At 49.4% G+C, this 44893-nt stretch carries 48 protein-coding genes (1 of these 48 only partly in view); 33 read left to right on the top strand and 15 right to left on the bottom strand.

Annotation, left to right across the window (positions count from 1 at the left end):
• The 8 genes from mobI to I9W95_RS17855 form a co-directional block, all read left to right on the top strand.
• Window positions 1-96, top strand: partial view of a conjugative transfer protein MobI(A/C) gene (gene mobI / locus I9W95_RS17820; RefSeq protein ID WP_225677378.1) — the 3' portion only. The gene continues 390 nt to the left of window position 1, outside the view; only the last 96 of its 486 coding nucleotides appear in the window; its start codon lies off the left edge, out of view; it ends in the stop codon at window positions 94-96.
• Window positions 97-203: 107 nt separating this feature from the next.
• Entirely contained in the window at window positions 204-785 is a 582-nt protein-coding gene (locus I9W95_RS17825; RefSeq protein WP_225677380.1) for a hypothetical protein, read from the top strand.
• A 360-nt stretch (window positions 786-1145) separates the two neighbouring features.
• Window positions 1146-1925 carry a hypothetical protein gene (locus I9W95_RS17830; protein ID WP_225677381.1) on the top strand — a complete coding sequence of 260 codons (780 nt, stop codon included), beginning with the start codon at window positions 1146-1148 and terminating at the stop codon, window positions 1923-1925.
• A gap of 9 nt (window positions 1926-1934) precedes the next feature.
• Window positions 1935-2501 (top strand): lambda-exonuclease family protein, encoded by a 567-nt coding sequence (locus tag I9W95_RS17835; protein WP_225677383.1) that lies wholly within the window; start codon window positions 1935-1937, stop codon window positions 2499-2501.
• Window positions 2425-3039, top strand: coding sequence for a hypothetical protein (locus I9W95_RS17840; RefSeq protein ID WP_225677384.1), 615 nt, complete (start codon window positions 2425-2427; stop codon window positions 3037-3039). The genes I9W95_RS17835 and I9W95_RS17840 overlap by 77 nt, the downstream gene beginning before the upstream one ends.
• Window positions 3040-3041: 2 nt before the next feature.
• The gene (locus I9W95_RS17845) at window positions 3042-4928 is read left to right on the top strand and encodes a hypothetical protein (protein WP_225677386.1); all 1887 of its coding nucleotides are present in this window, start codon (window positions 3042-3044) and stop codon (window positions 4926-4928) included.
• 35 nt (window positions 4929-4963) lie between these two features.
• Complete coding sequence (locus I9W95_RS17850) at window positions 4964-9133, top strand: conjugal transfer protein TraG N-terminal domain-containing protein (protein WP_225677388.1); 4170 nt, start codon at window positions 4964-4966, stop codon at window positions 9131-9133.
• Window positions 9134-9186: 53 nt separating this feature from the next.
• A complete protein-coding gene (locus tag I9W95_RS17855) occupies window positions 9187-9435 on the top strand; it encodes a hypothetical protein (protein WP_225677391.1) in 249 nt (82 codons plus the stop codon).
• A gap of 317 nt (window positions 9436-9752) precedes the next feature.
• Here the strand turns inward: I9W95_RS17855 and I9W95_RS17860 are convergent, their stop codons facing one another.
• On the bottom strand, window positions 9753-10556 hold the full coding sequence (locus tag I9W95_RS17860) for an integrase repeat-containing protein (RefSeq protein ID WP_225677392.1): 804 nt from the start codon (window positions 10554-10556) through the stop codon (window positions 9753-9755).
• Between the two features lie 80 nt (window positions 10557-10636).
• Window positions 10637-10966: an HAD family hydrolase gene (locus tag I9W95_RS17865; protein ID WP_225677394.1), complete on the bottom strand. Its 330-nt coding sequence runs from the start codon at window positions 10964-10966 to the stop codon at window positions 10637-10639.
• 736 nt (window positions 10967-11702) lie between these two features.
• Here I9W95_RS17865 and I9W95_RS17870 point away from each other — a divergent pair.
• The 11 genes from I9W95_RS17870 to I9W95_RS17920 all read left to right on the top strand — a co-directional run bounded on the left by I9W95_RS17870 (window position 11703) and on the right by I9W95_RS17920 (window position 18881).
• Window positions 11703-11912, top strand: coding sequence for a hypothetical protein (locus I9W95_RS17870; RefSeq protein WP_225677396.1), 210 nt, complete (start codon window positions 11703-11705; stop codon window positions 11910-11912).
• Window positions 11909-13003, top strand: a complete 1095-nt coding sequence (locus I9W95_RS17875; protein ID WP_225677398.1) for a DUF7146 domain-containing protein — start codon at window positions 11909-11911, stop codon at window positions 13001-13003. Before I9W95_RS17870 ends, I9W95_RS17875 begins: the two co-directional genes overlap by 4 nt.
• Before the next feature lie 76 nt (window positions 13004-13079).
• Window positions 13080-13400 (top strand): hypothetical protein, encoded by a 321-nt coding sequence (locus I9W95_RS17880; protein ID WP_225677400.1) that lies wholly within the window; start codon window positions 13080-13082, stop codon window positions 13398-13400.
• 165 nt (window positions 13401-13565) lie between these two features.
• Window positions 13566-14951, top strand: a complete 1386-nt coding sequence (locus I9W95_RS17885) for a DNA cytosine methyltransferase (RefSeq protein WP_225677402.1) — start codon at window positions 13566-13568, stop codon at window positions 14949-14951.
• 147 nt (window positions 14952-15098) lie between these two features.
• Window positions 15099-15434 carry a hypothetical protein gene (locus tag I9W95_RS17890; protein ID WP_225677404.1) on the top strand — a complete coding sequence of 112 codons (336 nt, stop codon included), beginning with the start codon at window positions 15099-15101 and terminating at the stop codon, window positions 15432-15434.
• 190 nt (window positions 15435-15624) lie between these two features.
• Window positions 15625-15969, top strand: coding sequence for a hypothetical protein (locus I9W95_RS17895; protein WP_225677406.1), 345 nt, complete (start codon window positions 15625-15627; stop codon window positions 15967-15969).
• A gap of 112 nt (window positions 15970-16081) precedes the next feature.
• Window positions 16082-16354, top strand: coding sequence for a hypothetical protein (locus I9W95_RS17900; protein WP_225677409.1), 273 nt, complete (start codon window positions 16082-16084; stop codon window positions 16352-16354).
• A gap of 94 nt (window positions 16355-16448) precedes the next feature.
• Window positions 16449-16751 carry a hypothetical protein gene (locus I9W95_RS17905; RefSeq protein ID WP_225677411.1) on the top strand — a complete coding sequence of 101 codons (303 nt, stop codon included), beginning with the start codon at window positions 16449-16451 and terminating at the stop codon, window positions 16749-16751.
• Window positions 16752-16911: 160 nt separating this feature from the next.
• A complete protein-coding gene (locus I9W95_RS17910; protein WP_225677413.1) occupies window positions 16912-17469 on the top strand; it encodes a hypothetical protein in 558 nt (185 codons plus the stop codon).
• Window positions 17470-17629: 160 nt separating this feature from the next.
• Window positions 17630-18397: a hypothetical protein gene (locus I9W95_RS17915; protein WP_225677415.1), complete on the top strand. Its 768-nt coding sequence runs from the start codon at window positions 17630-17632 to the stop codon at window positions 18395-18397.
• Between the two features lie 10 nt (window positions 18398-18407).
• The gene (locus I9W95_RS17920) at window positions 18408-18881 is read left to right on the top strand and encodes a hypothetical protein (protein ID WP_225677417.1); all 474 of its coding nucleotides are present in this window, start codon (window positions 18408-18410) and stop codon (window positions 18879-18881) included.
• A gap of 22 nt (window positions 18882-18903) precedes the next feature.
• Here I9W95_RS17920 and I9W95_RS17925 read toward each other — a convergent pair whose 3' ends face one another.
• The 3 genes from I9W95_RS17925 to I9W95_RS17935 all read right to left on the bottom strand — a co-directional run bounded on the left by I9W95_RS17925 (window position 18904) and on the right by I9W95_RS17935 (window position 20476).
• Window positions 18904-19101, bottom strand: a complete 198-nt coding sequence (locus tag I9W95_RS17925) for a hypothetical protein (protein WP_225677419.1) — start codon at window positions 19099-19101, stop codon at window positions 18904-18906.
• 117 nt (window positions 19102-19218) lie between these two features.
• Window positions 19219-19449, bottom strand: a complete 231-nt coding sequence (locus tag I9W95_RS17930) for a hypothetical protein (RefSeq protein ID WP_225677421.1) — start codon at window positions 19447-19449, stop codon at window positions 19219-19221.
• 778 nt (window positions 19450-20227) lie between these two features.
• Window positions 20228-20476, bottom strand: coding sequence for a hypothetical protein (locus I9W95_RS17935; protein WP_225677423.1), 249 nt, complete (start codon window positions 20474-20476; stop codon window positions 20228-20230).
• Between the two features lie 533 nt (window positions 20477-21009).
• On the opposite strand from I9W95_RS17935, the gene I9W95_RS17940 reads away from it, so the two are divergent.
• The 4 genes from I9W95_RS17940 (at window position 21010) to yfaE (ending at window position 23015) form a co-directional block, all read left to right on the top strand.
• Window positions 21010-21546 carry a hypothetical protein gene (locus I9W95_RS17940; protein ID WP_225677425.1) on the top strand — a complete coding sequence of 179 codons (537 nt, stop codon included), beginning with the start codon at window positions 21010-21012 and terminating at the stop codon, window positions 21544-21546.
• 12 nt (window positions 21547-21558) lie between these two features.
• Complete coding sequence (locus tag I9W95_RS17945; RefSeq protein WP_225677427.1) at window positions 21559-21918, top strand: hypothetical protein; 360 nt, start codon at window positions 21559-21561, stop codon at window positions 21916-21918.
• A 258-nt stretch (window positions 21919-22176) separates the two neighbouring features.
• A complete protein-coding gene (locus I9W95_RS17950; RefSeq protein ID WP_225677429.1) occupies window positions 22177-22677 on the top strand; it encodes a hypothetical protein in 501 nt (166 codons plus the stop codon).
• A gap of 53 nt (window positions 22678-22730) precedes the next feature.
• Complete coding sequence (gene yfaE, locus I9W95_RS17955; RefSeq protein WP_225677431.1) at window positions 22731-23015, top strand: class I ribonucleotide reductase maintenance protein YfaE; 285 nt, start codon at window positions 22731-22733, stop codon at window positions 23013-23015.
• Here the strand turns inward: yfaE and I9W95_RS17960 are convergent.
• From I9W95_RS17960 to I9W95_RS18610, 3 genes are all read right to left on the bottom strand, one after another.
• A complete protein-coding gene (locus I9W95_RS17960; protein ID WP_225677433.1) occupies window positions 23012-23593 on the bottom strand; it encodes an AAA family ATPase in 582 nt (193 codons plus the stop codon). The two genes, yfaE and I9W95_RS17960, sit on opposite strands and share 4 nt — an antisense overlap.
• Window positions 23590-23991, bottom strand: a complete 402-nt coding sequence (locus tag I9W95_RS17965) for a ParD-like family protein (protein ID WP_225677435.1) — start codon at window positions 23989-23991, stop codon at window positions 23590-23592. The genes I9W95_RS17960 and I9W95_RS17965 overlap by 4 nt, the downstream gene beginning before the upstream one ends.
• Window positions 23992-24075: 84 nt before the next feature.
• Window positions 24076-24792 carry an HNH endonuclease family protein gene (locus I9W95_RS18610; protein ID WP_404818775.1) on the bottom strand — a complete coding sequence of 239 codons (717 nt, stop codon included), beginning with the start codon at window positions 24790-24792 and terminating at the stop codon, window positions 24076-24078.
• A 254-nt stretch (window positions 24793-25046) separates the two neighbouring features.
• Here I9W95_RS18610 and I9W95_RS17975 point away from each other — a divergent pair, with 254 nt between their 5' ends.
• Both I9W95_RS17975 and I9W95_RS17980 read left to right on the top strand, forming a co-directional pair.
• Entirely contained in the window at window positions 25047-26786 is a 1740-nt protein-coding gene (locus I9W95_RS17975) for a DUF4942 domain-containing protein (protein WP_225677437.1), read from the top strand.
• A 420-nt stretch (window positions 26787-27206) separates the two neighbouring features.
• The gene (locus I9W95_RS17980) at window positions 27207-27737 is read left to right on the top strand and encodes a JAB domain-containing protein (RefSeq protein ID WP_225677439.1); all 531 of its coding nucleotides are present in this window, start codon (window positions 27207-27209) and stop codon (window positions 27735-27737) included.
• Window positions 27738-27764: 27 nt separating this feature from the next.
• Here I9W95_RS17980 and I9W95_RS17985 read toward each other — a convergent pair whose 3' ends face one another.
• The gene (locus I9W95_RS17985) at window positions 27765-28943 is read right to left on the bottom strand and encodes a tyrosine-type recombinase/integrase (protein WP_225677441.1); all 1179 of its coding nucleotides are present in this window, start codon (window positions 28941-28943) and stop codon (window positions 27765-27767) included.
• A 194-nt stretch (window positions 28944-29137) separates the two neighbouring features.
• On the opposite strand from I9W95_RS17985, the gene I9W95_RS17990 reads away from it, so the two are divergent.
• Together I9W95_RS17990 and I9W95_RS17995 are read left to right on the top strand one after the other, a co-directional pair.
• Window positions 29138-30127 (top strand): DNA-binding protein, encoded by a 990-nt coding sequence (locus I9W95_RS17990; protein ID WP_225677443.1) that lies wholly within the window; start codon window positions 29138-29140, stop codon window positions 30125-30127.
• Window positions 30128-30163: 36 nt separating this feature from the next.
• Window positions 30164-31003 (top strand): AMP-binding enzyme, encoded by an 840-nt coding sequence (locus tag I9W95_RS17995; protein WP_225677445.1) that lies wholly within the window; start codon window positions 30164-30166, stop codon window positions 31001-31003.
• A gap of 94 nt (window positions 31004-31097) precedes the next feature.
• On the opposite strand, the gene I9W95_RS18000 is transcribed toward I9W95_RS17995, so the two are convergent.
• Together I9W95_RS18000 and cadR are read right to left on the bottom strand one after the other, a co-directional pair.
• Window positions 31098-32126 (bottom strand): helix-turn-helix domain-containing protein, encoded by a 1029-nt coding sequence (locus I9W95_RS18000; RefSeq protein ID WP_159676978.1) that lies wholly within the window; start codon window positions 32124-32126, stop codon window positions 31098-31100.
• A 173-nt stretch (window positions 32127-32299) separates the two neighbouring features.
• Window positions 32300-32707, bottom strand: coding sequence for a Cd(II)/Pb(II)-responsive transcriptional regulator (cadR, locus tag I9W95_RS18005; protein WP_004364961.1), 408 nt, complete (start codon window positions 32705-32707; stop codon window positions 32300-32302).
• Window positions 32708-32802: 95 nt separating this feature from the next.
• On the opposite strand from cadR, the gene I9W95_RS18010 reads away from it, so the two are divergent.
• The 5 genes from I9W95_RS18010 (at window position 32803) to I9W95_RS18030 (ending at window position 38081) form a co-directional block, all read left to right on the top strand.
• Window positions 32803-33699, top strand: a complete 897-nt coding sequence (locus I9W95_RS18010) for a cation transporter (protein ID WP_022965904.1) — start codon at window positions 32803-32805, stop codon at window positions 33697-33699.
• 3 nt (window positions 33700-33702) lie between these two features.
• Window positions 33703-34215: a signal peptidase II gene (gene lspA / locus I9W95_RS18015; protein ID WP_095502804.1), complete on the top strand. Its 513-nt coding sequence runs from the start codon at window positions 33703-33705 to the stop codon at window positions 34213-34215.
• A 21-nt stretch (window positions 34216-34236) separates the two neighbouring features.
• Window positions 34237-35526: an ISL3-like element ISPpu12 family transposase gene (locus tag I9W95_RS18020; protein ID WP_062959135.1), complete on the top strand. Its 1290-nt coding sequence runs from the start codon at window positions 34237-34239 to the stop codon at window positions 35524-35526.
• Window positions 35527-35776: 250 nt separating this feature from the next.
• A complete protein-coding gene (locus tag I9W95_RS18025; protein WP_225677447.1) occupies window positions 35777-36919 on the top strand; it encodes a molybdopterin-dependent oxidoreductase in 1143 nt (380 codons plus the stop codon).
• The gene (locus I9W95_RS18030; protein WP_198510589.1) at window positions 36912-38081 is read left to right on the top strand and encodes a molybdopterin dinucleotide binding domain-containing protein; all 1170 of its coding nucleotides are present in this window, start codon (window positions 36912-36914) and stop codon (window positions 38079-38081) included. The genes I9W95_RS18025 and I9W95_RS18030 overlap by 8 nt, the downstream gene beginning before the upstream one ends.
• Window positions 38082-38316: 235 nt before the next feature.
• Here the strand turns inward: I9W95_RS18030 and I9W95_RS18035 are convergent, their stop codons facing one another.
• The 4 genes from I9W95_RS18035 to I9W95_RS18050 all read right to left on the bottom strand — a co-directional run bounded on the left by I9W95_RS18035 (window position 38317) and on the right by I9W95_RS18050 (window position 43689).
• Window positions 38317-38943: a carboxymuconolactone decarboxylase family protein gene (locus tag I9W95_RS18035; RefSeq protein ID WP_099834605.1), complete on the bottom strand. Its 627-nt coding sequence runs from the start codon at window positions 38941-38943 to the stop codon at window positions 38317-38319.
• Between the two features lie 199 nt (window positions 38944-39142).
• Window positions 39143-40207, bottom strand: a complete 1065-nt coding sequence (locus tag I9W95_RS18040; protein WP_141192755.1) for an NHL repeat-containing protein — start codon at window positions 40205-40207, stop codon at window positions 39143-39145.
• 118 nt (window positions 40208-40325) lie between these two features.
• Window positions 40326-41306 (bottom strand): glycyl-radical enzyme activating protein, encoded by a 981-nt coding sequence (locus I9W95_RS18045; protein ID WP_225677450.1) that lies wholly within the window; start codon window positions 41304-41306, stop codon window positions 40326-40328.
• On the bottom strand, window positions 41296-43689 hold the full coding sequence (locus tag I9W95_RS18050; RefSeq protein ID WP_225677452.1) for a pyruvate formate lyase family protein: 2394 nt from the start codon (window positions 43687-43689) through the stop codon (window positions 41296-41298). The genes I9W95_RS18045 and I9W95_RS18050 overlap by 11 nt, the downstream gene beginning before the upstream one ends.
• A gap of 310 nt (window positions 43690-43999) precedes the next feature.
• On the opposite strand from I9W95_RS18050, the gene I9W95_RS18055 reads away from it, so the two are divergent.
• On the top strand, window positions 44000-44893 hold an 894-nt coding region (locus I9W95_RS18055), incomplete at its 3' end, for a DUF4158 domain-containing protein (protein WP_225677454.1).

Here is a 44893-nt window from a genome sequence, read left to right on the forward strand (position 1 = left end):
TTGAGGGAGCTATACAGCCAGCTGAGTAAGTGCAGGCAGGATCTGAAAAGGCTAGATCAGATCAAGAAGAAAATTGAGGAAACACTGGCGGCATAACCGGCGCAAATAAGTTCAACCTGACTTTCAAATTGATTGTCACCAAAAACCAACCCAAGGAGGTTCCACGCCTCCGCGTGGTAACTCCTGAAATTTAGGAAATTACCATGTCAAAAAATATCAACCATCACCAACACGCAATCCTTCTTACCGCGCTGAATCTGCTACACGCAACGCTCGCCAAAGGAGGGATTGAAGCCGTTGCGCCCTATAGCGCCCCATTGGAAGATAGCGACATTGATCTGAACCTGATTCACATCAACGAACTTTCTGAAGGAATCAACCTGGGAGACTTCGAGGGACTGACACCCCAAAAAGAGACCGAGCATCTAATTCGATATCAATTTCTCGAAATAGACACAGGGATCGTCGAGGAAGCTGAGTATGAGTGCTTTGCACGCTCGCCAGAGCATGCTCTGCAGCAGCTCTACCGACGAGCAGTATCTCCCGGCGAAGTCATTGTCAGTATCGAAGACCCCCACGATATCTACCCGTCGCTCTTTAAGAATGAACGAGCGGAGTGGATTCTAACCCCTGTAAGCACCGGAGATGTTTACATTAGCATTAGCGCTGGCCCCGGCTGTGTTTTCTTGAATCTGGAAAACAAATCCTTGAGGGTTCAGACTGTCAGTTCGGGTGGAGATGTTGTTTCTGAGATTCACGACGATATCGACGACCTGAATGACTAACCAAAAGCCCGCCAATGGCGGGCCTTCTTTATTTGAGGTGGGTGCATGAATATCAAAATATCGATAGATAGAAAGAACAAATACAATCGCCTGTTGGTAGCGCTAAATACCTGCAATGATCCCTATAGCTTTATCTTCCATCTTGGTTATCAGGGTTTTTTATTGCCCCGATGTCTAAGGAGAATGATTGCAAAAACAAGAGCACACCGCGCCTGGCTATCAGGCTTTACTGGCTTGGGAGTATTATCCATCCTGGAACGAAGTGAGATAGAAGGACACGAGATCCGACCTGACAACATGGGTTGACGGATAGAAAACCTGTGAGAACCTGATTGCAATAGAAGATCAGGAGCAAAAAGAATGTCAGCCAACGTTGCCGCACGTATTGCCGAAATTATTGATGAGTCGGCCAGCATCATGAGCGTGCTCAAGGAAGACACCCACTATTTCAAAACCATGGATGGACGACCTGTCCTCAAAAAGCCTGGTGCTGAAGTTATCGCAAAAGCCTATGGCTTTACCGCCAAGTTTGCCGCGCCACAAGTCATCGAGACCTCCGAAGGGCAGCATCAAACGGCGCATGCCGTCTCTGTATGCGCACTTGAGGATAGCAAGGGAATCACCATCTCAGAAGGAGCTGGAGCCTACCCATTAGCGCTGTGCGGCTACAACTTAAACACAGCAGTAAAAATGGCAGCAAAGAGCGCTTTTATTGACGCAGTAATTCGCGGCGCAGCATTGTCTGCAGAATTTACACAGGATCTGGCTTCAGACGGAACCCCCGAGGGCATGATCGCCAGCGGGGTAAGCGTCAGTGCTGTGAGCACAGATCAGAAAACAACCCGGAAATCTGCAGTCAAAAGCGGCGTAAAAAAACAGGCTGCGGGTGAAAATGATCAAAAAGGGCAGGAACAAAAAGAAGATCTAATCAAAAAGATCAGCAGCATGCACAGCAATCCTGGTGTGATAGCAACCTTGTATGATGTTGCATCCCTGAATGAACTCACAATTGAAGAGTTAAAAGAGTGCGTTAATGAGTTGAGTAACGCCGAAGGCGTCACATCTTCTGGTGGCGGCAACCCAGATGAAATGCCGATCACTATCGAACCGGAAGAAATTGAAGGTTACGTCCAGTTGTAGGCGTTTGAAATGATTAAAGATGCTCAATACATACGCTGCCAGCAAGGCTCCCCTGAATGGTTGCAGTTGCGGAAGAATTATATAACCGCGACAGAAGTGGCAATGATCACAAATCACCGCTGCTGGGGTACGTTTGAGCGCCAAAAAGGACGCCACTCAGCCTTTAAGTCGCCAGCGATGATCCGGGGAAATCAACTAGAACCACTCGCAAGAAAAGCAATTGAGCGTCACCTTGGGAAGAAATTTTTCCCAGCAGTGATAGTCTCGGCGCAGCATCGACTGCTCGCCAGCCTGGACGGCATCGATTTGCGACTCAGAGAAACCATTGAGATAAAGTGCCCCGAAAAGGGGCGCAGCAGCAAACTCTGGGATATGGCAATGAGCAACAAGATACCGCACAGGTACTGGACCCAAATTCAGCAAGGCCTTCTTCTAACAGGCGGACGGGTTTGTCACTACTGGGTTTATGACGAAATTTCCGATGATGGAGTTATGATCGATGTTTATCCCGATGCCAGATACCAACAAAGCATCATCAAAAGCGCCAATCTCTATTGGCAAAGAAAAGCAGCTTAAATTAGGACATGCGGTGGAAGTAACTTTCAAAACCCTGGACAACATCCCCGATGCAGATCGGTTCGGCGGGTGCATTGATGTAGTAGCCATCCGATACGATATTCGACCAGTGCTTATAATGGCGCAGAATCGAAAGCATACCGGTCCAGAGCTGAACCTTGCGATTGACTATTATGCGCCTGCCGCCATCGCCCGAATGGGCATGCCTATAAAACAAACACGAATCATCGTACACACCCCCGGTACGCCAGAGGATGGCTATGTAGAAGCTTTTCTCCCAGGAATAATCAAAGACCCATGGGGAACCGACCATGCTGGTAATGGGCATATCGAATGGAAGGAGCTGGCACACGAACAATTCGAGCGGATCATGCGCTCTATTGATAAGCCGGTTTCGGCCTACCTGGGTAAAACCGGAGTATTCATGACCGGTGACGGAATTTTGATTCATCGTAAAATTGACTCATACACAGGCCTTCACTACGTCAGTGCGGGCGAGAAAATTGATGGGAAGCTACTCCGCATCCAAAAGGAGTGATTATGAAAAAGATATTTGGTGTTGCAGCGTTGATGATCGCATCCTTCGCGTGCGCGGCGAAAACCGTCGTGGTCACAACCGAAGCGAGTGGTAGCTCGCCTGCAGATGCCAATCGCAAGTCGTTCGAGTCCGCCCAGATACGAGCACTTATGTTCGAGCCTGCTGCAGTGTATGTTGAGACCATAGCCATTTCGAAAGATCATAAAGACAAGGCCTCTCACACCATTGTTCATGTCCCTGCTGAAATCTCAGACGTGGAGCTCCTGAGCTCGGATATCTCCACCCTCATCAGTGATGAACACCTCATCGCAGAGTACAAGCATGGGCAATTAGTCAATGCCCTGGCCGATGAACATGGGAATCCGGAGGGGACTCGATATACGGTTAGAAACACATTCCGCTTTACGATTGTTCCCGCAGAGGATCGAGATCGAGCGAAGCTGCTTGGCAATTACAAGGCCATGGAGAGCATCATCAGTCTGCAGGATCTGCCGTCGTCCAGTTCAACTTTTCAGCAGGCTGGGTATGGGGTTGTGGCAGCGCAAATAGACAAAGCCCAAGCTGAGGCTTTGGCGAAGTCACGAGCGCGCAGTCAGGTGGATAGCTTACCGAACTGGTCAGAAATCGAGGCATCATTCCAGTATTTCTTTAACAACCTGCCTGCGGCAATTGTCAACACCTATCAATCGCCGGTCGTGGAAAGCGTTGAAACCTCTGGCAGCGGGCGGATCACGGAAGTCATGATTCAACTTGGGCGAGGCTGCGAGCTCGACGGACCAAAATCTATGGATCAAGCCGGAACCACATGCGATCTTATCAAGCAGGTGGCACCGCAGATCCTGGATGCAGTGTCTCGATTTGGAATTATTGGCGGGAACTACTCAGAAACTCTCTCCCCAGCGATCGATAAGAATCACCCCGGTCAGTTGCTGCGTCGATTCATTACCCAACCGTTTACCTGGGTCCCAATGGCGAAGCAGACACTTCAAACCTCAGGGCTTCCGACGCGTGAAATCCAGTTCGAGTATGCACAATGGCTAATGCCAACCTCAAGGGCAGCAAACGTGCCACCGGTAGGCTTCGGCTGGGCAGTTGCCCAATATAGACGCGCTGGCTCCACGCCGAGCCTGGCCGCTACAGATTATTACCAGGAGAAGATTTTACCTCCGCTGATTGCCGCCAGTTTGCTGAGTGGCGATGAAATTGTCATGTCCGTCCTGGATCTCGCGACATCAATCCAGTACGACATCCCATTGGTAACCACATCCGGAGTTCTGAATTCTGGAATCATCCTGCAGTTTGAATCTGACGGCTTGAAACGCAGTAAATCTGATTATGTCGTCCAAATCAGCTTGCGCAGACTTCCAAAAAAGGAGGCGGACCAATCCGGCTCAAAAGCAAATGTGGCATATCGATCTCTTCCAAGATATCCAGACACGCAAGCTAAGCTTGATGCGCTCATGTTCTACAAAGAGCAGAAAGGAAAAATGAAGGTGGTCAACATGCCGGAGATGCTGTCAGTGGCCATGTCTTCACTGGCCTCCTGTAGTGGCAGCAGTGACGCGTGTATGAGGTATCCATTTGCCAGCTTGGTGCTGGTGGGGTCAGCAGCACAAATCAACAACCCCACTTCACCTGATCTGGAATGGAAAGTATCGGGTGTAGACGACGAATGCTGGATGCCAAGCCCAACATCCCAGTTGATCGGCCCGTGCCACTCAATCATCTCCGAGATACGAGAAAGCTGGTGGGCTTCCCTCGGAATGCGGCCAATATCGACTTCCTTAACCAGAAACGAGAACGGTGATCTGCATCTTGATATAGAAAAAAGCGAGCTCGGCGGCGCGGGCCGGGTCATTCCATCTTCTAACTACCCCTTATTCTGGTAATATGACCACAGTTTTTTACATCTGAGGTATGAGCCATGTTCGAGATGTGGACGCTGAACCCTTCTCTTGTAAGGGATAGCATCCTGGCTTTGGATGCCATAACCGAGTATCAGGCATTTAATACAATACTGTACGTGGGTGCCTTGCTTGGTTTTGTGGGCATCATCGTCAGCAAAGCCACGACCATAGGGAAGCAAAACAGCCGGGGCATTCAGAGCTTGGCCGTGGCGCTCCTTATTTTCGTCGTAGGGGTTCGCAGTGAAGCCGATCTGGCTATCACAAATCCCGTAACTGCCGAAAGCTACGTCGTGACAGACGTCCCGGCAGGCCTGGCGATGCTGGCATGGGGAACGTCAGTCATTGGCGGGGTGTTCCAGGACATGTATCGAACGCAATTTAGCGTGGCTGGTGTCGGAGATGTTCTGGCGCGCGAAGGGGTGGGGCGCGGACTCTCCATCCTGACAGGCATGCAGGGAGTACCCTGGACAGACAGAACACGAACCGCAGGGAACACCGGCACCAATGTAACCAATCTCGAAGCCAGCATAGGGAATTATCTCAACGACTGTTTTAACAAGATGATGACGAGAGATGGGGCATCCTATGATCGCTGGACCGCTTTTCACAAGAGGGGAGAAAGTGACACGCTGACCAGCCTATGGACCCGAGTCAGCGCTCCGATTGTGGCGACTACCGTAACATACATTAACGCCCCATCCACCGATGGCACATCGGAGCTGTGCTGGGACGCCTGGAGCTCGATTGATACCGCAATCAACACCACGGAATTTAAGACCGCTCTGGCAGAAGAGCATATCGACCATTTGGCATCATATATCGCAGCAATGTCCTCACCTGGTGCATCTGCAACACTCGACCCTGGGGTGGCCAGCACACAAGTTCGAACAAAAATGCAGAATGACGCGAACCAGATCTTAACGGCGCTCTTTGGCGATACCGAGACCCGGCTCCGCATCATGATGCTGGATCGGCTTAATACCATGCTTCTTAACGCCTACAACAGCTCTCCAAGAGCGCAAGTTGCCCCGGCAGTAGGTAGGCTCGCATCAGCTTGGGATGACGCTAAGCGACAGGCCGACTTATCTATGGCCGCGCAGGGGGACTGGTGGGTTAGAAACGCCAAGCCTATGACTCAATTTTTGGAGCTCATAGCGCTGGGCATGCTCCCAATCCTCATGTTCATGGCATTTGTTTCACCGCAAGGAGGCAAGGCTTTAATCTCGCTGGTGGGTGTTTATTTTTGGCTGCAAACATGGCCGATCGCTTACATCATTATCAACCATGCCGCGCTCGGCTCAATGACGAATACCTTCTCTATGTATCTCGCGTCTACGGACAGCATGGGCATGGAAGGGCTGTATCAAATGTGGGATCAGGCCCGTCACTCATTCGCGGTCAGTCAATCCCTGCTTGGGATGACTCCCATTATCACTGGGGCCATGCTCAGTGGGTCTATGATGATGCTTACTAAACTGGCATCCAACGTGTCGGCAAATGAGAACCTCGACGAAAACCGCGTTTACAGCGACACCGAGTCCAGTGCACCGCTCTATCAAAGACAATCTCAGACTGGTTTCCAAACTGATTCAGCTGGAAACCTTCAGCGAAACCGAGATCTGACCGGAACCGGGACTGATATTCGGGTAAGTAAGGAGGCAAGCGCTCAAGTAGCAAGCGCAGAAGCTCAAAGGGAAATTGCAGCCCAAAACTATACGCGGTCATTTAATAATATCATTGGGCGCGTCGTACAAACTGCAAACACAGAATCGCTGAATCAAGTGGTTTCACAAGCGAAGGGCTATGAAGAAGGCTTTGATTCTCAGGCAATTGCGACTGACGCAAACATTCAATCTAGCACCCAATCCTATGCTTCGAAAAATGCGGCCAACTTAGCCGCAAAACTGCAGGCCAACGCCAAAGGCGGCTCTGATGAAAAATTTCTTAGAGAATTAAAGACCAATGATCCAGAAACACAAAGAAAACTTGGCAGAGTTCTCTCGGGAGGCGTTGGGTTTGCTGGGGAGGCAGGGATTTCGACAGAGCTTGCTCAAGCATTCGTCAGTGAATACCGCGAATCCGAGGAATTTAAGCAAGCCTTGTCACAACACCTTCGAGGGAGTGAGTCGTTCAATGATCAGGATACCTTTCAGAAAATTGCACAAAACACTGACGTTCTTAGCGAGCAGGATGCAAAACAGCTTTCACAATCATTGAGCCTGCAAGAGTCCAGTGAACGGTCGTACCAGCAGGTTAAGAATGTTGCCCAAAGCATATCGGAGGATCGGACTATCGACGAGGGCCGTCAATGGGAGATCATGGATGAAATGGCTGACGAGATCTCAAAGGCGGGAACCGGATTGGCAGGCGATGAGCGAAAATCTGAAATGATCAGGAAAGCGCAAGAGCTCGGATTTTCAGATGCTGGCGCGGCGCTTATGGTTTCTGGAATAGAGCAGCAACTTTGGGAGGATCGAGCCCCATCGAATGCAGGCAGCTATGCAGAGGGCGCTGGGCTTCTGTCGTTGTTGCGTGATGCCAATGTAGATACAGGTTTAGAGAAGGCTGTTATTAAAAACGATGATCGACAGGGTGACAAGGTCCGTCAGCTGTTTCTCAATATCGCCAATCCGGAAAATGAAGTTAACAATGACAATCTCGCTAAAGAAGCAGACAAGGTTAAACAGGTTGTCAATCAAGCTACAAAAGATGCTGAGGCGCTGCCAGACGATGTCCTGAAAGAGTTCACGCCGGAACAGCAGGCCATGATTAACAATCTGAAAGGCAACGTTGAAGACAAAGTTAAATTCGTGAAGCTGATGACACAGATTCAGGAAGCTATCGCTGAGCAGCAAGACAAGAATGCCGCAAAAGCTGATGGGGATCTCGGGCTTATCGATATGATCAGTGGAGGCGAGAGCGTAGTATCCCTGCCGACAGTATTCTTAAAAGATGATGAGGCAAGCAATCAAACACGCCGTGAATTTGCTGAATCAAATGCCAAAAGCAGGTATTTGGAAATTGTTTTTGCCGCGTCAGTTGCGGCGGAAATGGCAGAAAATAGCGGTCAAAACCAAGAGGTTCAGCAATGGCAGTCGGATATAGCTATGTCCAACCTACTGCGAGGAAATGACAAAGATGTCTTTGACGAGCTGAAAGAAAAAGGGGATATAGAAAGTGCCAGTGCATTCCTGCGCAATAAAATGGATGAAGCTGGTATTAAATCGGATGTTGCATCAATAAAAGAGTTCGGAAAACGAATCGACTACACTGATTATTTATTTGGTGACGACAACCGTGATGCAAACGGTCTTAGCTACGGGGAAGAAGATGCGCAGGCCTCAAGCGGTTATTATGACATCGATAAATTAGGTATTTTCGAAGCCATCGGCAATAAGTTGAAAGACATTGATAATAATGAAATCGAGGCAATGATTAATGATCTTGACAACCAGACAGGCACGTTTGCAGAAAAAGAGTACACCCTCAAGGCGTATGCAGATTCAAGGGCTGAAAATAACTACGGAGATACCAAAAGGAAACTGACCGAAAATCGAGAAGGCGACAAAGAGTACTTGACAGATGTGATCCTTGCTGAGCTCATGGCGCTTGTTCCATACGTTGCACTTGAAGGACAATCTACAGAGTTTGGTGTGGCGCTGGAAAATATCCGCCTTGAAGCCAGCGGTCTTGAGAGTGGCTTGTTGAGCGGTATTATGGGAGTCGCCAGCGGGGCCTTCGGCAATAAAATGGCCGAAGGAATGTCCATCGACCGCAGTGAAATCGAAGCTCTGGTGGACATCCAGCTTGGCGAAGGCAGTTATCAGCGCCTGCGCGACGAGTTGCCTAACGATCTGAAAGATAAAATAAATACCGATTTCGCCAACATCATTAAAGAAAGAATGCAGGATATTAGCGAAAAGATGCGCCCTGAATCCCAGCTGCTTGCCTTGGAAGACCAAGCCAGAGAAGCAATCAACGGAATGGGCGTGGATGCGGAGATGAAGGCAATCCTTGAGAGGGCGGTGAAGTCGGGGCAAGGGGCCGAGATTGTCGCAATGGCTACCCAAGCGAAAGTGGCAGAAGGCGAGATTGACTGGCAGGCAACAGCAACTGAGGCTCTTGGGACTGCTGAGTTTGAGCGATACAAGCAGGAGACGATGGAGGCGTTTAAGGCAAAGCCTTGACGGAAATAATTACCATGAGACCATAATCAAGTCTGATAGGGCGAGGTTAAATCATGGAAAAAGAAGTGAAGTGCCCGTGGTGCATATTTAAAATAAAGGTCGGCAATCACGCCGCTGGTGATCGGGTCTGCTGCACTCTGTGCGACAACTTCTTCACCTTGCGGATGATTGAATGCCCTGCCTGTGGCGATTCAAACTGGGTGGCTGCAGAGCACGAGCATGTCGATGCCGGAAAACGCTGTCAGTGCGGATGCCGCCTCATCGACAGCAAGGGTCACGTATTGGTTCTGGATCATGTCTGAGTGCGGCATAGGCATTCGCACAAGGCTGGCTTTGGCGCTGATGCTGTTTCTTCCATTGGGGGTCGCAGAGGACCCTGCGTTAGAAGATTGTAATTTCGGCCTTACACCAGAGGAGCTGCTCATTGACAAGGCGGTTCTGGACGCAGAGTTGGCGCTAGAGGCACGTGTGTTTGTCGGATCAAATTGGCAGGTAACCGAAGATGATGAGGGTATCCAGCAGCTGATAGCGGTCCAGGAAATAAGAACTAACCTATTCACTGTACGGGCGGACATTACAACCAGCACCGTGCCATGCATCAGGGAAGAGTAGAACGCCCTTACTTGGCCTTTCTTTTCTTCACCGCACCGCCTAAAAATGCCGACCATCCCTCCCATTCGCCCGCATAAAATGTGGCCGGGTGGCTAGGTATGCCCTCGGGTCTTTCCCCTTTCGTACCAAGCAGCCTGTACTGCTGCTCTCCCTTAAGTGCAAATGGAGCGATCAGTTCTTTAGCTTCGGTATAAGTCACAAATCGACTGGTGAGGAATGCTGGCCAACCAGCCCAGACGTCAGAGTAGACGCTATCTGGCCGAGATGGCATTCGAGAATCCGCTAGGCCTGATGCAATGTAGTCCCGGTATTCCTGCACAGTTTTGATCTGTAGCTTGGCAACCAGTGATCTAGCCTGGTCATATGAAAAGAACTGCACCACACCCATTCCAAGAAATGCAGGCCAACCCGACCACTCATCCACATAGCGTTTATTTGGAGACACCGGAAAGGGGAGGTCATTGAGAGACAAGCTTTCCTGAACCAGGGTATTCCAAGCGCGCATCGTTGGTATTTGCAAAGCCTTTGCCACAAGGCTGCATGTACGATACTTAACCATCACCGATCGCTTAGCGGTCTGGTCTTTCCATACTTGTTTTGTGGCTTTCAGAACGACGGAAAAAACATCAGCCCCATACTGAGACTCTGGACGCTTTGGTAGAATTTGCCTGAGCAGGCCCAGATCCGCAGCTCTGTAATCAGCAGAGGAAAAGGAGTTAATTTCGTCCTGCTCGTCCCAGTACCAGCGAGCGAGCGTACACCCGAGGATATCGACGAAAGCACTCCTACTGAGGCTTGTGGGGGTTGTCATGAGTATTACATTTTTTTGTTGAAGTGCTTACCGCGCGCGTGGCGTGCGGTAACTCGGTTGTAGAATGAATACTGCATCACTCACGCCATTTTCACAACTGTAAAATGGGGATTGGCCTCATTCTCGACATTGTCTTGCTGAGAGTATAGGTCCAGATTGGTTGCAAAACGCTCAAGCCAAGCCCTGTCCAGCATATATTCCAAACCTACATCGCCCTTGCGTGTAAGTAAAACCCCTTTGCGCTCAAGAGAGGTTAGGCAGGATCTCTGCTCTGCAAACGACATTGGGAGATACGCCTGGGCCTCCGGGCTGGCAGGGTAAGCCTGATAGTCGCATATGTCGGTGGACTCCTCACGAAGCCAGGCGAATAGCGTGACTTCTTGGTAGCTCAACTCAACAATGATGTTCATCTGTGTGATCGTCCGTGCTCTAAACATGTTGCATTACTGACAGCTCGCATCCAGCACTGGCGCGAGATTGTGACAGGTAGATGGGTCTTCGGCGACTGTGATTGGTCGATATGATCCCGCATCTCTGAGTGGTGCGACCAGAGGATAATTGCCAGTGGTCTTACACCCGTACAATCTGGCAACAGTGAAATCGCCAGTAGATTTAGGCATCAGCGTAGATGGAGCGATGGAGCTGAATAAGAGTTTGCCGAGCAGCGAGGAAAACCCTGCTCGTACTTCAGAGGATAAAACGTGTGGAACTTTTCGTCGGGCAGCGCAGACTAAACTATACTCGAAACGATGGAGCCTTATGGCGCTCAAATTAAGGAGCGGCATCATGCCTTTGGGTATTTTCACTACTTCCATTTCGCGTCTGCACTCATCACCCGCGTGTAAAAAGATGCGCGATAATACTACAAAAGTCCGAAAGTTAACCGTGCCCAAGTCAATTTTACATATGTAGTTACAAAATCGTTATTGTCGCAATTTGTCGTGGGATATATCTCACAAGCGCTATGATTTGGCTTGTTGACAGTTGCCTTGGCAGTGAGATAGGTTAATGCATAACGAACTCCATTCTGCGCAGATCACACTGCGGTAGGTTAATGCTGATCGAGTCTGTTCTTGATCATGAATCTTAACCAACCCTATGAGGGCATCTTCCCTCACAGGGCAGGTGCCCCCGAATGGAGGCACCATGAAACTCACAACCCCTCAACTACGCGACATTGAGCGCATCTCTGAGATTGCACCAGCACTCTTAAGATCGGTTTCTCTTCGCGTTCTCGATGGCATCCCGCAGTCAGCCAGCATCACTCTTGATGATGATCATATCGTTATCAAGGATGGTGAGCGGGTTATTCGTCGCATTCATCACGCCCCCCATCAAAAGGAGGGTGCTGCATGACATTTCCAACAACAGAGCAGATCAGTGATGTGGCTTCTGGTCGCTGGATTGAGATCCTTAGAGCCTTGGCTCCCGGCGTCTCTGATGCGGCAGATAACCTCGGTAAGCATGTTACATGCCCCTTGCATGGCGGAGAGCGAGACTTTCGTTTTCACAAGGACAAAGGGCCTGAAACTGGCTTATCGCATTGCACCTGTGGCACACGCGACGGCTATCAACTGCTGCGCGATCTGAACAACTGGAGCTTTATCGAAGCCAAGGAGGCTGTTGCTGATTATTTGGGTATCGCCCAGGATGATCCGAAGCACCGCGCCGAGTTGGCAAGGAAAGCAAAAGAAGAAAGATTGCAAAGAGAATCTATCCGGAGGGCGAAAGCCGAACGGGAGGCTGAAGAGGTTGCTCGCTGTCGTAATGGGCTGTGGGAAAGGTCCTACTCAATCCAATCAAAGAAAGCCGCTCTCGCACGGCGCTACTTGATGGGAAGAGGGCTGACCCCGGATGTTGTAACCAATCACGTCAGGTTTCATCCCGGCGTACCGGTTCGCGATGAGGATGGAGCCATCGTTGCTTTTGCACCGGCAATTATTGCACGGGTTTATAGCAACAACGGACGTCCCCTGACGCTTCATCGGACATACCTTGATCACAATACCGGGAAAAAGCTGGATTGTGATGAGCCAAAGAAACTGATGCCCGTTCCAGATCTCTGGGCAGCAGAAAAAGGGCGAGTAATACCCGTTACCGCTGGCGGTGACGGGAGCGTTCTTGGTGTGGCCGAAGGTATTGAGACAGCTATCGCAGCTCACATGGGTACACAAATACCGGTGTGGGCGACAGTGTCTGCTGGCCCGATGCGTCATTTCGAACCTCCAGCATCAGTAAAGACCCTTGTGATCTTTGCTGATCTGGATGCCTCAGGTACAGGGCTTGATGCCGCAAAGGCACTGTCGGAAAACCTGAGCGCCTCAGGATGGCCTGGGCGGGTAATCATTAGACTCCCTCCTGAGCACCTGCTGAAAGGCAGAAGCTCCATTGACTGGGCAGATGTGTTCTATGAGCACGGAGCCATGGGCTTTGGCGTTGCTGCATAACCACCAGGGGTCATTTTTGACCCCTTTCATTTACTTGTTTCGCCGGGCCTGCCCGACCAACAAATAAGGAAACCCCATGAAACACATACCGCTTTTAATCCTCCTGATCGCAGGCGGCGCTGAAGCCAGCACGTGCGACATCATTCGTAAATACGTTGATGTTAGCCAGGCCGCTTATGGCGAGCCTGGATTCAAAACCAGAGCGTTCTGCAGTTACGCAGAGCTTAATGGCGAAAATCCAGATTCAGCAGAGCTTGAGAAGTTCCAAGTTATTTTGCACTTCAACGATGCGCTGACCAAGGCGCGAAGTCGCACCCGTTTGAATAATGACGATTGCGATGTTTTGAATCAGTTCGGAGTCGAGGTGCTTGGCTGCGGGACGGTTTTTAGCATGTAAGACAGGCCGGGTAACCGGCCTTTTAATAAAACCCCATTTCACGACGCTTTCAAAGAGAGCGTCGCGAAATAAGGTTTTCACTTGCTGTTCACATTGCGCAGCACTCATTAAACCCCAACAGAGGGAGCCACCCTCTGAGGGTGGCCCTCTATCCAGGAGAGCACTATGGCCACTCTTATCGAAAAAAAAATAGGCGAACATCGAGGTGTATCACGCGTATACATCGAGGGACTTCGTCTCGCACGCGAAGGTTTTCAACCTGGCATGACATATCAGCGCATCATCAAGGCAGAGGAAGGAAAAATTGTCCTGCGACTGATCGATTCCGGTGACTATGTCGTCAGTAAGAAGAACATTCGCGATACCGAACTTCCAGTTTTGGATATTCGAACAGAAGAACTCACTAAAATTGCAGGAAACTCTGGACGAGTTCGCATTCTTATTGCAAACAAATGCATCGTCATTCTCCGTCATTTTAATGACGAGAAAATCGCCGATCGCATGCTAAGAATGCTGAACGAAGTTGAGCAGGGTAAGTTGTCTGTAGCATCGCTATTCCATGGCGGTGGTGTGGCATCCGGTGGAATTCACTGCGGATTAAAAATCGCAGGAATTTCAAGCAAGCTTGCAATGGCAGTGGAGATCGAAGACGCATACATTGAATCTTCACTACGAAACAACCCAGATCTTTGGGATGAGAATAGTGTAGTAATCAATGCGGGCGTCGAAGGAGTTCGATATCACCAATCCGGAATTCCGAGAGTTAGTCTCTTGGAATCCGGAATTCCGTGTACTGGGGCCGCTTCGGCTGGTAAGGCAAAACTCGGACTTACGTTTGCGGAAGACCATCCAACTGCTGGTGCTGCATTTTTCTATACGTTGCAAGCAATTGATTTTATGAATCCATGCTTGATAGTAATTGAAAATGTTAAAAACTACGCAAAAACAGCGAGTGCAAGCATCATTCGATCCGTTCTTGGCAACCTCGGTTATTCAATGCAGGAGATTTTGCTGAAAGGCGAAGACTTCGGCGCACTGGAAAACCGCGAGCGCTGGATAATGCTGGCGACGACGATAGGCCTTGAAGAATTCATCAAGCTTGATGACATCTACAAGTTCCGATCAGCGCCACCGGCAAAAATTCAGGAAATTCTGGAAAGCGATGTCGATAACTCTCGATGGAAAGAGTATACCTACCTCCGAGAAAAAGAAGCTAGAGACATTGCCGCTGGAAAGGGATTTAGAATGCAGATCCTCAATGAGGAATCCACATCCTGTCCTACGCTCACCAGGGGATATAGCCGCGTTCGCTCAACAGACCCGATTCTAAGCAAGAATGACGGATCTGACCTTCTGAGGTTGTTCACTCCCGCAGAACATGCGCGTCTGAAAACAATCCCAGAATCTGTACTCGATGGCCTCTCTGAGACCATTGCTCATCAGATCGCCGGACAGAGCGTTGTTTACAATTGGTTCGTTGCAATTGGCCGCCTTATCGGCGACGGTTTGCAGAGCTACCAATCAACCCAATCGAAGCAGTCCGCTGCTTAAAACCTACCCTCCGGATTCGTCCGGAGGGTTTTCAAGATGTCATCTGAAATTCGTCAGAATTCCACATGGCTTTTTAAATCGACCCCTTTAATTGGGAGTCGAAACATTAACCTCACTGAGGCCTCAGCCTCAGGCTGGTGGTCTTAAATGGAGATCGCCATGCGAAAAACCCCCAAACTTACAGCAACAAAGATCGTAAGACTCACACCTGAGGACAGCGGTTATCAGCACTGCATAGTAAGAATGAACAATCACCACATAGACTCAAAAAGAAGAGACAAGAATCGATTCTTTCGGAGAGATGCGGTGATGATCATCAACCCGGAAAACAGGCAGAAAGTCCTTCGATACGCGATGGGACAGGCTGCTTACACCGGCATGACCAAAGAGGCCATTGGAATAGATTACGACGCCATGGATTCTCTTGGCGTTCGCTATGGACAGGATGTGCATTTGGTTATCCGACCAGCATCTCGACTTTAAGTGTATGGTTGGCTCTCCCAGCATCCTGATCTAAACATTCGTGTTTCAGTAAAGCTGGGCATCGCGGGATCAGTCTTGGGTGTCATGGGCTTCCTGACAGGTCTTGCTGGCCTTACCCCTCTTTTTCTCGGCTAACTCCCCGGCGAAAGCCGGGTTGAACACTTGGTCGAAAGGCCTAAAGGAAATTCAAATGCCTAACCCTGGTAGTGATAGTCTGCCAATCTCGGAACGAGAAGCTTTGCAGCTAATCAACAAGATTGGTGTTGATGAAGTGCATAGGCGCTTCGATCGATTAACTGATATGGCCGATGCGCGATACAAGGAGATTGTCGATGCAGATCCAGATGCGATGCCTGATGGATATACAGCCTTCAATCTCATGAACAATGACGAGAAGGCAGAAAGATATCTGCTCTTACTCGCAATCCAGCTATCCAACACAGATAGCCCGGAGAGGGCGCATCAACGGATCATCGCTAGAATCAAGGCCCGAAGAGAGCGGCACCGCCAGCAGAAAGACTTTATTTTGCTGTAATTGCGCCGTATCATCTTTAACTCAACCCTGGCGATCCAAGTTGATTGCCAACACCCACCCCAAAGGGCTCACGCCCCTTGGGCGTGCAGCCCTCTTTTTTAGAGGATCTCCCATGCACGCTCTCAAGCAACAATTCATCAACAACCTCAACTCAGGGTTCGCCGTAGAAATAGACGGTGCCTTTATCTTCGATATAACTGGCTGCCTGGAACCCGAACCGGGAGTCTTACTCCGCAATGAGTTTGACGACGTCACAATTGACTTCGACATACCAGAAGATTGTGAAGTAGCCCTGGATGAAGAAGGTGTCACCTGGTTGGTTTGCGGCCATTCGATTTCGTTCTACGAAATTCGACCAGTATCGACCAATCCTTGTCAGCAGTAGGGCAACCAACTCAACTGACCATCCAGCTATAAAGAAACGTCAACCCAAGCGGGGCAATCCCCTGGGGTTGCCTCATTTCAAAAGAGGACACCCCATGAAGTTACTCGAAAAACGCTTTTTCGAAATGCTGACGTCTGCCAGCCTGACCGAAGTTAGCGGAGAGCTAATACTGAATCTAGCCGATTCAACCAATCCGGACGAGAGCACGCTGCTGAGCCATTCGGTAGAAGTAGATGGAGTCTTTCAGGAAATCTACATCCCTGCCGGATCTAACTTCCATCTCGATGAGGATGGGGCTACATGGCGGGTTTGCGGCTATCAAATTACCTTCTACGAACTCTGTGCATGCTCTACGTCTGGTACGACAAGGCATGAACTTAGAAAGCTGAAGTATTAACCAATACAGGCCGGAATTCCGGCCTTTTCTAAGCATTCGAATATATCTTCGAGAGGATATATTCGAATGCTAATTTCACCTGATGACCCTTGTTGGTCCTCACATCAATCAACCAAATATCGGGGCGCATGCCTGCATGCAAACCGACAAAGGAGTTTATATGTCCTTAACCATTAATAACCTTTACCCCCAGCAAGTCCATGCCCTGGAGAGCATCAGAAGTAGCGGTAACTATCTGGATCACGAGATGGTAGGTCACTGGCTCGCTGTCAGGGTCAGAGAAGCGAAGTCTGAAAATCCATGGGGCTATGATAAGTTTTCTGGGGAAAAAGGAGATGGATATCTGATCCCGCCTGTAGGGGTTCGGATTAACTCGCAAGAAGACACGATCAGCGTGACTTTCTCCGCTAAAAATGTCGGGTTTTCAACACCCGTTGCAATTACAGCAGAGATAGAGAGGCTGCTCAGAGTCGGAAGTCATTGGGTTGGTGAGAATACGGATGCCGCTTCGGATCGGATCGAAACCTTCCTCAAGACCTGTGCAATGCAAATTTCAAACGCTTACACGGAAAACAAGCGTTGGGGTTTGGTTATCGTTGCCTACCCATTCGCAAATGCTGACGGAACATTCTCAGTTGAAAATGTGCTGATCAACTCAGCGGTTCGCTTTGAATCCGATGATATTCTGATTTCCCTAAAATCAGAGTATTTGCGCTAACCACCCCACCAAGGCCGGATCTCCGGCCTTACTTAAATGACATAGGAATAACTTCACTGAATTTATCCCTATGCAATTTACACCAGCAGTCCATGTTGACTGTTGATCAATCAACCCTTGAGGAAAGGTGCCTGCACCGATCCCCATTAAGGAGCAACCCATGAATACATTAGAAATGTATTTGCACGAAAAGCTTAAAAGCGAAATTGGCGACCATAATTTGAAACCACAATACAGCATTGGCTTTTCCCAAGGTGATGGATGCGCATTCGAAGGAACCATGAATATGGATGATATTTTGAATGTTCTGACACACCTCAACGATGTCAGATCGGCTGCAACCGTAATGCGCTGGAAGGAGTACCTGGACTGGTATCTTGAGTTTGACTCAGGTAAGCGATACGTCTCACAAGGCGCATCCCTAAGCCTGGCTTCCAGCTTCGGGCTTTACAATGATGTAGACGGCGGCGATTCAAACAGCAATGCGATTGAGGACCGTGTAGAAGCGATCTTTAACGACATTCGCGAGCTGGTGAAGAGCGTTGCAGGTGACTGCCTAAGTGACCTCCATAGCATTTTGATGAACTGCTATGGGGAGAGTGAGCCAGTATGGTCTTTCAAAACTAAGCATTTTCAACTGAAAGCTTATGAGCGACAGATTGATTTTGACTACAACGATTTGACGGATCATTTCACTTTCGAGGACATGAAGGGATTGGCCGATGACCAATATCGTGCATTCAATCTGGAGGTTCGCCTCTACGAATGCAACAGCGATCAGGCAGCGGCCAGAACTATGCTATGTGGAATTGTTGAAAATCGAGACACGAAGCCGGGCGGATGCCATCTCAGAGATCTTGTCTCTGAAGTGGTTTCTGAATACAGGCATTCAAATCAACAGATCAAGGCGACCAGTCAGGCCGCTTAAGGAGATGTAGATGTCAGACTTTCAATTCCAAACCGCAGTACATGAAGTGCATGTCGAACACCCATTCTCGGAACAGGAAATTGAAGAGGTGAGGGCGAAAATCCTCCCTTATCTCCATTCGAATGGAGTTGAAGCTGTATTCTCAGGAGCTGAGATCTTTGATGGTGAAGTCCTCGCCTACAAAGTAACTGCCACCCAGAATGCATTCTATCTCAACCTGAAATCCGTAGGAGTGGAACACATCCTCTTCAGTGGGACTGATTGCCCAATTATTGGGACAACAATAGTTGCACTCCACCATGTCGCACCTTGCTCTCTAAGGGTTGTTGACACTCCGTTTGATCACGATGACTGGATCGAATGGGCGGAAGAAAGCGGCAAGATTGTTGATATCAGCGATCAGTCCGAACCCCGGTTTATGCCCGGATGCAAGAAGCTGAAGGCGCTAATAGGCGATGCCGAAAGCGATTTTTTGATGATTTGATCGATAAAAGGATATGCAGATGTCACACATAACTTTCATAACCGACGTAAGACCAGGCGAGCCCGACATTCTTGGTGTGAACAACCAAGGAGATCTGGTCGTTTCCGACCTCGATGGCAATGAGCTTTTCCGAATTCACGCCTTTGAAGGGTGGACGCACGAGAAGCTTGAACAGCTTTCCCGCGAGTTTGGCCCGTTCCCGGACGGCGCAGACGCTCACATCGGAGGCTGCTGGGTAGGCTCCACCGAGGTTTAACCCAACGCCCCACCATCTGGTGGGGCACTCTTTTCGGATAATCCTATCCAGCCTGTCCGCAGCTCTCTCTTTCTGAAGTTGTTAAGCGCCTATCAGCTTTCTCGCTTTGCGCACTGCATCATCATACTTGTCATGCCAGCCATGGAAGCGATCAGGACCAGAAAACGCCTCAATTACTTTAATGGCTTCACATTCACGCTGCCGCAAACGCTCTATTTCCTGAGCGGCATCGAGGAGTACCTTCTCATATGGTGGCTGCGCAATAGCAGCAAGGTCTGCAATACGCTCTAAGATAGTGGCTTCTGAATCCATAATTCCGTCCATCCTTTGTCAGTTGTTAAGTGATTCGAGAGAATCACTCTCTACGCTTCGCACAAGTGACAGGAGAACGGTGTAATAGTCGCGATCAGGACGCGATACGGGCGAAGCATCCAGCCCCGACGCCAAAAGGCACCAGGACAACAATGAGGCATCATCTTGGTTCTTCACCTGAATGGATACATAAGGCTCACGGCGATCTCGAAACCTGACAGCAGTCACGTCGATACCCAGCATTTCCGCAGCCTTTTGGGCGAGCCTGCATATCACTTCCTGTAGTTGTTTATCACCATCTGCAGCCTGCGAATTGTTACACATAGTTCTTCCCAATCGGTTAGCTTGATTTCATTCAGCATCGTGCAAAAGCAAAATCCGTCAACCACCGGCGTAGCGCTCAATACACCACAAAGTAAACAGGCGAAGATGAAAACTGCCAATCCAGATGGGTTTGTAAGCGCAGGCTTTAAATAAAGTCTGATAAAAGTAATTAAAGTCTGATCATTTTTTAAAAAAGTTTGATAATTCCTCATTGGATCACCACGAATTTCGATACCACGCTGACAGGCACTGGTAGCGGTTTAAGCAAAATTTATTTTACTCGCACCGCAGAAGCGAGAGATCAGCATGAATGCAGTCGAAAGATTGGCGAAGCAAAATCAAAGTCGGGAGAGCTATAAATTAGCCGCAAAACCACAGGAGCTGAGCATCATAAACGACCAGCCCTGAAAAGGAGGAGATCAAAACCCACCAGTGGCGGGTTTTGATCCTGAGGTTATTGCTCGAAATAGTATGTATTGCCATCATGACGGTCGCGCGTGACCACCCAGTACAAAACATTCACAAAGTGATGCATTGGCCCGTAAACGTAGAACTCGTCACCTTCGACTACAGACCAAATCTGGGAGGGGTCATAACCCGCATCCAAGGCGTCCCGAGCAGTGTTGAATTGAAAATCCCCAGGCGAGGATTCTATTAACTCAAATGGGAAATCAGAGAATATTTCGGTTGGTTCGCTGGGCATAATGCCACTCCTTATAAAAAAAGGGGCATCTTGCCCAAGAGGCAGAATGCCCCAAGGGGTTGAATTGTTAGCAAGCTACGAGGCAAGCCAATAAAAGACAACATTTGCAAAGGAGCAGTCAGCCTACTGCCTTGAAAATGGAGACTTAATACAGAAGAGAAAGTACCACCATACCCAGCGTTTCTCAATGATTTTGATGGCCGGAAGAGTGGCGCGAAGACACCAATCAGAGTCATGAAAGTCACAGCCTGAACTCCATGCAGGTGCCGTCCTCGATCTCCATATCCAGCGACACTGTATTTCATGTTGCGAAATCCGCACCAAGCAAGCTAATATGAGCCAATAGATAGATGAGAATCCAAGTTGATTCTCCCACCCTCACGGAACGAACAATCCCCCCCCATATTGCAAGTGCTCATCTGAATGATTGCATTCAAATAAGCATTTACTCCAAGGGTTTCATTAACCCTTTTTAACCACCCCCACAGGGCGAATCGCCCTGGCGGCTCTCCCTGCAAACCGAGGACCGCAACATGCAAAAACCCAACCCCACCATCAGCCTAAAAGACAGAATGCAAGCCGTTTCCGATGAGATTGGATATCCGCGCCACTTCAAATCCGATCTGGATGTGGACTTCAATCTTGTGGAGAAGTATCACGGCAGCCAAATGATTTGGCTTCTGAGAGAGCACGGAACAGTCATGGTCCCTCTTAAAATGGGCGTCGATCCAGTCATGATCACTGGATGGATGGAAAAGGGGAATACTTTCCCCTTCCTGGTCGATACGAGCTCCGGCGAAGTGACCCCACTCAGCGCACAAAAGGCGCATGAAGTGGTAAACAAGCCACCTATCGAGCTAAACCGAGAAGCATCCAAGGAAAATCTCATTGAGAAAGTGAATGGAATCCTCGAAAAGGGATGCGAAAAGGGCATCTGGGGACTTTTCCAGAAACCAGCTTTCGATGAGTTTGAAACATGGTCAGCCTGGCTGGCGTATTTTCGAAGCACGAATAACACAGTGATGATTAATTTCATGGCTAAAGCGATTCGCCTGCTCGCTATACGTTGAACAGGAGGACTCATGATCAATTATCAATGCTTACGGAACACGTTGTCTTTTGACGAAACCATTCAACAACTGACCGACGTGCTAACCAAAACTCGACGATCCTCCTCCTTGGCCCTGCTTGAGAAGGCCCTGGCGGTTGCTGAGGTTAATCCGGAATATCGAGACAAACTGGGAGACGCCTTGCTTAAAGGTTCAACTCGGGAGTGTCGGGATGTTTTTGAGCGGTTCGGCGAATACTGGCAAACCTACCAAGAGGGTTTTCCTCCCTTCCCGCATCGAGACGCTGTTAACGGAATCGACTCAACAATGCATGTGATCAAACTCGAACTTGTTTGCCCCGGAGCCATTCAGGAGGCAATCGAGTTCTCCTAATCAACCATCTTCAGGCCCTTTCTTAGGGCCTTTTATACCGTTATCTATATAGCGGCCTGAGAGCAACGCGCAATGCCAACAGGTATCGCAGGTTGTTTTCAGCCATTTGCGGTTTTCTATGAATGAGAGGCCGCGTAAAATGGGCTTCAGCATAGGCACAGGTCAACCTGGTCAGTCACATTGATTGATCTCTTCTACCAACCCTATGAGGGCGTATAGCCCTCAACGGGACATACGCTCTCCACAGGAGTAAGCGCTATGTTCTTCCAATCAACCTCAATCGAATCCCAAGGTCCAAAAGCATTCATACCGCTCGGAGAGTTAGAGGCTTCTATCCAAGAGGCTGTTCAGCTCAATGATCTCGGTCTTGCGCAATCCCTTAGTGACGGGTGGGCTCATATGTATGAGTTGGCCGACACATGGAACTTCATCGTTGCGGATGGGGAACCAGTGGGTGTGGAACTGGGTACGTCCGGTGATATTTTTGTGGCAATCATGCCAGATGAAAATGGATACCGGTTGCAGCATTTTGATGCTGCTGGTTTGTGTGGCCATAAGACCTACAAGAGCGCGTATGAAGCGCTGGAAAAGGCTCTGCTGGATGGATACACAGACCCTCAACCAGGCATGATGGAGTATTTGAGCCATCAACCATCGTGGATCAAAGGCACCAAAGCCAGAGAGCTTCGCGATAATTATGAGCAAGGTCTACTCACCGTTGACCAGCTCAACAAGGAACTGCAGCGTCTTGCAGCCTGAACCTCTGGGGTGGAATTTCCACCCCTTTTCTTTTCAGAGTTCAGGAGCAAGCGATGCGAGTTGTGGTTTTACCAAAAACAGAAGGGGAGACGGTCCTCGAATCCCTAGAGGCCATGGGCGTTGAGCACGAATACCAGTGTCGCTCAGGATACTGCGGGGCGTGTCGAAGCAAAGCGAGCGGGGTGGTGGATTATGTTCTGGAGCCGGTTGCATTGATCAATGCTGGCGAGATATTGCCGTGCTGCTGCATAGCGAAAGGCCCTGTCCTCATCGAAATCAATGAACAGAGCCTCACGGAAGGGCTGTCAGAACTTATTTTCTTTAAGAAGCAGGCCTAAGCGCCCTCACCAATGAACGAAGCGGCCCAAGGCGGCAGCGGGGATGCGTGAGCTGTCCACACCCCTCCTTTGATAGTCAGCACTGGATCGAAGGGGTTGTCGAGCCTTGAGTTATCCAGGACTCTAACTTGATCACAGAGAGGGATGGCCAACCGGACATTTTCCAGCATGCGGGGGATGCGAGCTGCAACTTTGTCCGCAGGCACACTATGCCCACCTTCCTCTACGCGCTGGCTGATCCGGGCAAGATTAAGCTCTGTTGAGTCAACATGAAGTACGACCATAACGATCTGATAACCAAGAGCCTTCGCGTGCGCTACAAAGTCGATCTTTGATGTGTGCGAGAAAACAGTCTCAAAACAGAAGCTGTTGCCAGCATGGATATGATCTATCCGCATTTTCTCGGCAATCTCTGCAGCCTGATAACTGTGAGCCTCAGGATCGTCAGGAAACAGCTCCTTGGCGATCAAGTCGGCGTTTATAAAAGGCATGCCGAGAGGTTTTAGCGCCAGCTCGTAGAACGTACTCTTACCGGAGCCATTTCCGCCTACCAGCAGCCAAAGCTGCTTTGTGCTCATTCTGGGATAAACCGACCATTCAGAAAGCGACCCACTTCAGTTCGGCCATCTGGATGGCAAGCCTCTAGGTATCCTGGCCGACTTACTGCGGCCTGATATCGTACACCTCCGGAAGCTATTGCTTCACTGAGAGCGCCGGACGCGCGGGCACGATTCATGGATGCAAACACGGCATCAGGATCTACAGGGGAGGGAGTGGAACGCTCTACTCGGAGCGTCGCCAAACCGGCATGAATGGCAAGTAGAACCTCCGGATTAACGACTCCGGCAACCTTGCGACCAATGTCGGCCCAGTACTCAACTTGCTCTGCAGCGCTGCGGTGCATGACGGCTCCGGCAGTGACTGCAGCGCTCATGAGGCTGTGTTGAAGCCTTACAGGGGAGGCAGCTTTAGCCATGGCAATAACCTTTTCGTGTTGCTGTAAGGGGATTGTAGCAGAATGCTACACGGAAAGTATATGCGAGCCAATCCGGCAATTCGCCTATTGATTACAGTATGTTTGTGGCGAAGGAAGGTCGGAAGCGTCCAAGCCATAAAGCCTCGCGATCCGGTGAAACCGAGCAGCATACTGGCACTTGTTTTTGGGTGGAAGCCAATCATTAAGTCCAAGAGCCCCCTTAGAACGATTCAGTGACGCCTCCACCGGCAGGAGGTTCGCTGGATCGTTAGCGAATTTAATCCGTTTTGCCTTTGGCCACTGCGATGCTCCGTGCATCCATGCCCAGGCCAATGGAACCACGTGGTCGATATCCAGTCTGGAGGCATCAGAATGTACGTCACCCGTATAGGCCGATATCCACCGCCCATGGAGCACGCGACAACCATTAGGGCTCCACACAGGAGGCACAGTGGACTGAAGTGCCAAGACCTCGTGCCGTGTATTCTGACAATCCGAGTCGGCATCGATCCAGTCACCAAAGTGAGATCGATCGTATTCCTTGGGCTTGGCATCATCATCCGGGCTCTGAGCATTTCGCTGGTGCGGGAGTCTGCCTCCAGCTGCAAGACAACCCTCGACAGATGAAAATGGCGTGAAAGTCTTGGTTTTGTAGAAGTACGGGCTTTCCGAGCTGTGACAGATTCCCGATTTGGAAAGCTTAACAACACCCCCAGAGATTGCTGGTGCAGCACCAAAAGACGCGACTACAACCATTACAACGCAGAAGATAGCTCGCACCATCCAGCCTCTAAATAACATCGACGCACCCCTCCGCTAAAATTAGTCCCCATTTGGTAGCAGCATGCCTGGCTGCCTTTTCCGCTGAGCGCTCGGGAACCTCGTACATACGGCTATTTCTTAAGAATGACGAGCTCGATAAGGCCTTAGCGTAGTCATTAGTGACGCGAATCAAAACATCGTCCGAAGATACGACGCAGAAGAATTTTTTCATTTAAACAACCCATTGACGGATCAAAGAAGTATCGGAGCATGTTTCTATTTAAGGGCATGTTATGGACTATCAATTTTACCCAACGCCGTATTGGCTCGCTAAGAAAGCACGCAGAAAATTCACACTCAATATTACAAAACTCCTGGAGCCAAACGCCGGAAAGGCCGACTTGCTTCGCAGCGAACACGGGTTCTGGATCGGGAAAGATAAAGCTGATGTTATCGAGATCGATCCTACAAACCAAGCGACACTGCGCGGCTACGGATTTAAGGTCGTTGGGCATGACTTTCTCGAATTCAAGGGAGCAGCAATGTACTCCCACATCATCATGAACCCACCTTTCAACCAAGGTGTTGATCACGTTCTGCATGCGTGGCGCTTGCTCTATGATGGTGAGATTGTTGCCATTATCAATGCTGAAACGATCAAAAACCCCTTTACCGCGAAGCGCAAGCACCTTACTCAGCTTTTGGCTGCTCATGGCTCAGTGGAGTATTTGGAGGCTGCGTTTGATACTGGAGAGGAAGACAGATCTGCGACTGTTGATGTCGCACTTATATATCTCCGCAAGCAAGCCCCGTCCGTAAACCTGATCGGAGGCCTAGACGTAGAAAGGCAAGAAGATTTGGCCCTGGGCAGCAGCAAAGAGCTAGCCATCAATAGCCGAAGCATCACAAACATGGTGGACACATTCAACCTCGCGATCGAGGCCCATCGACAGGCATCCCTCGCACAAGCAAAGGCCGCAAAGCTTGCGTCGCACCTTGAGCAGTCGATAAGCAATCCTACAGTATTCAGCAATCAAATGGATGGAGTTGTAGACCCATTATCTTGTGTCAGCTTCAGCGAAGTCCGGGAGGTGTTGATCGAAAGCTTTAACAGAGGGTACGCAACTCTGAAAGAGAGAGCTTGGTCATCTGTTTTGAAATCGACGGACCTTACTGGACGCCTGACTTCGAAAGCCCAAGAAGCGTTAGAGTCCGATTTTGATAACATCAAGCAGCTCGAATTCACAGCGAAAAACATATACGGGTTTCTGGAGGGAGTAATTGCAGCGCAACCGGAAATGGCCCAAACAATGCTGTGCGAAGTTTTTGATCGTATATCAATGTACCACCCACAAAATCGCGCCTATTATCGAGGCTGGAAGTCGAACGCAAAGCATCGAATCTTCGGATTTAAGATTCAAATGACGCGCTTTGTGCTGCCGCTTGGTAGCGAACCCTACAGCACAGGGATTAACTACTACGACGCGCGCTGGATCGAGGACATAGACAAGGTTTTTGCCCACCTGGACTCGAAGGATTACCTACGCAGCCAGGAAGATATCAAAGGGGTTCTTTGGGCCTTCAAAAACCGGTTCAGGGATCTCCTGGACGGGCAAAGGGTCGCCACCGACTACTTTGATGTGCGGTACTACTTGGGAGCGAATACCGTGCATTTCTTCCCCAAAAGGAAGGATCTCGTTGAGCGACTGAATCGATTTGTTGGGCAGCTACGCGCATGGATTCCCGAAACCTGCAGCGAAGTGAGCTCATCATTTTGGGATCAATACAACCTTGCCGAAAAAATCACAAAAAGGATGAAGAATTCAGCAAAGACCGGAGTACGGTACGCTTATCTATCCAAGCAGTATCAAGAAGGGCGATTAAGCTATGACAGCCATGATGAACATGATTTTGAGCGAATATCCGACGCTCTGGATCGAGAGCACGTGGCAAGCTTGGATGCCCTTGGTATAGATGATAACCTTATTTCTAACAGTGAGAAGCAAGGGAAATTGCCAAATTATGCTCAGTAAAATGGATGCGGACTCGTTCCGAACTCGGATTGAATCATTACTGCTGGAAATAGAGTGCGCACTCCTGCCGGAGTCATTCCGCTCCACTTCTGGGTGGAGGTGAAGGGATTTGTTATCGGCTACCGCGCAAGAATGCGGCCAGGGAAGGACGCGCCGCATGGCGTATTTCCTCCGTCTGCTGTGAGGCACTACGATGGGCTGAATGTTAATCAGCCGATCATAAGCAGATCTATATTCGATACCCTGCGCCCCAGGGCTCACAAATCAATTACGGCAACGGCTTCTCCCACGATCTAACGCCTGCTATAGTAACTGCATCCTATCGCTTTCTTTCGCGGTCCCAAGTTGGATCTCGTATCAATACCCACCATCTGGAGGTGCAACCCTCCAGGGGTAGCCCTCCAATCACGGAGAGCGAACATGCAACAGACAACCCTGCCAGGCGTCGAAGAGCAAAGCCAGCATCTTACCTACATCAACGCTTCTCTTATTTCATCACTGATGGAAACAGAGGAGGGGGCAGCCCAAATCCTAAGAGCCGCAAGCAAGTTGATTGAGAAGAAGACGACTGTTTTTCGACGAGCCTGCACATCTCCCGACGTAGTCAGAGATGTGCTTCGAATAAAGCTGCGCGAGCTTGAACACGAAGAGTTTTGGCTTATCCATTTGGATAATCAGAATAAACTTCTCGATTTAACCCGGCTTTTCCGGGGGACTATAGATCAATCTGCAGTCTATCCACGAGAGGTTGTGAAAGAGGTGTTAAAAAGAAATTCAGCCTCTATCATAATTGCGCACAATCACCCGAGTGGTGAATCAACCCCATCTAGCGCTGACATAGCCATAACACAGAGAATCAAGGAGTGTCTGGGATTGATAAACATCAAACTCCTCGACCACCTGATTGTTGGAGATGAAATATACTCCTTCGCAGAAAACAGCCTCCTTTAACCCGATGCACGGCCACATGGCCGTGCATTACTCTTCCATAGCATTGCTGAGCGTAATTAGATCGGTTTGGGTGTAACCCGCCGTTGTGTTTATGTCTCTGTGCCGCCCAAGCTTTTTCGCAACCTGCAGATCTCCACTCCTCCTTAATATTTCTGTCAGCGCCGTATGCCGCAACCAGTGGGGCGAAACCAGCTCCAAACGCGATGCATCCACACCTCGTTGTTCAGCAAGCCTTTTCGCTCTCGGGGCTATATGCTCTGTAATTCTCTTATAGATGCTATTTCTTGTGAGCTGCTCGCTAAGATCCGTATAGGCACCATCTTTTGACATTCTTTTGAACGAAGGGAATATCGGAATTTCTTCATTAGGCCCTGGCAATGAGGGAAGGCCAAGAGCAAGGCGAAAACTCTCAAATTCACTCATCACGTGCGCCGGGACAGGGAGCTCCTCCTCCCTCCCTCCCTTGCCAACAAGAGACCAGATCCACATCGTTTTCCCTTCAACAATTTCCGATCGAATACTCCCTCCCACGGATCTCGTTTCGCTAACCCTGGGAGCCATATGAACCATGAAGTAGACAATCCATCGATCCCGCATCCGGGTGAGGGCATCTTTAGGGGATTCACCCTCTTGTGGCTCACTGGTCGAATCCAGCATGATCTGGACCAGATCACGCGATAAAGCCTTGCGCGTTGGCCGCCAGGCTTTGCGAATGGTTGATTTCGGCTTGGGCATTGGATTCGCAAGAAACCACCCAGAGGAAGTCAGGTACTCCATCATTCCGTAGAGGATTGTTACCGAATGAGCGATCGATGATGCAGATGGCTGCGACAGGAATGGCCTCCAGCCGGAGTTGCTCCGCTTAAACCTTCGAGCCATAATCCAGTCTTGAGGAACAGCAGCGAGAAACTCCTGAAAGTCTAAGTGATCTTCACGAGTAAGCTCCCCTAAGCCCTTACCCTTAACCGTGGATGCCCAAACAAGGAGTTTTTCCGCCTCGCGCTTGTATGTCTGCAACGTGTTTGGTGAGTTTCGACCGCATTCTCGCAGCCACATCCCGACAGCCTCAATATCATCATTCACACCCAGAACATTCATTGGGTTATGAAGCGCGGTTCGCACGAATCGAGGCTGAGTGAATTTTGCTGGCAGCCCTTCATATAGGGGCTTGGTCTCACACGCCTCACCTACCTTCAATTTGGCCACATTTCCCTCCCATTTCTAATTGTTGGTGACAGCGCAGCAGGATCGCCCTACTCGGCGCATTATTATCCATAATTAGACTTATGTTGAAAAGTATCACTTTCCGCCGCTTTAGTGTATTAAAATATACAGAATATGTATGGTGTATGTTCTTTATCGGGTGTATAAAATAAGGGTGACTTATAGAGAGATTGAGCATGAGCGCCGTAACTTACAAAGACGTGGATGAGGCCATCGTATCCCTCCTTCTGGAGGGCAAGAACCCAACGATAGATAACATCAGGATCTACCTGGGTACTGACGATGAAAAAAGAGGGTCGCCCAATACGATCACAAAGTTTCGCAATGAGTGGCGAGCTAAAGTCGCAGCTAATCGATCAATCATGCTTCCTGCGCCGATACCGCAAGAAGCCCTGTCGGCAATAGCAGGACTCTGGGGAGCACTCAAAAGTGAGGCTGCCAAGGACTTTAGCATTCAGCGCGCATCGATGGAAGAGATCGTTAGAGAAGCAGATCAGGCAAGGGCTGCCTCAGAGAACGAAGCGCTTGCACTAAGAGAGCGAATCGACGACCAGGCCAGAGACATCCAGATTCTGCAGATGCAGTGCGCGCAAAAGGAAGCAAGGAGTGCTGACCTACTCGACGAGGTAAATTCCCTTAAAGCTGCCCTTGAAAGGACCAGGGAGTCGCTCTTCAGTCAGGAGAAAACCTATCACCAATCACTTGAGGCTCATAAAAAAGAGGCCGACGACCGCCTGGCGGAAGTATCAGCTCGTCACAAGGTCGAACTGGAAAGGCGGGAGGACCAGGTTGCCGCGATGAAGTCGAAAGTTGCGGAGCTCCAAGAGCAGATCCGGTTTGAGCGTTCGCGAGACGATGCCGAGCGCGACAGGCTGATGAAGCAAATTGACGATGCACGACAGGCCGCCATCGAAGAAAAGCGACAGGCGCAGCAGCAGTCCGAACAATGGGCGAGCCAACTGTCAGACCTAAGAAGAGCCTCTGCAAGCGAGTTGTCGGAGGCCAAGGTGAAACACGAACGACTCTTGTCGAACATTGAACAGCGTGGAAGGCAAATAGATACGCACATGCGGTTGATAACGGAAAAAGACAAGGAGATATCAACCCTTAAGGCGATTGTCGATGAGCTAAAAAAGAGAAAGGGACGAAAAAGCGACGAACTGTAATATAAAAATAAAGTTGGTAACTTTGAACACCTAACCTTGGTCACAGATCCAGCTCGCCAGCTCACCGATTCAGCGACCAAAAAACCGCAGAATGCGGGGTTTCTATTGCTCCAGGGCGGCCAGTTCGGTTTCCAAATTGCGCCTTATGCCAGCAATCGCTTTCACCAGTTCAACAGTGGTCAGGGTGTCCGCGACGGCTCCATGAGCGGCTCCCTGCCACGCTACTCCGGCAGAATACGTGGCCCCAATGTGTTTATGGGGTATTTGCAACCAATACACAATCAAGACATATGGGTTACCGATTCCAATGGCGACACCTGGTTTAATACCGGCGATCTGGCACGTCAGGATAAGGACGGTTACTTCTGGCTGACGGGTCGCAAGAAAGAGATTATCGTCCGCGGCGGGCATAATATCGAACCAAAAATGATCGAAGAAGTCCTGTGCCAACATCCCCAAGTCAGCCTGGCAGCGGCTGTTGGGCAGCCTGATGCCTACGCGGGAGAAATTCCCACTTGTTATGTACAACTGCTCGAGGGGGCCAATATTGAAGAGGAAGAACTTTTAAAGTTTGCCCAAGAGAACATTTTCGAGCGAGCAGCTATACCCAAGCGCATTCACATATTGGATTCGATACCGATCACCCCAGTAGGAAAGGTGTTTAAACCGGCATTGGAATCTATGGAAATCAGGCGCTGTATAGTTCGGGAAGCGGAGAATATACACCAAGATACATCCTTTGAAGTAAAGATCGTTGAAAGCTCACCCCATGGAAAAAGTGCGCATGTAATCTTGACATCATGGAAGGACAACGACATCGAAAGTCTTAAAAAGTCTCTGGCGCATTATAGCTTCAATGTCACGCTAGAGATGTAGCCAAATTGACGAATGTTCTTCCTGAAGGCAGAGTTTCTCTGCCTTCAGGAAGAACATTCTACTATAATAAACACAGACACAGCGAACCAAGTGGCTAACCTTTCTTCTCACTCCGAAATTGATTGAAGGTAGTCCCCATTTCTCCTTTGAATAAACGAGCAAAGCTATTGGCATCCTGAAAACCCAGCTCGTCTGACAGCTGAGCCATGCTTAGATCCGTATTTTGCGCGGCCCAGCACGCCTCATCGAGGCGATAGTATTTGAGTTCATCGCTGAATGTTGTATAGGCAAGTTTAAGAAAGCGCTTTAGTGTAGGCAAAGTTGTTAACATTTGCTTTGCGCACTCGTCCTGCTTGTAGCAGCCTAAGTCAAACAGCGACCTCAGTTCATTGAGACCACCTTTAGAAGCCTTTAACTGAGCGAGCTGAGATTGGAGGATTTTACGAGTTGCACTAGCGGTAATAGGGTTAGCATTGGGGACCTTTACATCAAGTATCGATTTAGCAATGCGAATCTGGTTCGCATAATTGCCCCAGCTGATATTGTCATGAAAGAATTCTCTAAGAAGTTCTGCATAACTTGGCTCTTCTTCCTTCACAAATATTTTTACGATCTCAGATTGCTGAACCATTTCTACGGCTCCCAAATCTCGGAGCCCCTGATAAAACATTGTAAAGAATGCTTCCATTGAGCGCCTCAACACTGGATGTCGTGTAAACTCAGGATTTACATTAAGAAAGACATACTCTTGTGTTTCTTTTCTGCTTACATAGAAGATAGGCGAGAGTAATACGGGATAATCTTCCAGCAATTGCAGCAATTGCCCCCAGTTTTCACAGTTCATCATTAGTAGACTGATCAAACCGTGACTGGTAACGTTCAGTTTTTTTCCAAACTGGAAACCCCAATCCGCGGGACCGTGCCGACCAACATTAATAGCCAAGTCCCGATACTGCTCCCAATTAATGTACAGATCGACGTCATCAATATCTTCAATAGTGAGTCCAGTGCCTTCGAGCAAGCTCTCACTTTTAATACCAATTTCCAATCCATACTGGTATAGATAGTTGGGCTGGATAACCCACGAAAATAATGGATCCTGAGACGCAATGAGTTTTTTCATATTTATAATTATAAACGTTTATCAGTCGACGATATCTTAAGTAATATCATGAGTTCCATCAATCTTGGCAACCGCTTGAAAAATTCGGGTAAGCGGATTAAATGGTTGATCTTACCTTTGCATGAGAGTGAGACAGACCGGCATCTCATCGGATTATCTGGTTGATGCTTCACCTACTGCTGGTGCATGTTTCCTTCGCTAATTCCAGCAAGAACCCCACACGCCTCAACTTCCCGGTCATCGTTGCAGCTCGCTCTCAGTGAAACGAGTTGTTTCTCAAGCGCTTGCAGAGCGGTTATCTGCGACCGCACATGAGAGATGTGATCATCGAGCAAGGCGTTGACGGCGGTACAAGGCTGATGAGGGTCGTCCTGATAGCTCTGTAGTTCGTGAATCTCAGCCAGTGACAGGCCCAGGATTCTGCAGCGACGGATGAAGGCCAGCCCCTCACCATGCTTCTCGGTATAGACACGGTAACCGTTGTCCTGCCGATCAGGCGGCGGCAACAAGCCCTGCTGTTCATAGAAGCGGATCGTCTGTGTTTCGACCCCTACCAACTGCGCCAACTGACCAATGCGCATCAGCCTCCTCCCCAACGGATTCTTTACTCTATTGACCTTATAGTAGCTTTATAGTTTTAAATGGTACCACAACATTGTTCAAGTGGAGTCGTATCATGAGCAAATCCTGTGGTGGCGCCTGTGGCGGTGATGCAACGTCCGCAGCGGATACCGATATACAGGCCTCCTCCGAGGCGCCAGGGAGATGGGTCAGTGTTTATGCCGTGCCGAAGATGGACTGTCCATCAGAAGAACGAATGATTCGCCTAGCCCTGAACGGCTTTGAGGAGATTCGGGCGCTGTCCTTCGACTTGTCGAACCGCCGGCTGAAGGTCGTGCATGACGGCGAGGTCGAGCCCGTCACCTCGAAACTGAAGACCTTGGGGCTAGGCGCCTCGCTTCAGGAAACCGTCGCTGCAAATCCGGAGACCATCAAGGCCGCCGAGTTTTCGGCAGCTTCTGCTAAGCAAGAATCCGGGACCCTGCGCTGGTTGCTCGGCATCAATGCACTTCTGTTCGTGGTGGAAATGACTGCCGGTCTGATCGCCCGGTCCACCGGCCTGATTGGAGAATCCCTGGACAATTTTGCCGATGCGGCGGTGTACGGGCTTGCCCTTTATGCGGTTGGACATAGCGTGAAAATGCAGGTACGTGCCGCGCATCTTGCTGGTGTACTGCAACTGATCTTGGCTGTGGGCGTACTCATAGAGGTGGTGAGACGCTTTGTATTCGGTAGTGAGCCTGAATCGCTGGTGATGATGGCTATCGCATTCGTCGCATTGATTGCCAATACCAGTTGTCTGCTGCTCATATCCAAACATCGGGAGGGCGGGGCGCACATGAAGGCAAGCTGGATATTCTCGGCCAACGACGTGGTGATCAACCTGGGGGTCATCACCGCCGGCGCTCTGGTCGCGTGGACCGGGTCCAATTATCCGGATCTGATTATCGGCACCATCGCGGGGGTAATTGTACTTAACGGTGCTAGACGCATTCTGGCGCTCAAGGATTAAGCAATGTCCATTTTTGGCAAACATCTGTCACCGTACGCTCTGTTGTCCATCTCCGGCCTGCTGGCAGCGTCTGATCAGGCCGTAAAATGGCTGGTGCAACAATCAATGGCATATGGCGAGTCTATTTCAGTGACCTCATTCTTTAACTGGGTACACGTATGGAATACCGGTGCCGCATTCAGTCTTTTTGCGAATGGTGGAGGCTGGCAGCGCTACTTTTTTATCGGAATCGCGGTAGTGGTCTCGATTTTTCTGATCAAACTGATCCTTGAAAATCGTCATAAAGGAGAAGCCATCGCTTACAGTCTTATCCTCGGTGGCGCCATGGGCAACCTGATTGACCGGGTCTTTCGCGGCTATGTTGTGGATTCCTTTGATTTCTATTGGCGAGACTGGCATTGGCCGGCCTTCAACCTGGCTGATATTGCAATTGTCCTCGGTGCCTTACTTTTCGTTTCCAGCAGCTTGTTGGGTAAAAAAGCAAACACCAATGCCGAGTCGGATGGATCTGACTGACACCTACGCCTATACAACACCATGACCGAACTTCCCGACAACATCCTTCACCTGCCGCAATACCAAGTACTGGGCTGCAAATCAACCGACGACGAAATGCACTTCCAGGTGGACGTGCCCGATCCCATCGCCTGCGAGGAATGCGGCGTGCAGGGTGAGTTCGTACGGTTCGGCAAGCGTGACGTTCCCTATCGTGATCTGCCCATCCACGGCAAGCGGGTCACTCTCTGGGTGGTCCGCCGCCGATACACCTGCCGGGCCTGCAAGACAACATTCAGGCCCCAGCTACCGGAGATGGTGGACGGATTCCGTATGACACTGCGGCTGCATGAGTACGTGGAGAAGGAATCCTTCAACCACCCCTACACCTTTGTGGCGGCACAGACCGGCCTGGACGAGAAGACGGTGCGCGACATCTTCAACGCCCGCGCCGAGTTCCTGGGGCGCTGGCACCGCTTCGAGATGCCCCGCATCCTGGGCATTGACGAGCTATACCTGAACAAGCGCTACCGCTGCATTCTGACCAACATTGAGGAGCGAACCCTGCTCGACCTGCTGGCCACCCGCCGCCAGGACGTGGTGACCAACTACCTGATGAAGCTGAAAGACCGGCAGAAGGTCGAGATCGTCAGCATGGACATGTGGAACCCCTACCGGGCAGCGGTCAAGGCTGTGCTGCCCCAGGCCCGTATCGTGGTCGATAAGTTCCATGTGGTGCGCATGGCCAACGATGCCCTAGAGAGAGTGCGCAAGGGCCTCAGAAAGGAGCTGAAACCGTCCCAGAGCCGGACTCTCAAGGGAGACCGGAAAATCCTGCTGAAACGCGCTCACGAAGTCTCAGACCGGGAGCGCCTCATCATGGAGACCTGGACAGGCGCGTTCCCGCAACTGCTGGCCGCCTACGAGCACAAGGAGCGCTTCTACGGCATCTGGGACGCCACCACACGGCTCCAGGCAGAAGCCGCCCTGGACGAGTGGATAGCCACCATCCCGAAGGGCCAAAAGGAAGTCTGGAGCGATCTGGTCAGGGCAGTGGGAAACTGGCGCGAAGAGACCATGACCTACTTCGAGACGGACATGCCCGTCACCAACGCTTACACGGAGTCCATCAACCGACTGGCCAAGGACAAGAACCGTGAAGGGCGCGGTTACTCCTTCGAGGTGATGCGGGCACGAATGCTCTACACCACGAAGCACAAGAAGAAGGCACCGACTGCGAAGGTCTCTCCTTTCTACAAGAAAACCATCGGTTACGGACTGCCGGACTTCGCAGAGGAACTCAACTACGGAGTCGATCTATCAACCATCTGAGGGTGGTATCAGATTGATGGGGTGAAGGTGCCCCATCAACCATTAAATCCGTATACCCAAAAATTCATTCGAATCATTCTCTGCCACCACGAAAGATCTCTTTGTTTTGTAAAGTAAAAAATGATACTCGGCGTCAAAGACCTATTCGAAATACTGTCAGTGCTAATAAGTTTTTGAATAACAGAGTACAGTAAATCAGCTCTATATTGATTCCCAGAAAAATAATAAGGACAGCATTGAGGATCTGACTATGAGCGACTGGAAACCTTCGGCTTGTATATTGTGTGAGATGATGTGCGGCGTAGAAATATTGCCAAGCGAAGACAACACCATCGCCAAAGTGAAAGGTAATAAGAATCATCCAGGCTCTAAGGGCTACGTATGTAATAAGGCTGGTCGCTTAGCTCATTACCAAAATGGCAAAGATCGTATTCTCGAACCATTGCGCCGGAAGGCTGATGGCAGCTTCGAAACAGTGAGCTGGGATACCGCGATTGCAGAAATCTCCGAGAAACTACTCTCAATAAAAGAGATCTATGGTGGCGACAAGATACTCTATCTTACTGGCGGCCAGGGCAATCATATTTCCGGTGTTTATGGATCTGGTTTTCGCGCGGCATTAGGTTCCATTTATCGATCCAGTCCAATTGCGCAAGAGAAGACGGGCGAAATTTGGGTCAATAACCAGATGTTTCGCTCCACCTCTGCAGGCGCAGTGCGCAGCGACTGCGAAAACGCCGAAGTGGCAATCTATCTTGGCAAAAACCCCTGGCACACCCACGGTTTCCACCAATGTCGCAAGAAGCTTCAGAAGCTGTCGAAAGACGACAACCACAAAATGGTGGTGATAGACCCACGGCGCAGCGAATCGGCGGACATTGCCGATATGCATTTGGCCGTCAAGAATGGTACCGACGCGTGGATGCTTGCCGCTTTAATTGCCATTCTCGTGCAGGAGGACTGGGTAGATCACCCGTGGATGGCGAAGCACACCGTTGGCTATGATCACATCAAGCCCCTATTTTCCAATATCCCTATCGCTGAATACTGCGAACAATGCGGCATTGAAGAATCTCAGCTTCGCCTGTTAGCCCAATGGATACACCAAGCCGAGAGCGTTGGCGTCTGGGAAGATCTGGGTGTTCAGATGAACATCAATTCCACCTTAGTGAGTTATCTGCACCGGCTGCTTCTCACCATTACGGGCAACTTTGGGAAAAAGGGTGCGCAGTTTATTTCGCTACCTCTAGTTAATGTTACCAATCCCGTATTCCGAGGCCTGCAAAGGGCTGTACCAAAATTTTCGGGCGAGAACTTTAGCTTACCGGACTATCACCCCAGTAACCGGGGCAAGGGTAATTGGAAGCTTAATTCCCTGCAATGTGGTGAGTGAAGAGATCCTTACCGACCATCCGGATCGTACTCGGGCGGTCTGGATCAATGGGACCAATGTGGTCCATTCTTACGCCGGCTCACGCAACATGGAGCAGGCTCTTCGATCTGCCGAGCTTACCGTATTAGTAGACGTGGCGATGACCGAAACTGCAATGCAAGCAGATTACGTACTCCCCGCACCAACGCAGTATGAAAAAGCGGAAATGTCGATGCTGCAGTTCGAATTCCCACACAATATAGCCTATCTGCGCCACCCGGTATTTGATGCCCCTGAAACGGTTATGGAAGAGTCCGAAATCTACGTTCGACTCTGCGAAGCCATGGGGGTTATGCCAGATGATGTAATCAGAGCTTTCGACCTCGCATTGCAAAGCAACGAGCAGGACTTCCTGGAGTTACTTGAAAAGACACTGGACCAACAACCTCAGCTAGCCAAGATCATGCCATTGATCCTATATCGGACCTTGGGGAAAACTCTGCCTAAGGGGATGGCTGCAGCAGCTGGTTACTTGCCCTTCTGCCTTAACCTGGCGCTCAGCTACCCAGACGCGGTAAAAGGTGCCGGACATCAAGGTGAAGGTATGGAACTGGGGTGGAATCTCTTTAAGGCACTGTCGAATTCTCCTGATGGCACAGTCATTACTGACGAACCCTGGGAAGCCAGTTTCGGACGCCTAGGTGATGCAGAACAGAAGATTCACCTTAAAGTGCCAGATCTATTTCCAGAGATCGAAGCGCTGGACCAAGGCTTTGAGCCACTGACCAACTCTCAATTCCCCTTTGTGCTTTCATCAGGTGAACGTCGGGACTATACCGCAAATGGTGTGTACAGAGATCCTACTTGGCGCAAAAAAGATTTCGACTGTGCGTTGAGAATGAGTCCTGCCGATGCAGAAGAAATGGGTTTGGAAAGCGGACAACTGGTGCGCATTACAACACGCCAAGGCGAGGCTGAAACCGTGCTGGAAGTAAACGACCGCATGCGCAACGGTCACATTTCAATCCCGAACGGCGGGGGCCTTATAAATAACCTAAATACCGACCAGCCTCTTGAAATGATTGGGCCTTCAACCAATGATCTCACACCTGTGGATCATCGCGATGAAATAGCAGGAACACCATGGCACAAGTATGTTCCAGCAAGAGTAGAACTCGCCTAATTTATTATTCTGATGACAGACAAAATCGAGCCGCCATGTCACTAGGCTCGATTTCGTTTATCTCCAACAACTATACAAGAAAAGAATCAATGTGAAGTGCTATTTCAACTTTCCCGAGACCTAATCCCTAAATTGCAAATCGTTTGCTAGCAAGAAGATCTGGTATGGGATGGAAATGCTTATGATGGCAGAAGCACACTCATGTAACCTTACTCCTTCTACTTCCGCCATCTAGTTATCTAGAGAACCCCGTTTCAGCCAAAACCTTATAAACATCAGACTCCAACTCTACACCTACACTGTTCAAAATACAGGCTAGGCTATTGTAGGTTGTAATGACAAACAGCAGTTCAAGTATCAGTTTTTCTTCAAAGTACTCGGACAACCTACTCCACGTAATCTCTGATAGAGTTTTATCGTGAAGAAGCTCATCCACTGTCTGAATAATCACTTGTTCACTCTTATCCCAGCCCTGAGCGTCTGCCCCCTGTGTTATACGTACAATTTCTTCCGGCGTAATACCAACACGCATCCCGATCTCAACATGTTGCCCCCATTCATAGAACGATCGGATTTTCCATGCAACCCTTAATATTGCCAGCTCGGTATGACGGCGACTTAACTCTCCCTTGGGCATAACCGTGGCATTAAATCTGGCAAACGGGAAATACACGCGTAAGTTGCGAAACATAGTGCGAAATATGTTCGGGCAACGCGCTTTTCCAACTTTAAGCATCAGAAATAATAGAAAGCGCTGATATAAAGTGAGCTCTTCATTTTTAAGTGGCGTTAATCTGGGCTTATGAAGATCTATCCATCCCCCTTCAGGCAATAGATCCAATAGAACATCCTGCTTTACCATCTGACTTCCCTAGTTTTTTCAATTAGAAACTCACCTGTGAATATTTCATGAACTGACTGACAGTTAGCGAGGATTACCAGCAGTTTCTTCGTTGACGTTGAACTCCCGTTACGAGGTTAACGCGTGAATACGTCATAGCTTTATTGTTCTAGGTTCATGCTTGTCTGTCCATGAACACTATTTTCGACGTTCAGATCAATCATGATTCTGACAGTCTTTCTAGTTTTATCGGGTAGGCTCCTTGTGCATTCCACTGGCATACATAGATATTGCCCGCCGCATCCAGGCATACATCATGACAGTGCTTAAACAAAGAACCATGTTGCCGAATGCTCTTCAATTTTCCGTTCTCATAGAAAGGTTCGCTACCCCCAGGATTCGAAACCACTCGGTCAGACTTATCTAGAATGGTGACAAATCCACTATTTGGCCTAAACAATTTTCCCGACCAACAGACACCTGCGTAAATATTTTCCTCATGGACAACCGGACGGCACACATAGGCACCATGTAGTTCAATACTAGACAAATACTCGCCAGTCAGACTATAACGCTTGAAGCAGGTATTCTCCCGTGAGCTCACCAACACTGTCTCGACACCGGATCGGCCATCAATGGCAATACCGTGGGCCTGATTTATATGTTCCGGTTTCTTTCCTCGCCCACCAAAGTGACGAATGTAGTCACCATGACGATCGAACTGAATCACAAACGACGCTCCATACCCGTCGGCCACATAGATATCCCCATTACTGGCAATGGCAGTACCGGTAGGCAAGTACTTGTACGGCTCCTCGTATATACCCAGCTCACCCGCAGTCGGTAGTCGCATCAATATGTTGCCATTCATATCCGTTTTTACAACGGATTGAGAGCGATAGTCACAGATAAACAGAACATCCCGCCCCTGCTCATGAATCAAGCTCAGGCCATGGGCCGATCTAAATCCCAATGTCCAGCTATCAACGATCTGACCGTCGGCGTTGTAGATCAGAATGTTATTCTTTTGATGGTTAGTCAAAAGTACAATTCTTCCCAAAGAATCTACCACCATTTCATGGCAGTCTTTCACCGGGTAACGCGACGGTTCATCAGGAATACCCCAATCTGAATGTACTCGATAACGAAAACCGTTGTGCCCCACAACCGGGGCAGATTTCAACGTTCTCTTTTTATCACTGCGAAAACGACTTTCAACACGAGAAGACAAAGACGCTAACGATTCCACAGCATCATAGGCTGCCAGAAGCATGGTTCTTTTCACAACATCACCTAAATTACAATCAATTAAAAAACTAAACCCGGCAAGGAGTTATGCCGGGCTTATGAGCAGTTTAAATAGAGACAGCACAAATAGCGGCTGCAGTGAAACCTGTTTGCGGTTATCGGTGACAATGCACCGAGATACCACGAGACTCAAATATTTCCGTACAACGATCCAGTTCCGCATCGCTCATAAACTTGGCGGTTTGCTCACCAATATCGAGACGTTTGGTGCCACCGAAACGAGGTAATTTATCCAACCAAATGGGATTATATGGAAGAATCTGCATTTTTTTGACGCCGTTTTCTTTCATCAGGTCGGCAATGCCGCTGAGATTTTCGTCGGTATCGGTAACTCCAGGAATCAACGGCACTCGAGGCAATACTTCAAGATCAGTGGTCAAGGCCAATGCCTGAACCTTTTTAAAGTTCTCAATGATGGGTTCGTTTTTAACACCGCAATAGGTCAAATGATCATCACTGTTGATGAGCTTGAGATCGAAATAAATGGTATTAGTGTGAGGCAATACCAGACTTTCAAAACGGCTAAAGTTGAACAACCCTGCGGTTTGAATCAGGGTATGAATATCTCTCTTCCTTTTCACCAACTGAAATAATTCGCCGACACTGTCCATTTGCATCAGGGCTTCACCACCGGAAACCGTGAGGCCACCACCGGACATCTCAAAGAAATCAGCATCTTCAAGCACTTCTTCAGCCAGCGCTTCAAGATCATTAGTGGGGCGACCTATCTGCTCCAGCGCACCGGACGGGCACACATCGACACATTTAAAGCATTGGGTGCACTTGTCACGCAAGATATGTCCCGGTACCGTCAGATCAATTGCCTGTTCCGGACAAGCACTCACACAGTCACCGCATTCGATGCACTTTTCAGCATCGAATGACAGCTCGTAACCGGTATTGATACTTTCCGGATTCTGGCACCAGGTACACGACAGTGGGCAGCCTTTAAAAAAGACTACGCTGCGAATACCCGGCCCGTCATCGAGCGAATTGCGCTTAACATCGAAATATAACGAAGCCTTGCGGGGCTCCGTTACATTAATCGAGTTAATGAGGCTCGCATCAGGCCGCATTTGAGCTCCTGGAGATGACTTCATCCTGCATCTTCGGAGACAGGTCATTAAAGTACGCGGAATAACCGGATACGCGGATCAACAAGTTCGGATGCAGCTCAGGGTTATCACGAGCTTCAATCAGAATCTTAGGATCCAGCATATTGGCCTGAACCTGCATACCTCCACGCTTGAAGAACACCTTGTACAAGCTGCCCAAGGCACTCTTGCCGTCATCACACTCATAGCTGGAAGCGTCTAACTTGATATTGAAGTTGATGCCGTTGGCAAAGTTCTTGTAGTTAATCTTGTTCATGGAATTCAATAGTGCGGTGGTACCACGCTTGTCTGCGCCATTTTCAGGAGCAAAGCCAGACGCAAAAGTTTCACCGGCACGACGACCGTTAGGCAGCGCGTTCACAAGACCACCGAAGTGCGTGTGTGACGTATTGGAATAAACACCGGCATTGTAGTTGCCGCCACGGGTATTTTTACCCAGTGCCTTAATGTTATCAGCGTAGTGCTCACCAACCCAGATCATCCACTTATCGGCTTCCGGAATATCGTTACCGAATTTATCAATGGCATTTAGTTTAGTGAACACCTTCTCATCGCTGATATCGTCTTTCAGCTGATCGACCAGCCCTTCCAGGGAAATCCAACCATCTTCAAATACTGCTTTTTCAATGCAGCGCAATGAATCCGCAGTGGCCGCCATACCACAGCCCTGAATACCAGAGAAATTATAGACAGCGCCACCTTTGGTAGAGCAAACACCTGTTTCCACACATCCCTCCAGCAGCGCACTGCTGAGCGGGGTGGGATGATGCTTGGCATGGAATTTTTCTACCGCTTCCAGGTCTCTGCGCAGTTTACCCAGCTGATGCTTCACTTGGGTATCGTAAGCCGCAACCACATCGTCCATGGTTTTCATTTCGGACACTGGAGGGGTTTTAGCACCAATTTGCTTTTTAGAACCAAACTGACGACCTTCATTAAGGAGCAATTCAATCGCCAACGGCATGTTGTACATAGCGGCATCAGTGGAAGCCAGAGTTTTGCCTGGCGCGGTAGGCTCTACACAGCCAATAGCCACGTAGTTGCGTGCGTCTTCCAGAGAATAACCGATATCGGTCATGGACTCGATAATGGTCTCATCGTTGTACATGGCAGGAGCAGAACCAGGGCCGAAGTTAATGCGAATCACCTCGTCGTAGAACGCTTTGGGGGTATTTTTATGAATACGCACATGAAAGTTAGGCTGACGCATACGCAGCTCATCGGCTAATTCCAGCAATACAAAGCTCAGCTCGTTGGTGGCGTCGTTGCCGTCTTTATCCTGACCGCCGATAGTCACAACTTCCCAACTGGTCAAACCGCCCAGAGTGCTGGTACCGACTTCACCGTGCATTGGAATGGTTTCACACAGTTTGACGCAGAACGCGCCGAGGATTTCTTTAGCTCTCTCACGAGAAATATTGCCAGCGGCCACATCTTTCTCATAGAACGGATTTAGGAACTGATCGATACGACCTGGGCATGTAGTTTCACCAAGGGTTTCCATAAAGATACAGATGTGTGCCAGCGTCATGGACTGAACCGCTTCGTAGAAGCTGGTGGCACCAAAGCGAGGTACACGGGCACAAATGGAAGCAATCTCCAACAGCTCTTGCTTTCTTACCGGATCGGTTTCAACAGAGGCCATTTTGCTGGCTTCAGCGGCGTAGCGATCACCGAATTCCGCCATACCCTTCATAGAAATTTTGACGGCCTTGTAGAAATCCAATTTTTCAGAATCATCGGTTTCGCTCTCAAGTGCTTCTACTTCTTCAATAATTCCTTGAGCACCAACGTTGATTATTTTCTCGTAGTTAGGAGCGATATGAGAGATACCACCAGCTTCATAGATTTGGTACTGTAAGGCTTCCGACTGTTCTTTGGCGAAACGCATTCCTTCTTTCATGCCGTCGAACGCCAGAGTCGCTGTATTTTTGTTTAGCCAGAAGGGAATCTGTGAAAATAGCTTAAAGCGGTCTTTCAAACTGATTTCGAGGGGATTTACCTTTCGAGAAGGCATATTGAATACTTGGGACATGGGTTCCAAGCCACTCAACTCTGGATAGCAGAAGCCAGCGACGCGTTTGGAGGTGAAGTTGCCAACAATCAACTCATCATCGTAAATACGCACAGTCTTGTTATTGAGCACATAGCGCACAGCTTCGGCCATTTTCACGTTGGTCGTCTTATCGCTGTTGGCCTTGTTACGATGGTATTTGGTCCAAAGCATAGGACGCTCAATGCATGCACCATTGGTTTCGGCTTGCACTGCTTTTTTCAGGCGCTCAACACGGTTCGATACTTCCATAGAAGTCTCGACCGCCATTTCTCTATCAGCTAATTTCACAAGAGCATTCATCTTATTCTCCTAGTATTCACCCCAGTTACAGAACCGACAATCACACCGGATCCGTTCTCGACGCTATCACTTTCTACTTAGCTGACGACAAAATACATGCAAATCAGCTTATAGTTGATGTGCCTTTTTAAGGGAAATCCCGGATCAAGGCCTTTAACAGTCTTAGTAGGGGTCCTAGGGATTTTGCCTCCATATATCGCAAAACCCTCTGAAGCTCCCGTCTGCCGTGGCCTGTAGAGGGCTATTAATTTCTAATTCACCAAAAATTTGTTATCTTCTTTGACCTTTAGGTCAAAGAATGAGCAGAGACAAACGGCTATCAATTCTCACTGCCGCGGAAATCGAGGATTTATACAGCGTTCCTTCCTTCAACGAGTCTTATCAGCGGTTTTACTTCGCGCTAAATGATAAAGAACTTGCGGAGCTATCCAGAATACGGCAACGCAAGTACCGTTGTGTTGCCGTTGCATTGTTGGGCTACTTCAAATGCAAACCGATCCTGCTCAACCCGAGTTATAAATCCATGCAGGATGACTTGGCATTTATTGCGCGATTTCACTTTAAAGACCTCAAGTTTCGGCGCTTTAGTTTGAAAGCGGACCAAAAATCCCGCATCTATGAGCGTGTTTTATCAATTGCTGGAGTCAACAGCTGGAAAGATAAGCAACATCAACCCCGGCTTGTTGAACATTTGCTGGTCTGCGCTGAAAGCTGGGTGGCACCCCGCGCACTCTTTGACGCAGCAATCGAGTACCTGGCCCACCAGAAGATCGCCATTCCTGCCTATAGTACCCTGCAGAAGATCGTCAGTCAGGTGATTAATCAACATCAGCAACGATTGTATGATCAGATCAATGCCGCTTGCAGCCAAAGCTTAAAGAATATGCTGCAGACACTGGTTTCCGATGAAGACCACTTTACATTGAAGCAGCTGCGCGGGAGCGCTCGCAACTTCACCGGTACCGAGCTGCAGAAAGAGCTGGCGGTGTATAACCATATTCAACCGCTAATGGAGGATGTGACGACTGTACTCGACTCGCTTTCTCTGTCCCAGAAAAACCAGCATCACTATGCCGAACGGGTTGATTATTACGGTGCTAAACTTAAGCGTCAGTCGCCTGCTAACCAATGCTTGTACCTGCTGTGCTATCTGCAGTCTCGGTACCAGCAGGGCTTGGAGCGCATTGCGGAA

It is taken from the genome of Thalassolituus marinus (assembly GCF_020320395.1).
In the GTDB taxonomy this organism is placed as follows: domain Bacteria; phylum Pseudomonadota; class Gammaproteobacteria; order Pseudomonadales; family Oceanobacteraceae; genus Venatoribacter; species Venatoribacter marinus.

Coding starts and splice junctions, on each gene's coding strand:
- I9W95_RS17845 (WP_225677386.1), top strand. CDS start 3,042: ATGAAAAAGATATTTGGTGTTGCAGCGTTGATGATCGCATCCTTCGCG.
- I9W95_RS17975 (WP_225677437.1), top strand. CDS start 25,047: ATGGACTATCAATTTTACCCAACGCCGTATTGGCTCGCTAAGAAAGCA.
- I9W95_RS17855 (WP_225677391.1), top strand. CDS start 9,187: ATGGAAAAAGAAGTGAAGTGCCCGTGGTGCATATTTAAAATAAAGGTC.
- I9W95_RS17900 (WP_225677409.1), top strand. CDS start 16,082: ATGCACGCTCTCAAGCAACAATTCATCAACAACCTCAACTCAGGGTTC.
- I9W95_RS18000 (WP_159676978.1), bottom strand. CDS start 32,126: ATGAAAAAACTCATTGCGTCTCAGGATCCATTATTTTCGTGGGTTATC.
- I9W95_RS17840 (WP_225677384.1), top strand. CDS start 2,425: ATGTTTATCCCGATGCCAGATACCAACAAAGCATCATCAAAAGCGCCA.
- I9W95_RS17945 (WP_225677427.1), top strand. CDS start 21,559: ATGATCAATTATCAATGCTTACGGAACACGTTGTCTTTTGACGAAACC.
- I9W95_RS17895 (WP_225677406.1), top strand. CDS start 15,625: ATGCCTAACCCTGGTAGTGATAGTCTGCCAATCTCGGAACGAGAAGCT.
- I9W95_RS17965 (WP_225677435.1), bottom strand. CDS start 23,991: ATGGCTAAAGCTGCCTCCCCTGTAAGGCTTCAACACAGCCTCATGAGC.
- I9W95_RS18045 (WP_225677450.1), bottom strand. CDS start 41,306: ATGCGGCCTGATGCGAGCCTCATTAACTCGATTAATGTAACGGAGCCC.
- I9W95_RS18025 (WP_225677447.1), top strand. CDS start 35,777: ATGAGCGACTGGAAACCTTCGGCTTGTATATTGTGTGAGATGATGTGC.
- I9W95_RS17920 (WP_225677417.1), top strand. CDS start 18,408: ATGTCAGACTTTCAATTCCAAACCGCAGTACATGAAGTGCATGTCGAA.
- I9W95_RS17875 (WP_225677398.1), top strand. CDS start 11,909: ATGACATTTCCAACAACAGAGCAGATCAGTGATGTGGCTTCTGGTCGC.
- I9W95_RS18010 (WP_022965904.1), top strand. CDS start 32,803: ATGAGCAAATCCTGTGGTGGCGCCTGTGGCGGTGATGCAACGTCCGCA.
- I9W95_RS17910 (WP_225677413.1), top strand. CDS start 16,912: ATGTCCTTAACCATTAATAACCTTTACCCCCAGCAAGTCCATGCCCTG.
- I9W95_RS17825 (WP_225677380.1), top strand. CDS start 204: ATGTCAAAAAATATCAACCATCACCAACACGCAATCCTTCTTACCGCG.
- I9W95_RS17850 (WP_225677388.1), top strand. CDS start 4,964: ATGTTCGAGATGTGGACGCTGAACCCTTCTCTTGTAAGGGATAGCATC.
- I9W95_RS18610 (WP_404818775.1), bottom strand. CDS start 24,792: ATGTTATTTAGAGGCTGGATGGTGCGAGCTATCTTCTGCGTTGTAATG.
- yfaE (WP_225677431.1), top strand. CDS start 22,731: ATGCGAGTTGTGGTTTTACCAAAAACAGAAGGGGAGACGGTCCTCGAA.
- I9W95_RS17930 (WP_225677421.1), bottom strand. CDS start 19,449: ATGGATTCAGAAGCCACTATCTTAGAGCGTATTGCAGACCTTGCTGCT.
- I9W95_RS17980 (WP_225677439.1), top strand. CDS start 27,207: ATGCAACAGACAACCCTGCCAGGCGTCGAAGAGCAAAGCCAGCATCTT.
- I9W95_RS17950 (WP_225677429.1), top strand. CDS start 22,177: ATGTTCTTCCAATCAACCTCAATCGAATCCCAAGGTCCAAAAGCATTC.
- I9W95_RS17935 (WP_225677423.1), bottom strand. CDS start 20,476: ATGCCCAGCGAACCAACCGAAATATTCTCTGATTTCCCATTTGAGTTA.
- cadR (WP_004364961.1), bottom strand. CDS start 32,707: ATGCGCATTGGTCAGTTGGCGCAGTTGGTAGGGGTCGAAACACAGACG.
- I9W95_RS17860 (WP_225677392.1), bottom strand. CDS start 10,556: ATGACAACCCCCACAAGCCTCAGTAGGAGTGCTTTCGTCGATATCCTC.
- I9W95_RS17990 (WP_225677443.1), top strand. CDS start 29,138: ATGAGCGCCGTAACTTACAAAGACGTGGATGAGGCCATCGTATCCCTC.
- I9W95_RS18020 (WP_062959135.1), top strand. CDS start 34,237: ATGACCGAACTTCCCGACAACATCCTTCACCTGCCGCAATACCAAGTA.
- lspA (WP_095502804.1), top strand. CDS start 33,703: ATGTCCATTTTTGGCAAACATCTGTCACCGTACGCTCTGTTGTCCATC.
- I9W95_RS17885 (WP_225677402.1), top strand. CDS start 13,566: ATGGCCACTCTTATCGAAAAAAAAATAGGCGAACATCGAGGTGTATCA.
- I9W95_RS17960 (WP_225677433.1), bottom strand. CDS start 23,593: ATGAGCACAAAGCAGCTTTGGCTGCTGGTAGGCGGAAATGGCTCCGGT.
- I9W95_RS17865 (WP_225677394.1), bottom strand. CDS start 10,966: ATGAACATCATTGTTGAGTTGAGCTACCAAGAAGTCACGCTATTCGCC.
- I9W95_RS17940 (WP_225677425.1), top strand. CDS start 21,010: ATGCAAAAACCCAACCCCACCATCAGCCTAAAAGACAGAATGCAAGCC.
- I9W95_RS17905 (WP_225677411.1), top strand. CDS start 16,449: ATGAAGTTACTCGAAAAACGCTTTTTCGAAATGCTGACGTCTGCCAGC.
- I9W95_RS18035 (WP_099834605.1), bottom strand. CDS start 38,943: ATGGTAAAGCAGGATGTTCTATTGGATCTATTGCCTGAAGGGGGATGG.
- I9W95_RS17830 (WP_225677381.1), top strand. CDS start 1,146: ATGTCAGCCAACGTTGCCGCACGTATTGCCGAAATTATTGATGAGTCG.
- I9W95_RS17880 (WP_225677400.1), top strand. CDS start 13,080: ATGAAACACATACCGCTTTTAATCCTCCTGATCGCAGGCGGCGCTGAA.
- I9W95_RS17890 (WP_225677404.1), top strand. CDS start 15,099: ATGGAGATCGCCATGCGAAAAACCCCCAAACTTACAGCAACAAAGATC.
- I9W95_RS17870 (WP_225677396.1), top strand. CDS start 11,703: ATGAAACTCACAACCCCTCAACTACGCGACATTGAGCGCATCTCTGAG.
- I9W95_RS17835 (WP_225677383.1), top strand. CDS start 1,935: ATGATTAAAGATGCTCAATACATACGCTGCCAGCAAGGCTCCCCTGAA.
- I9W95_RS17915 (WP_225677415.1), top strand. CDS start 17,630: ATGAATACATTAGAAATGTATTTGCACGAAAAGCTTAAAAGCGAAATT.